The following is a 56818-nucleotide window of genomic DNA, read 5'->3' on the forward strand; positions in this document are numbered from 1 at the left end:
TTTCGGCCGGGGTGGCGAAGAGGCAACCTGGCTGCGCGAACGTGGAGTCGAGGTGGAGTTAGTCAATGGCATCACCTCCGGGCTGGCCGGAGCGACGAATTGCGATATCCCGTTGACGTTGCGCGGTGTAAGCCGTGGCGTGACGCTGGTCACGGCGCATACCCAGGACGACAGCAGCCTGAATTGGCGCGCACTGGCCGAGGGGGGCACGACGCTGGTGGTGTATATGGGCGTCGCCAAGCTGGAAGAGATTCGGCAACAGTTGCTGGAAGGTGGCATGGCTGCGGATATGCCGGTGGCGATGATCGAAAATGCTTCGTTGCCCGAACAGCGCGAATGCCGTAGCGACCTCGCCGCCATGCATGAAGACGCGCAGGCGTTTGCGCTGAAGAGCCCGGCAATCCTGGTGATTGGCCGTGTTGCCAGCGCAGCCCAGATGGCTTGCGCCGCAGCAGCCGCCAGCGCCTGAGGCAAATCACAGGCGAAAAAAAGCCCGGCCTAAGCCGGGCTTTTTGTGAAGCTCGGCTAATTACTTAGCTTGAGCTTCAACCGCTGCTTCTACGCGACGGTTAACAGCGCGACCAGCTTCAGTTGCGTTGTCAGCAACTGGGCGGGATTCGCCGTAACCTACGGAAGTGATGCGGCTAGGAGCTACGCCATCTTTAACCAGGACTTGCTTAACAGCGTCAGCACGACGCTGGGACAGCTTCTGGTTGTAAGCGTCTGGACCTACGGAGTCAGTGTGACCAGCAACTTCTACGTTGGTATCTGGGTACTGAGCCATGAAGTCGGCCAGGTTTTTGACGTCGCCGTAGCTGTTAGGCTTAACAACCGACTTGTCGAAGTCGAACTTAACGTCCAGCTCAACACGAACAACCTGAGCAACCGGAGCTTCTGGCTCTGGAACTGGCTCTGGAGCTGGTGCTGGGGTAGGAGCTGGAGCTGCTGCGCCAGCGTTACCGCCGAAGTTCACGCCCAGGCCAACCAGTGCGGAGTAGTCCCACTTGCCGTTGTCCAGACCGTAGTCAGCTTCAACACCAGCACGAGCGTACAGGTTGTTGGTGAAGTAGTACTTCACGCCGGTACCGATGGTAGCGAAAGTAGTCTGGTCGCGACCGCTGTGACCGTCAGCTTTTACGTTGCCACGGCTCTGGTGGCCGAAACCGCCTTCAACGTATGGACGCAGGCTGTCAACGCCAGCTTGACCGAAGTGATATTGGGCAACCAGGCTGCCGGTATCACCTTTGATCTTCTGGCTACCAGTACCGTCGTTCGAACGGGTGTGGTTAGTCTTGTCGTAGGACAGGTTCAAGGACAGGTCGTCGGTCAAGAAGTAACCGATGCGAGCGCCAGGATTGAAGCCGTCTTCGATGTGCTTGACGCTATCGTTGTACTGCTTCTTGTAGAACAGCTCGCCTTCAACTGCGCCTTGGCCTTGTGCCAGAACGCCGAAAGAAGTAGCGGCAATAAGAGAACCAATGGCCAAGCCCAAGGTGTTTTTCAGTTTCATCCGTTAAATCCCCATCTGGTGATTGTAAAGCAGTCCCACAAACCGGGGGACAACTCGGCGACAAGTCTAACAGAACTTGCCTACACGTAAGAGATATTTGCTACGCACTAAGTTTCAGTCTCGCCCGCAAATTTCTCACGTAATTTATCAAGAGCACGTTTGTAACGCATTTTTGTAGCACTCAAGCCCATATGCATGATGTCAGCGATTTCCTGAAATTCCAATTCTGCGACGAAACGTAGCACCAGAATTTCACGGTCAATCGGGTTCACATGCACCAGCCAGCGATCAAGCCCGCCCTTTTCCTCGGGTGCCGGCGCCTTTTCCTCAGACGCCTCCTCAAGGGGGTCCAGACTCAAAGCGTCCATCAAGCGACGCTTTCGCCGTTCCTTCCGATACTGCGTGATGCACTCGTTGTAGGTGATGCTGTAGAGCCAGGTCTTGAACTTCGATTTGCCCTCGAAGTTCTTCAGGCCGTACAGCACCTTGAGCATCACTTCCTGACAGACATCATCCGCATCTCTATCGTTCCCCAAATACCTTGAACAAACGTTGAACAGAGTGCGTTGATACCTGCGCATCAATTCTTCGTACGCGCGTGTTACGTGAAACAGCTCCGTGTGCGAACGCGCGACCAACTCCTCATCAGAGAGCTCACGGGGGTCATAGCGCGTGGACAGCGTTTGGGCTTTATTCAAAACAAGTCGTGCCGGCAGTCAGGTCAATGTCCGCTGCAACCCGGTCAGCCGGGTTCGCGGCGGCGTACATTAGCAGGGTTTGCCGGTTTAGCGGCTACTGACCTGCTGCTCCAGGAGAATCCGGTTGGACAGCGACACCAGTTCTCCGTCATCGGTCAGCACGGTCGTCTTGACTGTGCCGATCTCCTCGATTTGCCCTTCGACCTCGCCCACACGCACCTGTTGCCCAACTTGATATAGCTCACGCACATAGATTCCCGCAAGAATCTGACCGGCAATTTCCCGGCTTCCCAACCCCATGGCCAGCGCAACGGCCAGACCAACGGTAATCAAAACAATCACAATAACGTGGTTCAGCAGGTCAGTCTTGACCTCCAGCTGGCTGATCGCGACGGAAATGCTGATGATGATCACCAGCCCCTGGGCAATTCGCCCCAGGCCTGCCGCGTAGTCCAGCCCGACGCCTTCAGCGGCTCCGCGCACCAGGCCATTGGCCAATTGCGCGAGCAAAACACCGACCAGCAACACCAGCGCGCCGCCGAAAACTTTCGGCAAATACAGTGCCAGCATGTCGAGCGTAGCTGAAACTCGCTCAAGTCCAAGGGACTGAGCCGCAGAAACCAGAAAAATCAGTAGAACGAACCAATAAACGATCTTGCCGATCAGCGTAGAGATCGGCACTTGCAGCCCGGCGCGGCCCAGCAGCTTGGTCAGGCCGGTGCCGGCCATCAGGCGATCCAGCCCGAGTTTGGCGAGCAATTTGGACAGCAGGGTGTCGAGCAACTTGGCCACGACAAAGCCCAGCAATACCAGGACCAGGGCACCAAACAGGTTGGGAATGAAATTCGCCACCTTGGTCCACAATGCGGTCATCGCGGTGACCAGGCTCTGGGTCCAGAGATCAAGTTCCATATTCAATCAGCCTTATCAGCAGTGCGAGCAAGAGGTTTACCACGGGAAACCGGTGACACATGGGCCGAACCGTTGTTCAGGGCCATCATCAATGCCGGCACCCAGCGCCCGAGCAGACCGAACAGGTCACCCGCCCCTACCTGACGGTTGGCGGTTTTCAGTACGCGACCCAGGCAAGCGTCGTCATCACGGTTGGATGGCGAAGCATTGAGCATGTCACGCAAAGACTGTTCGAACGGATCGTGCATAGAGACCTCTCGCAAGTGATTTAAAAGACGAGGGTAAAATTCATCGGGTCACATCGGCCCTTTCCTACGTTCAGCTCATATTCAGTTCAAACCCAGCGCAACCGTCGAAACAACCACCATTGCCCCAGGGCCACGCAGACCATCAGCAGGCAGGCAATCATGAATCCGTAGGGGCTGCTGGAAAACGGTATCCCCCCCACATTGATGCCCAGCAGGCCGGTCAAAAAACTCATCGGCAAGAAGATGCCGGTGATGATTCCGAAACGGTACATCGTGCGGTTCATGCGCAGGCTCAAGCGCCGGTCTTCGGCCTCAAGCACAAGCCCCACGCGCTCCCTGGCCAATTCGAGCTCTTCCAGGTAACGGGTCAGGCTGTTGTGCAATTCGTTCCAGTAGTCGGCGTCGTCGTCACAAAACCATGCCAGTTTGATCCGCGTCAGTTGCGCGAAAATATCCCGTTGCGGCGCCAGAAAACGCTTGAGCCCGGCCGCTCGCCGACGGATCTGCAAGACGCTACCGTGCTCCGGGGTATACCGTTCGTCGGCATCGAGTTTTTCTTCCTCGGAATCGACAATTTCGGACAGCCCGGTGACCAGATCCTGCACTTTGTTGGTCAGGTACTGCGCCATATAAAGGATGAGTTCAGACGCAGTTCTTGGCCCCTTACCCTCGGCCAGTTGCACCAACAGCTCATCAGTGGCGCGCAGCGGGCGCAAACGCAGGGAAATCACACGACTTGCCGCTGCGAAGATACGTACCGAAACCATGTCCTCCGGTTCCGCGCCGGGGTTGAGATTGATCCCACGCAAAAACAGCAGCAGTTCGGCATCCGGCAACGGCAGCAGCCGTGGGCGGGTGTTTTCTTCCAGCAGGAGGTCACACGCAAACTCGCTCAAACCGCTGGATTTGCGCAGCCAGGTCTGGGTTTGAGGGTGGCTGCGGTCCCAATGCAGCCACAGGCTCTCCTGAGGCTGCAGTTGCAACGCATCAAGCTCAGTCCGGGCAATCGAACGCGCACCGCCTTTACCGTCCAGCACCAGGGCATGCACCAGCCCCCATTGCGCGTTTTCTTCCTCGAACATCCTCACCCCTTTCGGCTACTGCGTTATTCAGGCATTTTCAGTGGGCTGGGCGAGACGATCACACCGTTGTTATCGGCATACACGTATTCGCCCGGGCGGAACGTCACGCCCGCAAAGGTCACCACCACGTTCAGGTCGCCAAGGCCGCGCTTGTCGGTTTTCATCGGATGGGAAGCCAGGGCCTGCACGCCCAGATCGGTCTGGGCAATCACATCGACGTCGCGGATACACCCGTAGATCACCATGCCTTCCCAGCCGTTTCTCGCGGCTTTCTCGGCGATCAGGTCACCCAGCAAAGCACGCCGCAGCGAACCACCGCCATCGACCACCAACACCTTGCCGGTGCCGGGCTGCTCGGCCTGTTCCTTAACCAGGGAGTTATCTTCGAAGCACTTGATGGTGACAATTTCGCCGCCGAAGGAATCTCGGCCACCGAAGTTGCTGAACATCGGCTCGACCACCTGTACCAGCTCCGGGTACGCGTCGCACAGGTCGGGGGTCACGTAATGGTTCATCGAGAAACTCCAGTCGTCAAAAATGAGGTCGGACATCCCAGGGTGTACATCAGAAAAACGTCTTGCAACAGGCATTCTTTAAGGGCATGGCCGCTAATGGCGGCCATGATCAGACTCACCTGCGTGTAACGCAATGACCGTTACGCGACTGAATATGACCAGAAGCGCCTGAGGCGTCATATCTTAGCCGCAACCACTCAAGAGTGAAACGCCCTCGGTAGAGCGCTTCGTCAAACCACCGCAACCACCTCGGGCCGAGTGCCGAACAAAGGTGTCAACGGGTCTTTCAACCAACGTTCCACCAACGGCCACACTTCGGCCTGTGCGGCTTTGCTGACCAGCATTTGTACATGCCCGAAATCCTCGCTGAAACCCTGCCGACGCCCCAGACACAGGTATTGGCGATGCTCGCTGCCGACTTGCTCGAACAGCTTGCGACACGCCCAGTCCGGATCTTGCCGGTCGCCTGCCGCGCTGACCGCCAACAGCGGCACGTCGACTTCTGCCAGGCCTTTCCACCAGTCACGCTCGGCGTCGCCAAAGCGGCCGAACAGGCCATTCCATCGCATGGCTTCGATCATCACACCGGCCGGCTCATCCTCGGGCCCGCGTTTGAATCGTGGGCCGGACACTTGGGCAAGACGCTTCAAAATCAATCGACCGCCCCATTCCACCGGTGGAATTTTCAACGGCCAATGGGTGCGGCTGACCTGGCAGCCAAAGATCGCCACCGAAGCCACCCACTGCGCGCTCAGGTATTGCCCGCCCAGCGCGGCAACCAACGTGGTGGCGCCGAGGGAGTGGCCGACCCAGTGCGCAGCCTGCCCGCTTTGCTCGTGCACGAACGCACCAATGGCCGGCAAATCGTAACGCGCGTAATCGGCGACACGGTTGCGGGCGTAGTCGTGGTTGCGCTTGGACAGGCCATGGCCGCGCATTTCCGGGATCCATACATCAAACCCCTGGCGTGCCAGGTGAGCCCCCAAACCGATGCCCTTGGGCGAATACCAGAAGCGCCGATTGGAAAAACTGCTATGCAAGAAAATAACCGGCGTGCCCCGGTTTTCCTGGACATCGGCCAGGCCCAGACGGGTAACCGCCAGCTCGACGGTACCGTCGGGGCTGTTACCGGGTTTGAGGCGGTACACATCTTCACTCAGGTCGCCACGACGCTCAGCGCTGATCAAGGCGACGGGAAACAGGTTGCTGCTGCTTTGCATAATCTTCTTGCACAAAAAAGGGCGGCGTCCGGTAGGAGTTCCGCCCTGTACAGATAAGAATGCCGGTCACCCTCAACGGGTGACCGGCACTTTTGACGTAGCGATGTTAAGCGGGCGCTTGGCCTTCGGCGAGGAAGAACCAGGTTTCCAGCACGGAGTCGGGGTTCAGCGAGACGCTTTCGATGCCCTGTTCCATCAGCCACTTGGCCAGGTCAGGGTGATCGGAAGGGCCCTGACCGCAGATACCGATGTACTTGCCGGCTTTGTTACACGCCTGGATGGCGTTGGCCAGCAGCTTCTTGACCGCAGGATTTCGCTCGTCGAACAGGTGAGCGATGATTCCGGAGTCGCGGTCCAGGCCCAGGGTCAGCTGGGTCAGGTCGTTGGAGCCGATGGAGAAACCGTCGAAGAATTCCAGGAACTCCTCGGCCAGGATGGCGTTGGACGGCAGCTCGCACATCATGATGACCCGCAGGCCGTTCTCACCACGCGTCAAACCATTTTCAGCCAGCAGGTCGACCACCTGGCTCGCCTCGCCCAGGGTGCGCACGAACGGCACCATGATTTCGACGTTGGTCAGCCCCATTTCGTTGCGTACACGCTTGAGGGCGCGGCATTCGAGTTCGAAGCAGTCACGGAACGCTTCGCTGATATAACGCGAGGCGCCACGGAAGCCCAGCATCGGGTTTTCTTCTTCCGGCTCGTAGAGCTTGCCGCCGATCAGGTTCGCGTATTCGTTGGACTTGAAGTCCGACAGGCGCACGATGACCTTTTTCGGGTAGAACGCCGCCGCCAGGGTGCTGATGCCTTCCACCAGCTTCTCGACATAGAAGCCCACCGGGTCGTTGTAGCCGGCGATGCGCTTGTCGACGCTTTCCTTGATGTCCAGCGGCAGGCCGTCGTAGTTCAACAGGGCCTTGGGGTGCACGCCGATCATGCGGTTGATGATGAACTCCAGGCGGGCCAGGCCCACACCGGCGTTCGGCAACTGCGCGAAGTCGAAGGCGCGGTCCGGGTTGCCGACGTTCATCATGATCTTGAACGGCAGGTCCGGCATGGCGTCGATGGAGTTCTGCTTGATGTCGAAGCCCAGCTCGCCTTCGAAGATGAAACCGGTGTCGCCTTCGGCGCAGGACACGGTCACACCCTGGCCATCTTTCAACAGCTGGGTGGCGTTGCCGCAACCGACGACCGCAGGAATGCCCAGCTCACGGGCGATAATCGCCGCGTGGCATGTGCGCCCGCCACGGTTGGTGACGATGGCGCTGGCGCGTTTCATCACCGGTTCCCAGTCCGGGTCGGTCATGTCGGAGACCAGCACGTCACCCGGCTGGACTTTGTCCATCTCGGACACGTCCTTGATGATCCGCACCTTGCCGGCGCCGATGCGCTGGCCAATGGCGCGGCCTTCCACCAGCACCGTGCCGGTTTCTTTCAGCAGGTAACGTTCCATGACGTTAGCCGACGTGCGGCTCTTAACGGTCTCGGGACGGGCCTGCACGATGTACAGCTTGCCGTCGTCACCGTCTTTGGCCCATTCGATGTCCATCGGGCACTTATAGTGCTTCTCGATGATCATCGCTTGCTTGGCCAATTCGCTGACTTCAGCGTCGGAGAGGCAGAAACGCGCGCGCTCGGCCTTGTCGACGTCCACTGTTTTAACGGAACGACCGGCCTTGGCCTCGTCGCCGTAGATCATCTTGATCGCCTTGCTGCCCAGGTTGCGGCGCAGGATAGCCGGGCGGCCGGCCTCGAGGGTGTGCTTGTGCACGTAGAATTCATCCGGGTTCACCGCGCCTTGTACGACGGTTTCGCCCAGGCCGTAGGCGCCGGTGATGAATACCACGTCACGGAAGCCCGATTCGGTATCGAGGGTGAACATCACGCCGGCGGTGCCGGTTTCGGAACGCACCATGCGCTGCACACCGGCAGACAAGGCCACCAGCTTGTGGTCGAAACCCTGGTGCACGCGGTAGGAAATGGCGCGGTCGTTGAACAGCGAGGCAAACACTTCCTTGGCCGCGCGGATCACGTTTTCCACGCCGCGGATGTTGAGGAAGGTCTCTTGCTGACCGGCGAACGAGGCGTCCGGCAAGTCTTCGGCGGTGGCCGAGGAGCGCACGGCGACGGCCATATCCGGGTTACCGGCGGACAAGGTGGCGAAGGCGGTGCGGATCTCTTCGTTGAGCTTCTCGGGGAACTCGGCGTCCATGATCCATTGGCGGATCTGGCTGCCGGTTTTGGCCAGGGCGTTGACGTCATCGACGTCCAGGGCGTCCAGCGCGGCGTGGATCTGGGCGTTGAGGCCGCTCAGCTCGAGGAAATCACGGTAAGCCTGGGCCGTGGTGGCAAAACCACCCGGCACCGAGACACCGGCGCCTGCAAGATTACTGATCATCTCGCCGAGGGATGCGTTCTTGCCCCCCACATGCTCTACATCATGGACGCCGAGCTTATCGAGGGAAACTACGTACTCTACCAAGGTGATCTCTCCACTTTCTGTGTTGGAAAAGCTCAGGACGCGGCTTGCTCAGTAGGAGCGAACGCCAGCGCTTGTGGCCTGGACCTGGAAAATAAGTGAGAATGCGGCCCACTGCGGGACGGCAAAATCGCGCCTATCATATCCAAGATTCGCCATCAGCTTAAGGCCCAGGGCTCAAATGAAACGATCTGCTTTCTTTATTTCCGATGGCACCGGCATCACGGCCGAAACACTAGGCCAGAGCCTGCTCGCGCAGTTCGAAAACATTACCTTCGCCAAATTCACACGGCCTTATATAGACAGCGTGGACAAAGCGCGGGCCATGGTACAACAAATCAATCTGGCGGCTGAAAAAGACGGTTTTCGCCCGATCATTTTCGACACCATCGTCAATCAAGACATTCGTGAGATTCTCGCAACGTCGAATGGTTTCATGATCGACATTTTCTCCACGTTCCTGGCGCCATTGGAACAGGAGCTGAGCGAACATTCCTCTTACTCCGTCGGAAAGTCCCATTCCATTGGGCATAACTCCAACTATATGGAGCGGATCGAGGCGGTGAACTTCGCCCTCGACAACGATGACGGCGCCCGCACGCACTACTACGACAAGGCCGATCTGATCCTCGTCGGCGTATCGCGCTGCGGCAAGACACCCACCTGCCTGTACATGGCCATGCAATTCGGTATCCGCGCGGCCAACTACCCGCTGACCGAAGACGACATGGAACATCTGACGCTGCCAGCCGCGCTGCGTGCGCACTCCCACAAGCTGTTCGGCCTGACCATCGACCCGGACCGGCTGACCGCCATCCGCAACGAACGCAAGCCCAACAGCCGCTATTCCAGCTACGCCCAATGCGAATTTGAAGTGCGTGAAGTGGAAAATCTGTTCCGGCGCGAGAATATTGCGCACATCAATTCCACGCATTTTTCGGTGGAAGAGATTTCCGCGAAGATTCTGGTGGAGAAAGGTGTGGAGCGACGGTTCAAGTAGCCTTTGGGAGGTTTGCTCTTGACGGAGGTGTGTCAGTTGGCGAATTAACCGGCTGATCCAGCGCCATCGGGGGCAAGCCCCCTCCCACATGGTGGCCGGTGTACATCAGGCTTACAGATGAAACCTGCCGCCACCCTGCCCCAGCGCGGTCGCCAGCGCATCGAAGCCCTCGCGCAACAGCTGATCATCCCCCGACGTATTACAGATACTCGCCCGGATGAACTGCGGCACTGCGGTCTGTCCCACCGCGAACGCCTCGGCGGTCGCGATCAGGTAATTGTTCTGTTTGAGCTCCGCCTCGATTTCCGACGCGCGCCAGGGTTCAGGCACTTCGATCCAGAAGTGTGGGCTGTTGAGGTGAGTACGGTAGGCCAGTCCATTCAATAAGCCTTCGACCAACGCCTTGCGCCGGCTGATCTCGTTGATCTGCTGGCGCAGCAGGTATTCGGCCGTGCCGTTTTCGATCCACTGGGTCGCCAACTCCAGGGTCACCGGGGTGGCCATCCAGCAGGTCGAACGCAACGCCGCCGACACCCGACTGACCAGCGCCGGCGGCGCATGCACGTAGCCGACGCGCAGCCCAGCCGATACCGCTTTGCTCAGGCTGCTGATCAAAATCGTCCGCTCGGGCGCAAAGGCGCTCAACGGTGGCGGGCGGTCTTCCACCAAAACGCCATGGGCCTCGTCCTCGAGAATCAGCAGATTGTGTTCGCGACAGACTTTGACCAAGGCCTCCCGGCGCGCCACCGATAACACCGCCGTCGTAGGATTCTGGATGGTCGGTGTGCAGTACAGCGCCGAAACCCGGTGATTACGACAGACTTCATCCAGTGCGCCCGGCAACACACCTTCTTCGTCCATTTCCAGCCCGATCAGCCGCACACCCAGCATACGCGCCGCAGTGATCAGCCCTGGGTAAGTCAGTTGCTCGGTGACCACCGTGTCGCCGGCGCGCAGCAACGCCATCATCGCGCAGAGCAGGCCGTGCTGGCCGCCATTGACGCAGATGACCTGCTCGGGAATCGGATGGAAGTCGCGTTGCACCAGCCATTGCGCACCGGCCTCACGGTAGCGCGGCAGGCCTGCGTCCGGGGTGTAGGCGCTGATGTCCTGGAGGAATTTGCCGTTGGTCGACAGGGTCTGGAAGCTCTGGGCGAGAAACACCGTTTCCTGCCCGGGAATGTGCATGTTGCGGCTCATATCGAAGTACTGGCGTGGCTCCTCGCTGAAATTGCGAAAGCCCTCATCACGCTGGCGCTCCATCCCACGCTTGCGCACGAATGTGCCGTCACCCACACGCGCCACCACCAACCCTAACCGCTCCAGCTCACCGTAGGCCCGGCTGATGGTGCCGATGGTGACACCCAGATTGTCGGAAAGCACCCGATGGGGCGGCAGTTTTCTTCCCGGTTCAATCGTGCCTTCAAGGATGCCCCTTTCCATGACATCGGACAGGCGCTTGTACTTCACGCCCTGACCGTTGGACAACCCCTCACGCATAATTGACACCATGTCAATATTTGTTTTGACAGTCATCATTCGCCCTAATAGTGTGCTTTTGCGGGTTCAATCACCGGATTGAATCACTTATAACAAGTTCAATATAGAGTTCAATTCCGGCTCAGGGAAGCAATAAACGATGCCAATGTCCGCCGTTCTTGAAAACACCGCAAAAACCAAAACCCAGAAACAGTGGCTGGCCGGCCTGATCACGAGCGTCATGTTCCTGATCGTGTGCCTGAGCTGGGGCACCACCTGGCTGGGCATCAAGATCGCAGTGGAAAGCGTGCCGCCACTGACCTCTGCGGGCCTGCGCTTCCTGATCGCCTTCCCGTTGTTCCTGTGTTTTGCCATGGTGCGCCGCGAGCCGATTCTGTTTCCGCGAGAAAGCCGCTGGTTCTTCGTGTTCGTGACCCTGTCCTACTTCAGCATTCCCTATTACCTGCTCAACTACGGCGAGATGCATGTCTCGTCCGGCCTGACCGCCCTGCTGTTCAGCTGCATGCCGGTGTTCATCCTGATCTTCTCCGCGCTGTTCCTGCGTGAGCGCATCTACCTCTCCCAGGTGGTCGGCATCGGCATCGGGTTCGCCAGCCTCTACATGATCATCAAGAGCCAGGGCCTGCACCTGGACCACGCCGAGTTTTTCGGCGTATTGGCGATTCTGACCGCCGCGATCATGCACGCGTTGTGCTACGTGATTACCAAGCAAAAAGGCAGCGCCATCAGTGTCATCACCTACAACACCCTGCCCATCGGCATTGCCGGGCTGATGCTGTTCGTGGCCGGCCTGTGGTTCGAGACCCCGACCTTCGACGACATCACCCTGCGCTCCTGGAGCGCGCTGTTCTACCTCGGGCTGGTGGCGTCGGTGGGCGGCTTCATTGTGTATTTCATGCTGCTCAAGCGCCTGAGCCCGATCATCTTGTCCTTCGTGTTCATCATTTTTCCGGTGTTCGCGGTGATCATCGGCGCCTGGTACGAAGGCGTGGAAATTTCCCGTGACCTGATGCTGTACTCGGCGATCCTGCTGGCCGGTTTTGCGATCACCAAGTTGCCGATCGAAAAACTGCTGGCCAAGAAAAATTGAGCACCCCACCCCCCACCCAGCGACGCGAGAGAAACATGGACGTCCTGCGCCCCGAAGCCCTGGAACAGATCTACGCCCACGCAAGCGGCAGCTATCCCGAGGAATGCTGTGGCTTCATCTTCGCCGATGGCAGTGTGTACCTGGGCAGCAATATCCAGAATGAGTTGCACCGCAAGAACCCGCAGATGTACCCGCGCAGCGCGGCCAGCGGCTACACCTTTTCAGTCGCCGACACCTTGTTGATGAACAAAGCGTTTCGCAGCGACAACCCGGTGGTGGTGATCTACCACTCGCACCCGGATGTCGGTGCCTATTTCAGCGATGAAGACCAGGACAAGGCGCTGTTCCTGGGCGAGCCGATCTATCCCGTCAGTTACCTGGTGGTGGATGTTCGCCAAGGCCAGGCCCTGGGGTCAAAGCTGTTTGCCTGGGATGGCAAGCATTTCGCCCTTCAACCTTTCAACGACCTGCACACGGAGTTGTCCATGAACGCTGTCTCTTTCCCTGACATTCTGGTTCGCGTGGCCAAGCTGCCGGAATCGACCCTCGAGGGCGCCGGATCGACATTGCGCGAAGTCATTGAAAACCTCTGCAACAGTCACCCACAGTTGCGCCAGCACCTGTTTCACGAGAAGAACAACCAGCTCAAGGAACACTTCCTGTTCACCGCCGAGGAGGAGCTGATCGACGCTGACGACAGCTTGCCGGCGAAGGCCCGGATCGAAGTGCTGCTCGCCACCTCCGGCGGCATCGACGTCGATACCCTGAGCAATGAAGAAGTGCAACGCTACGTCCGCCATATCACCCTGCCCGGCGTCGGCCGTGAAGGTCAGTTGAACCTGAAAAAAGCCAAGGTGCTGATCATCGGCACCGGTGGCCTGGGCTCGCCCATCAGTCTTTACCTGGCGGCGGCCGGCATCGGCACCCTGGGGCTGGTGGACTTCGACGTGGTGGAAAGCAGCAACCTGCAACGCCAGATCGTGCATGGCAACAGCACCCTGGGCATGCCCAAGGTGGAATCCGCCAAGCAACGCCTGCAAGACCTCAACCGCCACATCCAGATCAACGCGCACAACACCGCGCTCACTGCCGACAACGCCTTGGAGCTGGTGGGCGCCTATGACCTGGTGATCGACGGCACGGACAATTTCGAGACCCGCTACCTGGTCAATGACGCCTGTGTACAGTTGGGCAAACCCTTGGTGTACGGCGCCATCTACCGTTTCGACGGGCAAATCAGCGTACTCAACTATAAAGGTGGGCCTTGCTACCGCTGCCTGTTTCCCAGTGCACCGCCTGCGGAACTGGCGCCCAATTGCAACGCCGGTGGGGTGATCGGCGTGCTGCCGGGGGTGGTCGGGATGATCCAGGCGACCGAGGCGATCAAATTGCTCATCGGTATTGGTGAACCCTTGTCCGGCCGCTTGATGCGCTTCGATGCGCTGGCGATGAAATTCAGCGAGATCCGCTTCAAGCGCCGTGCCGACTGCCCCTGCTGCTCGGAACGGCGCCACAGCGAAGCCGTCGCACCGACGCTGTGCGCGGATGCGGTGCCGAGCCAACCGTCCCTCGCCGAGGAACGCTACATCAAGCCCCGCGTGCTCAAGCAAGTGATCGACAACCACCGCAGCGCCGACGTCTTGCTCGACGTGCGTGACGCCAGCGAACTGGAAGTGTGCAAATTGCCGGGGGTGGTGCACATCCCCCTGGCAGAGCTGGATGAACAGCTCGACAGCCTGAGCCGCGACAACACCCATTACCTGATCTGCTATGCCGGGACGCGTGCCGAGCAGGCCGCCAGCACCTTGCTGGCAGCAGGCTTCGCCAATACCAAAGTGCTGCAGGGCGGCATGAAACATTGGGTGCGCGACGTCGAACCCGACATGCCGCTGTACTGATCGGGGGCCGACTGATGCTGCATAACTCCATTCTCGAGGTGATCGGCCACACCCCGATCGTACGTCTGGCGCAGTTTTCCGAAGACCTCGGCATCGAGGTCTACGCCAAGCTGGAATCCCTCAACCCAGGCGGCAGCCACAAGGCACGTATCGCCCTGGGCATGATCCTCGACGCCGAACGCCGTGGCGTGCTGATGCGCGACTCAGGGCAGACCATCATCGAACCCAGCGGTGGCAATACCGGCATCGGCCTGGTGATGGCGGGCAATGTGCTTGGCTACAAAGTGGTGCTGGTGATTCCGGACAACTACAGCCCCGAAAAACAGAAGCTGCTGCGCCTGTACGGTGCCCGGGTGGTGCTGTCGGACAGCCGCCTCGGTAACAATTCCCACGGCGAAAAGTGCATGGAGCTGCAGTTGGAAAACCCCAACTACGTGATGCTCAACCAGCAACGCAACGGCGCCAACCCGCAAACCCACCGCGACACCACCGCGCCGGAAATCATCCGCGCCTTCGGTGAGCGGCGTGTGGACTACTTCGTCAGCGGCATCGGCACCGGTGGGCATATCACCGGTATCGGCGAAACCCTCAAGGCCGCCTGGCCGGCGATCCGCGTGATGGGCGTGGAGCCGGAGGAATGCGACCTGCTCAAGGACCAGCACGCCTCGCACGCCATCCAGGGTCTGTCGATTGGGCTGATCCCGAGCATTCTCAACCTGGACGTACTGGACGGCATGCTCAAGGTGTCGCACTCGGCGTGCCTGGAAATGATCAAACGCATCATGCGCACCGACGCCATCAGCCTGGGGCTGTCCTCAGCCGCCAACATGGTCGCCATCGCCCAACTCGCCCCGGAACTGCCGCCCGAAACGTTGGTGCTGACCATGGTCTACGACAATGCCGACAGCTACCTGCCCAGTTTCGAATAACCGGTTACCCAACCAACCAGAATGCGGGGGTGCCTCCATGGGAGGCTTTATCGACATGCAACAGCTGCACGATGAGTTGCTGACCCACCTCATCCAAACCCTGACGCCTGCGCAGATGAAGCAACTGGAACCGCACCTGGCGCCGCTGATCCAGACTGCCGCCCAGGCGGTGGTCGAGGACTTGATCGCCTACGCCTATCGCGACCCGGCCTCGCGCGGGCGCGGCGAATTGATCCTGGAATCCTACGCCTCGTTCAAGGCGGTGTTGTTCTACCGGCTTGCGCACCTGGTGTGGAATTTCCCGGAGCCCGTCCACGGCGTCTTTACCCGCATCGCCCTCAAGCTCAGCAACCAGGGCAAAATCCTCTCCGGGGCCGAGATTCACCCAGCTGCGCGCATCGGCCGGCGCTTTGTACTGGACCATGGCTACGGCACGGTCATCGGCGAAACCTGCGAGATCGGTAACGACTGCTACATCCTCTGCGGCGTGACCCTGGGCGCGCGCGGCATCGCCAACAACCCGGACGGCAAGCGCCATCCACGCCTGGGCAACAATGTCGAGGTCGGCGCCGGGGCACGGGTGCTGGGCTATGTGCAGATCGGCGACAACGTGTTTATCAGCCCCTCCTGTGTCATTACCCAGGACGTACCGGCGGGCACCAAGGTCAAGGTGGTCAACCAGATCCAGCTGCAGAAAAACGATGAATCGGATCACAGCAGCTACCTAGGCGCGTTCGCCCTGGATGAGCGCCTGCATGTCGTCGGCGAGGTGGATGCCGGCCATAAGGTCACGGTGCTGGACGCCGACTTCCATCCGCTGCCAGGGCTGATGCTCGAACCCACGGTGAAAGAGCGTCATCACCTGCAGTTTCGCCTGCGCCGCCTCGATACCGGCGAGCAACTGCCGCGCCTGCCGCTGAATCTGAAAGTCTGCGGCCCCGCGTTCGAGATCACCCTGCTCTCCCCCCTGGCTTGAGTGCAATGGTGCGTCACCTGTTGCAGGCCAGCCCACTGATCGTCGGAGGTTGAACATGTCCGTGCATACCATGGAAACCCTGGCGCTGTTCGACAGCGCACCTTATCAAAACGCCTTCAGCGCCCGGGTGATTGCGGTCAGCGAGCATGGCGTCGCCCTGGAGCACACGCTGTTCTACCCCACCGGCGGTGGGCAACCGGGTGACACTGGCCACCTCACCCTGGCCGATGGCACCCGCGTGGCAGTCACCGGCACGGTACGCGACCCGGTGCTGCGCTCGATCATCTGGCACCAGGTGGAACAGTGCCCCGCGCACCTGACCGCTGGCGTCCAGGTGGACGCCGGCCTGGATTGGGAGCGGCGCTACCAGCATATGAAGATGCATACTTGCCTGCACTTGCTGTGTTCCATCATCGATGCGCCCGTAACGGGCTGCAGCATCAGCGCGGACAAGGGACGCCTGGATTTCGACCTGCCGGAAATGACCCTGGATAAAGACACCATTACCCGCGACCTTAACGCCTTGATCGAACAGGCCCACGCGGTGAAAACCCTGTCGATGCCTGCTACGGAATATTCGACTCTGCTGCAGATCACCCGCACCCAGGCGGTAGCACCGCCGGTGATCCAAGGCTCGGTACGCGTAATTGAAATTCCCGGCATCGACATCCAGCCGTGCGGTGGCACCCATGTGCTCAACACCGAGGAAATCGGCCGGGTGTTCTGCGAGAAAATCGAGAAGAAGAGCAAGCACAACCGTCGGGTGATCCTCAGGTTCGAGTCATAACTGAGCCTGACTCGACAGTTGCAACAATGCAAAAACAATGTGGGAGGGGGCTTGCTCCCGATTGCAGAGTGTCAGTCAACAGGTTCATTGGCTGATCCACCGCTATCGGGAGCAAGCCCCCTCCCACATTGGGTTGTGTGGTGTTTTTCAGATCATGAACAGGTCCATGAAACGATTGACTGGGGTAGCCTCAAGCCGTGTCTGGTCCTTGCACAACGCAAAGATTTCAGCACTGCGCTGCGCGATAAACCGCGTCGCCAGGTTGGCTTTGAACTTGTCTTCCAGCAGCGGGATTCCATCCTCCCGCCGACGACGATGGCCAATCGGATATTCCACCGCCACCTGCTCGGTGCAGGTGCCATCGATGAAGAACACCTGCACCGCATTGGCGATGGAGCGCTTGTCGGCCTGCAGATATTCGCGGCTGTAACGAGGGTCTTCGACGATCACCATTTTCCCGCGCAGCTCATCGATGATCGGGTGGGCGGCATGGAATTGATCCTCATAGTGCTCGGCCACCAAGTCGCCGAAGGCCAACGGCACGGCGGTCATGTATTGCAGGCAATGGTCGCGGTCCGCCGCGTTGGCCAACGGGCCAACCTTGGAAATGATGCGAATCGCCGACTCGTGGGTGGTGATCACGATGCGCTCGATTGCATGCAGGCGGTTCCTCACCAATGGATGCAAGGTCACCGCCGCTTCGCAGGCCGTCTGCGCATGGAATTCAGCGGGAAAGCTGATCTTGAACAGCACGTTTTCCATCACGTAGGTGCCGTAGGGCTGGGACAGGCTGAACCTGCGTTGCTCTACAGGTTTGAGGGCCAGATCCTTGTTGGTATGGCTGAACAATACGTCGTAGAACCCCCACTGTGGCGCGCTCAGCACGCCGGGGATACCCATCTCGCCGCGCAATGCGATATCCGCCAGGCGCACCCCGCGACTCGACGCATCGCCCGCCGCCCAGGATTTGCGCGAACCGGCGTTCGGCGCATGGCGGTAAGTGCGCAACGCCTGCCCGTCGACAAACGCATGGGACAAGGCCGCGAGCAATTGCTCACGGTTGGCGCCCATCAGCTTGGCGGTGACTGCCGTCGAGGCGACTTTCACCAGCAGCACATGGTCGAGGCCGACGCGATTGAAGGCGTTTTCCAGGGCAATCACGCCCTGGATTTCGTGCGCCATGATCATGGCTTCCAGCACCGCGCGCACGCTCAGCGGTGCATCGCCATGGGCCACGCGTTTTTGCGACAGGTGATCGGCCACGGCGAGGATGCCGCCCAGGTTGTCCGAAGGGTGGCCCCATTCAGCCGCGAGCCAGGTGTCGTTGTAGTCGAGCCAGCGCACGATACAGCCGATGTCCCAGGCAGCCTTGACCGGGTCCAACCGCAACGAAGTGCCCGGCACCCGTGCCCCGAACGGTACCACCGTGCCCTCGACGAGCGGCCCCAGGTGCTTGGTGCACTCAGGGAAGCGCAAGGCCAGCAGGCCGCAACCGAGGGTGTCCATCAGGCAGTTGCGGGCGGTGTCCAGTGCGGCCTCGGACTCGATCCGGTAGGTGAGGACATAGTCGGCAATGTCCTGCAGGACCTGATCGTAGTCGGGGCGATTGTTCTGGTCGACGTTGGCGCTCATGGCAGTTCTCCAAAAAGGGGTTGGGGTCAGTCCTCGGCTTACGGTTATTGAAGACAGATCTTGGATGCCTGCCTTGGAATAGAGATCCCTTGTGGGAGGGGGCTTGCTCCCGATGGGGGTGGGTCAGTTGATGAATGTGTCGACTGGCACACCGCTATCGGGAGCAAGCCCCCTCCCACATAAAGCTCAGTGCCGAGTTTTAGAATGAGTCACCGGGAATACGCACAAACCCCTCCATCAACACCCGCGCACTGCGGCTCATGATGGCTTTCTTCACCACCCATTCACCGTTCACTTGCGTCGCCTCGGCACCCACGCGCAAGGTGCCCGACGGATGCCCGAAGCGCACGGCATTGCGTTCCACGCCACCGGCCGCCTGGTTGACCAGGGTGCCGGAAATCGCCGCCGCCGTGCCGATCGCCACCGCCGCCGTGCCCATCATTGCGTGGTGCAATTTGCCCATGGACAACGCCCGCACCAGCAAATCCACATCGCTGGCCTTGATCGCCTTGCCGCTGGACGCCACGTAATCCGCAGGCTTGGCCACAAACGCCAGTTTCGGCGTGTGCTGGCGCAGGGCTGCTTCGTCCAGATGCTTGATCAGGCCCATGCGCAACGCGCCATAGGCACGCACGGTCTCGAACATCGCCAGGGCTTTCGGGTCACTGTTGACCGCGCCTTGCAACTCAGTGCCGGTGTAGCCTAAATCTTGAGCATTGATAAAAATCGTCGGGATGCCGGCGTTGATCAGGGTGGCCTTGAAGGTGCCGACGCCGGGCACTTCCAGCTCATCGATCAGGTTGCCGGTGGGGAACATCGAGCCACCACCGCCCTCTTCTTCCGCCGCCGGGTCGATGAATTCCAGCTGCACTTCGGCAGCCGGAAAGGTCACGCCATCCAGTTCAAAATCACCGGTTTCCTGCACAGCGCCGTCGGTGATCGGCACATGGGCGATGATGGTCTTGCCGATATTGGCTTGCCATATGCGCACCACGGCCACGCCGTTGTGGGGCACACGGCCTGGGTCGACCAGGCCGGCGCTGATGGCGAACGAACCAACCGCCGCCGAGAGGTTGCCGCAGTTGCCACTCCAGTCGACAAACGGCTTGTCGATGGACACCTGGCCGAACAGGTAGTCCACGTCGTGCCCGGCACGCGTGCTTTTGGCCAGGATCACGGTTTTGCTGGTGCTGGACGTGGCGCCGCCCATGCCATCGATTTGCTTGTCATAGGGGTCGGGGCTGCCGATCACCCGCAACAGCAAGGCGTCGCGGGCAGCGCCCGGTACCTGCGCCGAGGGCGGGAGGTCATTGAGGCTGAAGAAAACTCCCTTGCTGGTGCCGCCCCGCATATAGGTGGCGGGGATCTTGATTTGCGCTACGTGTGCCATGGTTAACCCCTCAGGCCGTCGCCGCCGATTCCAGGAAGTCCTGGGCAAAACGTTGCAACACGCCGCCCGCCTCGTAGATCGACACTTCTTCAGCGGTGTCCAGGCGGCAGGTCACCGGCACTTCGACACGCTCGCCATTCCTGCGGTTGATCACCAGGGTCAATTGCGCGCGCGGCGTGCGTTCGCCGACCACATCATAGGTTTCGCTGCCGTCGATCTTGAGGGTGTGGCGGTCGGTGCCCGGCAGGAATTCCAGGGGCAACACGCCCATGCCGACCAGGTTGGTGCGGTGGATGCGCTCGAAACCTTCGGCGGCGATCGCTTCCACACCGGCCAGGCGTACGCCCTTGGCGGCCCAATCGCGGGACGAACCCTGGCCGTAGTCGGCGCCCGCGATAATGATCAGCGGCTGCTTGCGTTCCATGTAGGTTTCGATGGCTTCCCACATACGCGTGACCGTGCCTTCCGGCTCGATACGCGCCAGGGAGCCCTGCTTGACCTTGCCGTTTTCCTGCACCATTTCGTTGAACAGTTTCGGGTTGGCGAAGGTGGCGCGCTGTGCGGTCAGGTGGTCGCCCCTGTGGGTCGCGTAGGAGTTGAAGTCAACTTCCGGCAAGCCCATTTTCGCCAGGTACTCGCCGGCGGCGCTGTCGAGCATGATCGCGTTGGAGGGCGACAGGTGGTCGGTGGTGATGTTGTCCGGCAGCACGGCCAGCGGGCGCATGCCCTTGAGCGGACGTGCGCCCGCCAAGGCGCCTTCCCAATACGGCGGGCGGCGAATATAGGTGCTTTGCGGGCGCCAGTCGTACAGCGGGGTGACTTTGGGGCCGGTGTCTTCGTGAATCGCGAACATCGGGATGTACACGGCGCGAAACTGTTCCGGCTTGACCGAGGCCTTGACCACTGCGTCGATTTCTTCGTCGCTCGGCCAGATGTCCTGCAGGCGGATTTCCTTGCCGTCGACGTCGAGCCCCAGCACGTCTTTCTCGATATCGAAACGAATGGTGCCGGCAATCGCATAGGCCACTACCAGCGGCGGCGAAGCGAGGAAGGCCTGCTTGGCGTACGGATGAATACGCCCGTCGAAGTTGCGGTTACCTGACAGCACAGCGGTGGCGTAGAGGTCGCGGTCGATGATTTCCTGCTGGATCACCGGGTCGAGCGCACCGGACATGCCGTTGCAGGTCGTGCACGCGAAGGCCACCACCCCAAAACCGAGTTTTTCCAGCTCATGCCCCAGGCCCGCTTCTTCCAGGTACATGGCCACGGTTTTCGAACCCGGCGCCAGGGACGACTTGACCCACGGCTTGCGCGTCAGCCCGAGCCGGTTGGCGTTGCGCGCCAGCAGGCCGGCGGCGATCACGTTGCGCGGGTTGCTGGTGTTGGTGCAACTGGTGATGGCGGCAATGATCACGGCGCCGTCGGGCATTTGCCCCGGTACGTCGTCCCACTGGCCGCTGATGCCTTTGGCCGCCAGGTCACGGGTGGCGACACGGGCGTGAGGGTTGCTCGGGCCCGCCATGTTGCGCACCACGCTGGACAGGTCGAACCTCAGGCCGCGCTCGTATTGCGCGCCTTTCAGCTCGTCAGCCCACAGCCCGGTGTGGCGTGCGTACTGTTCCACCAGAGCGACCTGTTCCTCTTCGCGACCGGTGAGCTTCAGGTAGGCGATCGTCTGCTGGTCAATGTAGAACATCGCTGCAGTGGCGCCGTATTCCGGGGCCATGTTGGAGATGGTCGCGCGGTCGCCCAGGGTCAGGGCCGAAGCGCCTTCACCGAAGAACTCCAACCACGCACCGACGACTTTCTGTTGGCGCAGGAACTCGGTCAGCGCCAGCACCATGTCGGTGGCGGTGATGCCCGGCTGCAGCTTGCCGGTCAGCTCCACGCCGACGCTTTCCGGCAGGCGCATCCACGAGGCACGCCCGAGCATCACGCTTTCGGCTTCAAGGCCGCCGACCCCGATGGCGATCACGCCCAGGGCATCCACATGCGGGGTGTGGCTGTCAGTGCCGACGCAGGTGTCCGGGAAGGCCACACCGTCGCGCACCTGAATCACCGGCGACATTTTCTCCAGATTGATCTGGTGCATGATGCCGTTGCCGGGCGGGATCACGTCGACGTTCTTGAAGGCCTTCTTGGTCCACTCGATAAAATGGAAGCGATCTTCGTTGCGGCGGTCTTCGATGGCGCGATTTTTTTCGAACGCCTGCGGATCGGCGCCACCGGCTTCGACGGCCAAGGAGTGGTCGACGATCAACTGGGTCGGCACCACCGGGTTGACCTGCGCCGGATCGCCGCCTTGCAGGGCGATGGCGTCGCGCAGGCCGGCGAGGTCTACCAGGGCGGTCTGGCCGAGGATGTCATGGCACACCACGCGGGCCGGGAACCATGGGAAATCGAGGTCACGCTTGCGCTCGATCAACTGGCTCAGGGAGGCATTGAGGCTGGCCGGGTCGCAACGACGCACCAGGTTTTCCGCGAGTACGCGGGAGGTATACGGCAAGGTGGCGTAGGCGCCGGGAGTGATTGCCTCGACAACCGCGCGGGCGTCGAAGTAATCCAGGCGGCTGCCGGGAAGCGGTTTGCGAAATTCAGTGTTCATCGTCAGGACTCGGTCACGGTGATTACAAAGGAAGACCTGCGCCGATCCAGAATGGAATGCGATCAAAGTGTGGGAGGGGGCTTGCCCCCGATAGCGGTGGTTCAGTGCCGGCTGTATCAACTGACAGATTGCTATCGGGGGCAAGCCCCCTCCCACATTTGATTCGGTTACCACTTCAGGACCGTCGGCCTCCTCATTCAGCGACGTTCGATTGGCACGAACTTGCGCTGCTCAACGCCGGTGTACTCGGCGCTTGGACGGATGATGCGGTTGTTGGCGCGTTGCTCGAACACATGCGCCGCCCAGCCGGTGAGCCGCGAACAAACGAAGATCGGCGTGAACAGCTTGGTTGGGATGCCCATGAAGTGGTACGCCGAGGCATGGTAGAAATCGGCGTTGGGGAACAGCTTCTTCTGCTGCCACATGGTCTTGTCGATGGCTTCGGAAACCGCAAACAACACCGTGTCGCCCACTTCGTCAGCGAGTTTTTTCGACCAACCCTTGATCACTTCATTGCGCGGGTCGTTGTCTTTGTAGATGGCGTGGCCAAAGCCCATGATCTTGTCCTTGCGCGCCAGCATGCCGAGGGTGCCTTCGACGGCTTCTTCGGCCGAACCGAAACGCTCGATCATCTCCATCGCCGCTTCGTTGGCACCGCCGTGCAGCGGGCCGCGCAGGGAACCGATGGCGGCGGTGACGCAGGAATACAGGTCGGACAAGGTCGACGCACACACCCGGGCGGTGAAGGTCGAGGCGTTGAATTCGTGCTCGGCGTAGAGGATCAACGACACGTTCATCACTTTGACGTGCAGATCGCTCGGCTTCTTGCCATGCAGCAGGTGCAGGAAGTGCCCACCGATGGTTGGCTCGTCGGTGACGCAGTCGATGCGCTTGCCGTCGTGGCTGAAGCGGTACCAGTAGCACATGATCGCCGGGAACGCCGCGAGCAGACGGTCGGTGACGTCACGCTGCACGCTGAAGTCTTTTTCCGGCTCGATATTGCCCAGGAACGAGCAACCGGTGCGCATCACGTCCATCGGGTGGGCGTCGGCGGGGATGCGTTCCAGCACTTCCTTCAACGCTTGCGGCAAGTCGCGCAGCTGGCTCAGCCTGGCGCTGTAGGCCGCCAGTTCGGCGCTGGTCGGCAGTTCGCCGTACAGCAGCAGGTAGGCGACTTCTTCAAATTGCGCATCGGCGGCCAGTTCACGCACGTCATAGCCGCGATAGGTCAAGCCGGCGCCGGCCTGGCCGACGGTCGACAGTGCGGTCTGCCCGGCCACCTGGCCACGCAGGCCGGCACCACTCAATACTTTTGCTTCAGCCATGGTTCTTCTCCAATTTTGTCGTTATTCAAGGAGGCGCGCTTGCTACTTCTTCGCGGCAAACAGCGCGTCGAGCTTCTGCTCGAAGGTGTGGTAGTCGATACGATCGTAAAGCTCCATGCGGGTTTGCATGGTGTCGATCACGTTCTGTTGCGTACCGTCGCGGCGGATCGCGGTGTAGACGTTCTCGGCAGCCTTGTTCATGGCGCGGAAGGCCGAGAGCGGGTACAGCACGATGGAAACATCGGCAGATTTCAACTGTTCGGTGGTGAACAGCGGGGTCGCGCCGAATTCGGTGATGTTGGCCAGGATCGGCGCTTTCACCCGCGAGGCGAACAGCTTGTACATCTCAAGTTCAGTGATGGCTTCCGGGAACACCATGTCGGCACCGGCCTCGATGCACGCAGCGGCGCGCTCCAGGGCGGATTCCAAACCTTCCACGGCCAGGGCATCGGTGCGGGCCATGATCACGAAGCTGTCATCGGTGCGCGCGTCCACGGCGGCCTTGATACGGTCGACCATTTCCTGCAGGGACACGATCTCCTTGTTGGGCCGATGGCCGCAGCGCTTGGCGCCGACCTGGTCTTCGATGTGGATGGCCGCCGCGCCGAACTTGATCATCGACTTGACGGTGCGCGCGACGTTGAACGCCGAGGAACCGAAACCGGTGTCCACGTCCACCAGTAGCGGCAGGTCGCATACGTCAGTGATGCGGCGTACGTCGGTCAGCACGTCATCCAGGCCGGTGATGCCCAGGTCCGGAACCCCCAGGGAGCCTGCAGCCACGCCGCCACCGGACAGGTAAATCGCCTTGAAGCCGGCGCGTTTGGCCAGCAAAGCGTGGTTGGCGTTGATTGCGCCGACCACTTGCAACGGCTGTTCACTGGCGACCGCGTCACGGAAACGCTGGCCTGGGGTGCTGTTGTTCGTGGAACTCATGACTCACCTCTATTTATTGGGGAGCGCCGTCCGGAAAGTGACGGGCGATGTTGCGTTTGGAAGCGCCGATATGCCGGCGCATCAACAGTTCGGCCAGTTCACCGTCGCGATCGGCAATCGCGTCAAGAATGCGGTGATGCTCGGCAAAGGCCTGGCGTGGACGATTGGGGGTGGCGGAAAACTGGATGCGGTACATGCGCACCAATTGGTATAGCTCGCCGCAGAGCATCTGGGTCAGGGTGCGGTTGCCGGCGCCCTGGATGATCCGGTAATGAAAATCGAAGTCGCCTTCCTGCTGGTAATAGCCGACACCGGCCTGAAACGCAGCATCCCGTTCATGGGTGTGCAATACCTGGCGCAGCTCTTCGATTTCCGCGTCGGTCATGCGCTCGGCCGCCAGCCGGCACGCCATGCCTTCCAATGACTCGCGGATTTCATAGAGCTCGACCAGCTCGGCGTGGCTCAACGACACCACGCGGGCGCCGACGTGGGGCACCCGCACCAGCAGGCGCTGGCCTTCCAGGCGGTGAATCGCCTCGCGCAGCGGGCCACGGCTGATGCCATAGGTGCGCGCCAGCTCCGGTTCGGAAATCTTGGAGCCTGGGGCGATCTCGCCCTTGACGATGGCGGCCTGGATTCGCCGGAAGACGTTTTCCGACATAGTTTGGGATTCGTCCGACAGCGCCGGCGGAGATTCCGTTTGATCCAGCATATTGTCGACACCTTTAAAAGCAATGCTGCAAAAACTAGTCAATTACCCCCACTTAGTCAAAGAATAAATCAACATTGTCGACAATCGTCTAATAACCTCCGGCGTGGATCCAAGAGCATGGCCGCCTGCCAGCGCTGGCGCCAAAAAAGCATCATGTTAGAATGCCCGCCGCATTTGCCTGACATCGCTAGATGAAATGGCGCACGAGGGAGCTTGCGCAGTAATGCCAGTCGCCTTGAATTTCGCACTGCATCGCCTCAGGAATTATGAGACTCAAGCCCTTCCCCCTACTGTTAAGCCTACTGTCCCTGCCGAGCCTTGGCGTTGCCGCCGAGAAGACCGTGTATGGCCTGAATGAATACGCCAAGCTGGCGGGCATCGACCTGGAAGTCGCGGCCAAACTCGACACGGGCGCCAAGACCGCCTCGCTGAGTGCGCGCGATATCAAACGCTTCAAGCGCAACGGGGAGTCCTGGGTACGCTTCTACCTGGCCATCGACGCCGCCCATTCCCACCCCATCGAACGGCCACTGGCCCGCGTCAGCAAGATCAAGCGCCGTGCCGGTGATTACGATCCTGAGGAGGACAAGCAGTACACCGCTCGTCCGGTGATTGCCCTGGATATCTGCATGGGCAGCGCTTTACGCAGCATCGAAGTGAACTTGACTGACCGCAGCACCTTCCAATATCCGCTGCTGATCGGCTCCGAAGCGCTCAAGCGCTTTGATGCGCTGATCGACCCCAGCCTTAAATATGCAGCAGGCAAACCTGCCTGCGCCGCCGACGCTCATACCGCCGAGTAAACCGAATGCGCTCTCTGACCCTGCACCTGAAAATCCTGATCACCATTTTGGTGGTGCTGGGTATTTCGGTCACCGCCTACCAGATCTTCGTGCTGGGCATCCCTGTCACCGAGGACGCCACCGATGACTTGTGGAACATCGACGCGAAGGTCGAGTTCGTCGCCAACCCCAAGGACCCGGTGAAGGTTTCGATGTTCGTGCCGCCGTTGAGCCGCGACTTCGTCAGCCTCAATGAGAGCTTTATTTCGAACAACTACGGGGTGAGCGTCAACCGCGCCGACGGTAACCGCAAGGTCACCTGGTCGGCGCGTCGCGCCAAGGGCAACCAGACCCTGTATTACCGCCTGGTGCTGACCAAGCGCTACAGCGGTGAAAAGGTAAAGATCAAGGGCCCGACGTTCCGCGACAGCATTGCCGTGGAAGGCCCGGAAAAAATCGCCGCCGAAGCCTTGCTCGCGCCGATTCGCCAGCACTCGGCAGACGTCGAGACCTTTATTACCGAAGCCATCAAGCGCACCAACAACCTCAACGACGACAATGTGAAACTGCTGCTGGCGGGCGACACGTCGACGTCGCATAAGGCCAAGATCGTTGAATTGCTACTGTCCATCGCCCACGTACCGGTGGAAAAAGTCCACACCATTCGCCTCGTCGCCGACCAGCCGCAATCTCCGGAACTGTGGCTGCGCAGTTTCAACGGGAATGACTGGCTGTACTTCAACCCGGAAACCGGTGAGCAAGGCCTGCCTGCCGACCGCCTGCTGTGGTGGACCGGCGATGAAAACCTGATCACGGTCGATGGCGGCAAGAAAGCCATGGTGACCTTCAGCCTGAACAACAGCGAAATGAACGCGATTCGCCTGGCCAAGCTGACCGACGAAAATACCGACGCCAACTTCCTCGAATACTCGCTGTACGGCCTGCCGCTGCAAACCCAGCAGACGTTCATGATCATGGTGATGATCCCGATTGGCGTGCTGGTGATCCTGATCCTGCGCAACCTGATCGGCCTGCAGACCCTCGGCACCTTTACCCCGGTACTGATTGCCCTGGCCTTCCGCGAGACGCAACTGGGTTTCGGGATTGTGCTGTTTACAATCATCACCGCGCTGGGGCTGTCGCTCAGGTCCTACCTAGAACACCTGAAGCTGCAGATGCTGCCGAGGCTGTCGGTGGTGCTGACCTTCGTGGTGGTGCTGATTGCCGCCATCAGCCTGTTCAGCCACAAGCTGGGCCTGGAGCGGGGCCTGTCGGTGGCACTGTTCCCGATGGTGATCCTGACCATGACCATCGAGCGCCTGTCGATCACCTGGGAAGAGCGCGGCGCCAACCATGCGCTGAAAGTGGCGATCGGCACGCTGTTCGCGGCATCCCTGGCGCACATCATCATGAGCGTGCCGGAGCTGATCTACTTCGTGTTCACCTTCCCGGCGATTCTGCTGATCCTGGTGGGTTTCATGCTGGCCATGGGTCGTTATCGCGGCTACCGCCTGACCGAACTGGTACGTTTCAAGGCATTCCTGAAGGCTGACTCCTAATGTTCGGCTTCTGGAAGACCTGGAAGGCCCTGGAAGCGCGCGGGATCATGGGCATCAACCGGCGTAACGCCGACTACGTGCTCAAGTACAACAAGCGCAGCCTGTACCCGATCGTGGATGACAAGATCATCACCAAGGAACGGGCCATGGCGGCCGGTATTCACGTACCTGAAATGTATGGAGTCATCTCCACCGAGAAGGAAATCGACAAGCTCGACGAAATCATCGGCGGGCGCAGCGACTTCGTGATCAAGCCCGCCCAGGGCGCCGGCGGCGACGGCATCCTGGTGGTGGCGGACCGCTTTGAGGGGCGCTATCGCACGGTGTCCGGCAAGATCATCAGCCATGAAGAAATCGAGCACCAGATTTCCAGCATTCTCACCGGCCTGTACTCCCTCGGCGGCCACCGCGATCGCGCCTTGATCGAATACCGCGTGGTACCCGACCAGATCTTCAAGAGCATCAGCTACGAAGGCGTGCCGGACATCCGCATCATCGTGCTGATGGGCTATCCAGTGATGGCGATGCTGCGCTTGCCGACGCGCCAGTCCGGTGGCAAGGCCAACCTGCACCAGGGCGCGATAGGTGTGGGCGTCGACCTCGCCACCGGCCTGACGTTGCGTGGCACCTGGCTGAACAACATCATCACCAAACACCCCGATACCACCAACGCGGTGGACGGCGTACAACTGCCCAACTGGGACGGTTTCATGAAGCTGGCGGCCGGCTGCTATGAACTGTGCGGCCTGGGCTATATCGGTGTGGACATGGTGCTGGACCAGGAAAAAGGCCCGCTGATCCTGGAATTGAACGCGCGGCCGGGGCTGAATATCCAGATCGCCAACGACTGCGGCCTGACTCTGCGCACCCATGCGGTGGAGGCGCGACTGGAAGAACTGAAAGCCGCAGGCGTGAGCGAAACGCCGGAAGAACGGGTGAAGTTCGTGCAAGAGATGTTTGGCCATATACCGCCCGTGGAAGGCTGACACGGCCTTCGAACTGTCTATCCCCGACATCCCCTCTAGGAGCAAATCCTACAGGGGACTACAATCCCCTCCCCCGCGCCACTGGCTGATCCACCCCCGCATGTCGACCTGTTCCGTTTACCCGTTGCCCTATCGAGCCAACCCCGCCGAGTATTTTGCGGCGATTCGCCATGCGCCCGGCGCGGTGCTGCTCGACAGCGGCCGCCCGGCGGCCGAGCGTGGCCGTTATGACCTGCTCAGCGCCTGGCCTGAAGCGACGTTGGCGGTTGAGCCTGACGAAAGCGGCGGCGATTTCCTGCAACGTTTGCGCAAAAGCCTGACGCACTTGGGCGAAGCGGCATTGCCCGCTGGCTTGGAGCTGCCGTTTGCCGGAGGCTTGATCGGCTATCTGAGTTACGATTTCGGCCGACACCTGGAACAGATGCCGCACCTGGCGGTAGACGACTTGCACCTGCCGGACGCGCGCTTCGGGCTGTATGCCTGGGCGCTGATCAGCGATCACGCTGCGCAGTCCAGCCAACTGGTGTTCCACCCCGGTCTTGCAGACAGCGAACGGCAACGCCTGATCAGCCTGTTCAGCGCCGGCGTCGTCGACATGCCTGTGGCGTTCAAGTTGCAAGGTCCCATGGCACCGGACCTGACGGCCGAGGCCTATCGGCAGGCCATCGTGCGTATTCAGGACTATATCGAGGCCGGCGATTGCTACCAGGTCAACTTCGCCCAGCGCTTTCGCGCGCCCTGCATCGGTGATCCATGGTCCGCCTATTGCGCGCTGCGCAAGGCCTGCCCGACGCCGTTTTCCGGGTTCCAGAGCCTGCCGGAAGGTGGCGCGGTGCTGAGCCTGTCGCCGGAACGCTTCGTCAAGGTCAGCCAGCGCCAGGTTGAAACCCGCCCGATCAAAGGCACCCGCCCTCGTGGCCCGACGCCGCATGAAGACGCTGCGCACGCCGCCGAGCTCTTGGCCAGTCCCAAGGATCGCGCAGAAAACCTGATGATCGTCGACCTGCTGCGCAACGACCTCGGCCGCAGTTGCCGTATCGGCTCGGTAAAAGTACCCGAGTTGTTCAGCCTGGAAAGCTACCCCAACGTGCACCACCTGGTGAGCAGCGTCACCGGCACATTGGCCGACGATAAAGATGCCCTCGACCTCATCGCCGGCAGCTTCCCAGGCGGTTCTATCACTGGTGCGCCGAAGATCCGCGCGATGCAGATCATCGACGAACTGGAACCGACCCGACGCGGCCTGTACTGCGGTTCGCTGATGTACCTGGACGTGCGCGGCGAAATGGACAGCTCTATCGCCATCCGCAGTTTGCTGGTCAAGGACGCGCAGGTGTGCTGCTGGGGCGGCGGCGGGATCGTAGCGGACTCGCAGTGGGAGGCGGAATATCAGGAGTCGCTGACCAAGGTACAGGTGTTGTTACACACGTTGGAAGGCCTCTAGCACCCAAGCCACTCCTGCCGCTGAGGGCAGCGAGTTCGGCACGAAAAAACCTGAATCAGAACGGTAATGGACCAACAGTGAGCGGCGCGATAGCGTCCGACTTCCGCCGCCCACCGCCGTCTGTGAAGGATCACATATGCCACTCAATCGTCAGAGCTTGTTTCAGGGATTGCATGCTCACCCACTCGGGCCTACTATCTCCCAATATGGGAGGAAAGAGCGATGCGAATAATCGCCCTCTCAACCTTACGAAGGTTCTGGGAAAGCCACCCGGCTTCTGCCGATGCAAAACGCCCCTTGGTCGAGTGGTACCGCCATATGGAAAAGACCCTTTACCCAACACCACAGGCACTCAAGGCCGAGCTCAGGACTGCAAGCATCCTCAAAAGCGGCAGGGTTGTATTCAACGTGGGTGGCAACAAGTACCGGGTGGTCATGTCGATCGATTATGAGCGACAGCTTGGCTTCATCCGCTTTGTCGGCACCCACGCGCAGTACGACACAATCAATGCGGAGACCGTGTAATGAACATCAAACCTATTCACTCTCAGGAAGACCTGGCCGCTGCGCTCGCGCGCGTCGAGCAGATTTGGGGAGCGGCCATCGGCAGTGCCGAAGGTGACGAGCTGGAAATTCTCGCTGTTCTGATTGAGAAGTACGAGGCGGAACACTTTCCGATGCCGCCTTCGGACCCAGTGGAAGCGATCAAATTCCGCATGGAACAAATGGGCTTGACTGCCCGCGATCTGGAGCCATTCATCGGCCCCAGCGGGCGAGTTTCAGAAGTGTTGAACGGCAAGCGCAAGCTGAGCCTGGCGATGATCAAACGCCTGCATGAGGGATTGTGTATCCCTTATGAGCGGTTGCTGGCGGGCATTTAGGCGGGGCTGGGAGGGCCTTGGGAGAGGGGGCCGGCTCCCGATGAGGCTATCAGCCGCGCCAGATAATTTACAGGCTCAACTGTCGGCTGGACGCCTTGATAAACTCCCGCTTCAAATCCTCAAACGTATGCACCGCCGGAAACTGCGGGAACTCGCGAATCACATTCTCCGGCGCATGGAACAGAATCCCCCGGTCTGCCTCACCCAGCATGGTGGTGTCGTTATAGGAATCCCCCGCCGCAATCACTCGGTAGTACAGCGTCTTGAACGCCAATACCGACTGGCGCTTGGGATCTTTCTGGCGCAGTTGGTAGCTGACCACCCGGTCGTTTTCATCCGTGATCAGGCGATGGCAAAGCAAGGTCGGAAAGCCCAGCTGACGCATCAGCGGCTGGGAGAATTCGTAGAAGGTGTCGGAGAGGATCACTACCTGAAAGCGCTCGCGCAGCCAGTTGACGAACTCGATGGCGCCGTCCAGTGGCTTGAGGGTGGCAATCACTTCCTGGATATCGGCAAGCTTGAGCCCGTGCTCATCGAGGATACGCAGGCGCTGCTGCATCAACACGTCGTAGTCGGGAATGTCACGGGTGGTGGCGCGCAGGGATTGGATACCGGTTTTTTCGGCGAAGGCAATCCAGATTTCCGGAACCAGTACCCCTTCCAGGTCGAGACAGGCAATTTCCACAGGACACTCCGTTCGTATTATTCAAGTTGAGCGAGCAAAAGGACTGCCGAACTCTAGCGACTCAAGCACGCCGCCGCAACGCAGGGTAGATTTTGATACCATCGCCCCCTATAGAGCGCTCAGCGCCACTGACCTGTAGGAACCGTCCTGATGAACCAAGCCTTCGACGTCGTTGAACTCGCCACGACCTATGCCAACAAGTCCGCCCAGGACATCCTCAAGCTGGCGTTCAGCCAGTTCGGTGACGACCTGTGGATTTCCTTCAGCGGCGCCGAGGATGTGGTGCTGGTGGACATGGCCTGGAAGCTGAACAAGAACGTCAAGGTGTTCAGCCTCGACACTGGCCGCCTGCACCCGGAAACCTACCGGTTCATCGAACAGGTGCGTGAGTTCTACAAGATCGACATCGAACTGATCTCGCCGGACCAGAGCAAGCTGGAACCCTTCGTCAAAGAGAAGGGCCTGTTCAGCTTCTATAAGGACGGTCATGGCGAGTGCTGTGGCATACGCAAGATCGAACCGCTGCGCCGCAAGCTCGCAGGCGTGCGTGCCTGGGCCACCGGCCAGCGCCGCGACCAGAGTCCGGGCACCCGCAGCCAGGTGGCCGCGCTGGAAATCGATACGGCGTTTTCTACCCCGGAACGTAGCTTGTACAAATTCAATCCGCTGGCGCAAATGACCAGCGAGGAGATCTGGGGTTATATCCGCATGCTGGAGCTGCCCTACAACAGCCTGCATGAACGCGGTTTTATCAGCATCGGCTGCGAGCCCTGCACCCGTCCAGTATTGCCGAACCAGCATGAGCGCGAAGGTCGTTGGTGGTGGGAGGAAGCCACGCAGAAGGAATGCGGGCTGCATGCCGGGAATATCATCAGCAAGACAAAGGCCTGACACCGTTAACCTGTGGGAGGGGGCTTGCCCCCGATGGCGTAGTGTCAGGCACTGTATGGGGTGACTGACCCAGCGCTATCGGGGGCAAGCCCCTCCCACATTTGTTTTGTGTTCGCGACGAAAATGTACACATAGTTGTAACCATCGGTGCCATTTATGTGTGCAATCCAATATAAATCGCACCAAAACGTAACACTTCTTTCCTCTCTATTTTTGCCCTCCTGACTCTGCCCCCTTCCCCATAAAAATAAATAGCTGTTCGAACGGTCAATTTATATCGCTTTCAATTCAGCCAGTTATTTCAATAAGCGATAAAAACGAAATTAACCGTAGTTTTGATCGCTGCAAAACTGGCACGCATGTGGCTTAAGGTGAAATACGCTTTGTATACAATAAATACAAAACCTACATACACTTTGCCATCTGCCGCTTTGGCGCGGATGCGCTGGAGCCTGCCGGAATGCGTACAAGCCTCTCGAATGACATCGCACTGGATCCGCCCTCCTCCGCCCTGAATCCCGAGGCGGCAAGCCCCGGCCCGCTGGTACTCAGCTCACGCCTGCACAACAAGGACCTCGCCCCGACCAAGATCGAAGGCCGTCGCTGGGGGCGCTACAGCATCTTTGCGCTGTGGACCAATGACGTGCACAACATCGCCAACTATTCATTTGCCATCGGCTTGTATGCATTGGGCCTGGGTGGCTGGCAGATCCTGTTGTCCCTGGGAATCGGTGCGGCACTGGTGTACTTTTTCATGAACTTGTCGGGGTACATGGGCCAGAAGACCGGCGTGCCGTTTCCCGTGATCAGCCGTATCAGCTTCGGTATTCATGGAGCACAGATTCCGGCGTTGATCCGCGCCGTGATTGCGATTGCCTGGTTCGGTATTCAGACCTACCTGGCTTCGGTGGTTTTCCGTGTGTTGTTGACGGCGGTTCATCCAGGGTTTGCCGACTATGATCACAACGCGATCCTCGGCCTGTCATCGCTCGGCTGGGCGTGTTTCGTGGCGATCTGGCTGGTGCAACTGGTGATCCTGGCCTATGGCATGGAAATGGTACGTCGCTATGAGGGGTTTGCCGGACCGGTGATTCTGCTCACCGTGGCCTCGCTGGCCGGCTGGATGTACTTCCAGGCAGGCGGCAACATTGCCTGGTCGATCCGCGAACCGCTGAGCGGCGGCGAGATGTGGCGCAATATCTTTGCCGGAGGTGCGCTGTGGTTGGCGATCTACGGCACGCTGATCCTTAACTTCTGCGACTTCGCCCGCTCCTCGCCTTGCCGCAGGACGATCCTGGTGGGTAATTTCTGGGGCCTGCCGGTGAATATCCTGGTGTTCGCCGCCATCACCGTGCTGCTGTGCGGCGGGCAGTTCCAGCTCAATGGCCGGGTGATCGAAAGTCCGACTGAAATCATCGCCGCCATTCCCAATACCTTCTTCCTCGTGCTCGGTTGCCTGGCCTTCCTGATCGTCACCGTGGCGGTGAATATCATGGCTAACTTCGTCGCACCGGCGTTTGTGCTGAGCAACCTGGCGCCCAAGTACCTGAACTTCCGTCGCGCGGGCCTGATCAGCGCCACCGTGGCGGTGCTGATCCTGCCGTGGAACCTCTACAACAGCCCTTTGGTAATCGTATATTTCCTTTCCGGGCTGGGCGCACTGCTCGGGCCGTTGTATGGGGTGATCATGGTTGACTACTGGCTGATCCGCAAAAGCCAGGTGGATGTGCCGCAACTGTATAGCGAAGACGCGCAGGGCGTTTATTACTACAGCCGCGGCGTGAATCTGCGCGCGGTGGCGGCGTTCGTTCCGGCAGCGGTGATCGCCATCCTGTTGGCATTGTTGCCGGGGTTTGCCAGCGTCTCGCCGTTCTCCTGGCTGTTTGGCGCCGGTATTGCAGGGTTGCTGTACCTGCTGATCGCCAAGCGCCAGCCGTTCTACGCCGATGTCAGCGGCGAAAGCATTGCAGTCGATAACGCCAGTCATTAAACAAGGAGCTTCCATGCGCATCCTCGTGGTCAACGTCAACACCACTGAATCCATCACACAAACCATCGCTCAGCAGGCGCGCAGTGTGGCTTCGCCGGGCACCGAGATTGTCGGGCTCACCCCCTACTTCGGCGCCGAATCGGTGGAGGGCAACTTTGAAAGCTACCTGGCCGCCATCGCGGTAATGGATCGCGTAATGGCCTACGACCAGCCATTCGATGCGGTGATCCAGGCCGGCTACGGCGAGCATGGCCGCGAAGGCCTGCAGGAATTGCTCAACGTGCCGGTGGTGGATATCACCGAGGCCGCGGCCAGCATGGCGATGTTCCTGGGCCACGCCTATTCGGTGGTGACCACCCTGGACCGCACAGTGCCGTTGATCGAAGACCGGCTGAAACTCGCCGGCCTGTACCAGCGCTGCGCCTCAGTGCGCGCCAGTGGCATGGCGGTGCTGGAGTTGGAAGCAGACCCACTGGCCGCCATGCAAGCCATCGTGCGCCAGGCGGAACTGGCCATCCTTGACGACAAGGCAGAAGTGATCTGCCTGGGATGCGGCGGCATGGCCGGGCTGGACGAGCAGATTCGCCAGCGCACCGGGGTGCCGGTGGTAGATGGGGTGACGGCAGCGGTGACCATCGCCGAGTCGCTGGTGCGGTTGGGGTTGTCGACGTCGAAGATCAGGACCTATGCAACGCCCAGGTCAAAGAAAGTCATCGGTTGGCCCGGCAAGTTCGGGCACTGAGGATCAACTGTGGGAGGGGGCTTGCTCCCGATTGCGGTGTATCAGCCAGCTTATCTATAGCTGACCCACCGCTATCGGGAGCAAGCCCCCTCCCACATTTTGTTCACTGCAGGGCAGCTAGATCGCACTGAATCGCTGCCCCAACCGTCGCTCGGCAAATTGCTCGATCACAAAATCCACAAACGCCCGGGTCTTGCCCGGCAGCAGTTTGTGCTCGGCGTAGTAGATGGAGATATTGCCGTCGTCCACATACCAGTCCGGCAACACTCGCACCACCGCACCGCTGTCGAGGAACGGCACAGCCATCGGCATGCTGACCAACGCAATGCCCAAGCCCTGGGCACTGGCGCAGCAGGCGGCTTCCGAATCGCTCATGGTCATTGCAGGTTTGAGCACCAGGGGACTGTGCTCGCGCTCGCGGTGGGTCAATTGCCATGAGCGCACCCGGCCGGTTTGCGGTGAGCGGATCAGGATGCCATGGCAGCGCGATAAATCCTCGGGCGCACGTACCGCAGGGCGTTGCGCCAGGTAAGCCGGTGAAGCCACCAGCACCCGGTGCGCCGGCGTCAACTTGCGCGCGACTACGCCTTGAGGCAGTTCGAAGCCGCCGCCAATGGCGGCGTCAAAGCCCTGGCCGATCAAGTCGACCTGGCGGTTATCGAAATGCCAATCCGGGCTGATAGCCGGGAAGCGTCGCATGAACTCACCCAGCAACGGCACCACATACCGATTGCCAAATACGGTGCCCATGCTGACTTTCAGCGTGCCCACCGGCCGGCCTTCGGCGCTGGCCAGGTTGGCCACGGCGTTTTGAATCGTGGTGAGGCTGCCGCTGACTTCGTCGAGGAACAGCTTGCCGGCTTCGGTCAAGGTCAGGCGGCGGGTGCTGCGCTGAAACAGCCTGACGCCCAGGCGCGCTTCCAGCTTGGCCACGCTTTTGCCGACCGCTGCCGGCGTCAGGCTCAGGTGCCGCGCAGCCTCCGCGAAGCTGCCGCCTTCGGCGCTGCGCACAAAGCATTCGATACTGCCAAAGCTTTCCATATCGCCCACTCTAAACTTTTGGTTTACACAGACTATAGCAATCACGCTCTACCGGTATCGGTGGGCGAGGTCGATACTCGGCTCATCAACTACTTGGAGATCGACATGACCCCATCTACCCTCACTGGCAAAGTCGCCTTGGTTCAAGGCGGTTCCCGCGGCATCGGCGCAGCCATCGTCAAGCGCCTCGCCGCGCAAGGCGCCGCCGTTGCCTTTACCTACATCAACTCGGCCGCCAAGGCTGAAGCCTTGCAGAACAGCGTGATCAGCGCAGGCGGCAAAGCCCTGGCGATTCAGGCCGACAGCGCCGATGCCACGGCGATTCGCAACGCAGTCAATGTCACAGTCGACACCTTCGGGCGCCTGGATATTTTGGTGAACAATGCAGGAGTGCTGGCCATCGCGCCGCTGGAAGCGTTCAAGCTGGAAGACTTCGATCAGACCCTGGCAATCAACGTGCGCAGTGTCTTTATCGCCACTCAGGAGGCCGCCAGGCACATGGGCGAAGGCGGCCGGGTGATCAATATCGGCAGCACCAACGCCGAGCGCATGCCGTTTGGCGGTGGTGGTCCGTACGCGATGAGCAAGGCGGCGTTGGTCGGTTTGACCAAAGGCCTGGCGCGCGACCTGGGGCCACGGGGTATCACCATCAATAACGTGCAGCCAGGGCCGGTGGATACCGACATGAACCCGGCGAACAGTGATTTTGCCGAGAGCTTGATTGGGCTGATGGCGGTGGGCCGGTATGGGCATGTGGAGGAAATTGCCAGCTTCGTGGCGTACCTTGCCGGGCCGGAAGCCGGGTACATCACAGGCGCCAGCTTGACCATCGACGGAGGCTTCAGCGCCTGAGGTCTGTGCAACACCGCACACCCCATGTGGGAGGGGGCTTGCCCCCGATTGAGGTGGATCAGCTATTGATAAGTTGGCTGATACACCGCTATCGGGAGCAAGCCCCCTCCCACATTTTTTCCGTGTTCAATCAGGACATGGGCGGCAGGCCATAGGCAGCCAAATCGAAATCCGCAAGTTTGCGGATGATCTGGTCGGCATGCTGATACTTGCTGTCGGCCATGGCCTCATCGGGCACGGCGATGGCGGTCATGTGCGCCGCTTTCGCCGCCGTCACGCCGAACGGCGAGTCCTCGAACACCAGGCAATCCTCGGGCGCCACACCCAGGCGGCGCGCGGCAGTGAGAAAGATGTCCGGCGCAGGCTTGGCGGCACCGACTTCCGGGTCGTCGGCGGTCACGATGGTGTCGAACAGGCCAAACCACTCGCGGTGCAAGGTGGTCTTGTGGCCGAACGAGTTGCGCGACGAGCTGGTGCCCACCGCAATCGGGATGTTATGCGCCTTCAAATGCCGCACCAACGCCTCGGCGCCGGGCATGCCCAGGGCTTTGGGGAAACGCTCGCTCATCAGCGGTTCACGAATCTGCAGAAACTCAGCCGGCGTGATCGGCAAGTCCAGCGCCTTGACCACATAGTCCGCCAAGTCCTGGGCACCGCGCCCAATAATGTGCTGCTTGATGCTCCAGTCATAGGTGCGGCCATAGCGTTCGGCGATGATCTGCGTGACTTCGGTGTAGATGCCTTCGGTGTCCAGCAACAACCCGTCCATATCGAAAATCACAGCCTTGATCGGGACAGCGGTACGCGGTGCGTTCATCACAACAGAACCCTGGAGGAAGGACTAAAAGGATTCAGCACAATAACGGCCATGCTTGCTCGCGGGCAACCCCTTACACTGCCCGCTTTCCTTCAGAAGTGCCTGCAATGCTCTTTCGTATAGCCGCCGACAGCCTGGTGCTGTTTCATCTGTGCTTCATCCTGTTCGTATTGTTCGGCGGGCTGCTGGCACTCAAATGGCGTGCGCTCATCTGGCTGCATCTGCCGGCGGCCGCCTGGGGCGTTGCCGTCGAGGTGTTTCACCTGCCCTGCCCGCTCACGCGCTGGGAAAACCTGTTGCGCCACTTGGCCGGGCAGGACGGTTATGGCGCAGGCTTCATCGAACATTACCTGCTCAGGCTGATCTATCCGGCCGGGCTCACGCCGCAGATCCAGCTGGGCCTGGGCGCGTTGGTGCTGTTGATCAATATCGCGGTGTACGTGCACCTGATCCGACGTTATCGACAGGCTTGAGACAGCCGCACTGGTGAAGAATCAGGCTCCCTCTGCCCCATCGTAGACGCCGCCATGTCCGAAGCCTTCGAAGTCCCCAGCCCCCACGAAAAACACCTCGAACACACCACCGAACATGCCCACGGCCGTGGCGACACCTTCGCCAGCCGCATCGCGGTGATGACCGCGATCATGGCCACCGTTGGCGCCATGCTCAGCTACCAGGCCGGCTCTAGCGAAAGCGAGGCGGCGATGGACAAGAACAACGCGGCCATCATCAAGACCGAAGCCGCCAACCAATGGAATTACTATCAGGCCAAATCCAGCCGCCAGAATCTGGCGGAACTGGCCACGCACATTCCCGGCGTGGATGCCGCCCACTACAACGACGAAATCCAGCGTTATAAAAGCCAGAAGGAAGATGTGCGCAAACAAGCCGAGAAGCTTGAAGCCACCTCGCTGGAATGGGACCGCAAATCCGAAGAAGCGCTGCACCAGCACCATCGTTGGGCCCAGGCGATGACGGCGATTCAGATCGCGATCTCACTGGCGGCGATCACCTTGCTCACGCGCAAGGAATGGCTCAAGCGCATGGCGTATTCGGCCGGCGGTGTGGCCGTGGTGCTGGGTAGCCTGGCCTGGCTGCATCTCTGACCGAGCGCGGGCAACTGTGGGAGGCGGCCTGACTGTCGCCACATAAAATGAAACCTTGGCGCGCTGATTTCAATCCGCCCTCTGAGCGATTAAAGTGTCGCGCCTCGAGAATTGAATCTCGATATTCAGCCCATGGAGTTACGCGTGAAGTACATCAGTAAAGTAGTTGCAGCAGCCGTTCTTGGTTTCACCCTGGCAGGTTGCACCGGCACCGCCATGAAAACCCAGCAATACGACGCCAGCCAATACACCGTGCTCGGCCACAGCGAAGCCAGCGCCACCGGCATTATGCTGCTGGGTATTATCCCGATCGGCCAGAACAGCCGCTTCGTCCGCGCCCAGGATGCAGCCATCAAGGCCAAAGGCGGCGACGCCATGATCAACACCCAGGTGCAGGAAAAATGGTTCTGGGCCTGGGTACTGAACGGCTACACCACCAAGATTTCCGGTGATGTGGTCAAGTTGAAAACCGCGCAATAAGTAAGTTGCCGGGCGCTGAGCCTGGCAAGCGACGTTTCATGGGCTGACTTCAGGGGATGGCCCATGAACCTCAGTAGTATTTACGTAATCGTGGCTGTCCTGTTACTTAACAGTACTGGCCTGCTAAGTTGCGTGCTTGATCAAGTTGAAAACGCGGATACACCGATAGTCTAAGGTTCACATTTTCCGTTATCACACGCCCCCTTATGTGCCCTTCAATTGTCAGCTTCCACTCACGGTAACTGGCGGGCATGCATCGAAAGCAGGGGCGATAGCCTGCCAATCGTGCGGTCTGTTCATCGATAAAAAACACACGATCCTTCACATACCCGCCTTTGCTCAATGCCCGTAGTGCAGCCGGGCAGTCCAGGCGCCCGTAGATCTTGCTTCCTTTATGCCCGCCAAACTGACCCGGCTTGGAACTGAGCGCGGGTTTGCCGTGGGAATCCAAGACTTTCCATCGCCTCATTACGCACCCTCCCCCGTCCGGTGCAGTCATCCGACAACGTGTGCAGCGTGCATGCTCTTCTCGCGCTCGATCAACTTGCGCTTACGCTCCACTCCCCAACGGTAGCCAGACAAAGATCCATCACTGCGCACCACGCGATGGCATGGAATCGCCACCGCGAGTTTATTGGCCCCGCATGCGTTAGCCACTGCACGGGTGGCACTGGGCATACCTATCCGCGCGGCGACCTGGGCGTATGTCTCGGTCGTTCCTGCAGGAATATCCCTCAGCGCCTGCCAAACCCGTTCCTGAAATACGGTGCCACGGATGTCCAACGGCAGCGCAAAACCGGTGCCCGGCGATTCGACAAAGCCGACGACGGTGGCCACCAGCGCCTCGAACTCGGCGTCGCCGCCAATCAGGTTGGCGTTGGGGAACTGGTCCTGAAAGCTCTCCACCAGCACATTGGGGTCATCGCCCAATAAAATCGCGCAAATGCCGCGCGCGCTTCTGGCCACCAGGATCGAGCCCAGCGCGCTTTCGCCCAGTGCGAATTTGATATCCACATTGGCCCCCCCTGCGCGGTACTCGGTGGGTTTCATGCCGAGGATATTTTGCGACGCCTCATAGAATCGGCTATTGGAGTTATAGCCCGCCTCATAAAGAGCGTCGGTGATAGTGCCACTGAGCGAAAGCTGGTCTCTGACGCGCGAACGCAACGAAGCGACGCTGTAGGCTTTAGGCGTGAGGCCCGTGAGTTTCTTGAAGACTCGATGGAAGTGGAAGCTGCTCATGCCCACCTGTTCGGCCAGATCACCCAGGTTGGGAACCACGCCCGATGCGTCGATAAGCCGGCAGGCTTCGGCAACAGCTGCCGCATGCTTCTGGGCGACGGCCGCTGGGTTGCTGCTGTCGCGCTTGGAGGGGCGAAAACCCGCCCTTTCGGCTTCAGCTGCGGTGTCAAAAAACACGATATTTTCCGGCCGAGGCAGCTTGGTCGGACTGAAGGGTTTGCAGTAAACCCCGGTGGTCAGCACGCCGTAGACGAAATCGAGGTTTGCATCAGCCTGGCGGCTGACGAGAATATTCCAGCGCGGATCGTCCTCGGCCCTCAGCACGGGCTGGGTGGTTTGGTCTTTAACGCATTCCATGGCAATGCCCCCATCTTCGCAATTTGCACAAGCCTATCGCTATTGAGCCGCGTTAAAACTCCGAGTCTTGCTTTCATATTCGAACGTCTGGCCGTTCCATCACTGCGCATCATGGAATATTATGCCAAGGGTAAACCGCTCCCCCGCTCTGACCTCGCTCACGCCGTGGCGCGTAAATACGGAGTAGAAGCCTCGCGCCCCCTGCACGGGCCTGCGGTTGACGGCAAAAATCACTGCATCGCCCTTGCGTAGCGGCACTACGTTGACCCTGGACTGCATTCGTGGCCGCTGTTCGGTAAGCACGAATTCGCCGCCGCTAAAGTCGTCATTGGGCTCAGACAGGAGGATAGCCATCTGCACGGGAAACAGAATGTCTCCATACAGGTCGCGGTGCAGGCAATTGTAGTCTCCTGCACCGTAGCGCAGCAGCAGTGGGGTGGGACGCTCTTGCCGGGCGTCGTGGCACTGGCTTAGAAAGTCTTCGTGGCGTTCGGGATAGGGAGGTTCGAGGCCAAGTTTAGTGTTCCAATAGTTGGCCAGTGGGACCATCTGCGGGTAAACACAGGATCTCAATGTGGCGATAATCGACGGCAGCGGGTAGGCAAAATATTTATATTGGCCTGAACCGAAGCCGTGCCTGCTCATATTGATACACGACCTGAAGATGTCCGGCTCGCAGTAGCTATCGATAAGACGCTGGCAGACGTCTGGGTCGAGCAGGTTCTCGATGACGGTAAAGCCGCTGGCGTTTACGCGATGCAGATGCTCACTCCAGTTTTCGCAAGCGAGCCTTGTTTCCAATGCCCTATCGACCATTGCCATTCCCTTGTGGATTGCATGATTGTCAACATACCGCAGGCAATCCATGGGAGCCTCCGGTTTGTTGCTATCAAATTAATCCAGTGAACCGGCATGGGTTTCTTGGAGGCTTCAACGTTTGAGAGAATCGAGCCAGCTATGTCAGTGAGCAACGCTCTCGCAACATGGACAGTCGATTAAAGTATCAGCGTGCACTCAAGCTCTCGTCCCAATGTCTCATGTTTCCAAGACGTCCTGTGACTGGTGCTCTACCCGATTGCGCCCTCTTTTCTTCGCGCCATAAAGAAAACCATCAGCCTTTTCTAGCAAATCAGTCGCTGCATTCACACCACGCTGATGGTTGGAACTTACACCTGCGCTGATGGTGACAAAGCCAACCGGACTCCCCTGATGTGCAATTTTTTCAGCCTCTATAGCTGAACGCACTTCTTCAGCAATCTTGACTGCTCCTGAAAGCTCTGTTTCTGGAAGCAGTATTACAAATTCTTCCCCACCATATCGTGCAGCGAGGTCGGCTGGACGGTTTATGTTTTTACCTATTAGCTCTGCAATTCGCCGCAGGCATTCGTCACCGAGAACGTGACCATAATGGTCGTTGTACTGCTTGAACCAATCAATATCGATAAGTATGAGCGCTACGCTATTCCCAGTGCGACATGCTCTTGACCATTCTTTTTCGAGTGTAGAGTCGAAGCACCTACGGTTAGGTAAACCGGTAAGGCTATCAGTCTTAGCAATATGTTCTAAATCGCAATGCGCAAGACGCAGTTCTTCCTCTGCCACCAACACGCGTTGAATTTGCCGGTAAAAAAGGAACCCCAGGCTAGTCAGCACAAAAATTATAAGCACCACCATAACCGATGCTTGATAGACGTACGTCCACCAGGTGGCGAATACTGAATCTAACGATAAACCGGCTGCAGTGACCAGGGGTAGGCCTTGTATACGGCTGTAGGCATAGACTCGCTCAACCCCGTCCACGACAGAGGTGAGGGTCGCTGTGCCCTCGTCGTTGTGTATCAAATACCGACTAAACAGGTCTCCCTTTGAGATATTAGTTGTCATTAACGCGTCAATCATTGGTCGGCGCGCAAGCAAATCGCCATTACTGAGTGCGAGAAGTATTACTCCTCGTTTGTCGACATCCAACCGGTTAAAGAAACTCTGGAAATATGCAACTGGCAACGTTGCCAAAACGACGCCACTGAAGCTGCCATCACTGTGCTCGGTGCGCCGGCTTACAGGGATGATCATATCGCCCGTGGTTCGGCTCAAAATTACCTCGCCTATACGGACGGCCGTGCCAGGATGATTCTTGTGGTAGATAAAATAAGATCGATCACTATTGTTCTTGGCAACCGGCTTTGAAGAAAAGGAATTCGCTACCCAGTCCCCATGTTCGTCGTATATGAACAACCCTTGAATTCCGTCGGTTGCTTGAACATTGCTGGCCATCACTTTGGATAAGCGGGCCATGTGTTCGGCGTCAAGCCTGTCGTTTTCAAACCGCTCAACAAGGTTATCGAGTATGTTTTCAGCCTGACGTATTGTGTCTTGAGCTTGCTGCTCGGAAGCGCGAACAATGTTATGCGCAGCAATCTTCGCATTTGCCAGTCGTTCGTCCGCCGATTGTTTTAACTGCCAAGCAATTGCGGTCACTAGCATGACACAGGCCAGGAAGATAAACGCTATCAAGCCCACAGAGAGGGCTTTAGGTGTTAATCGACCGGACACGAGCGTTATCGTTTTCATTGAGCTCATCTTAGCTTGGAGTGCTGAATCTTCCTGTGAATTTTCCATAACTCATGAATCTAGGTGGAGCGTACCCACAGCAATCAGATCCCGAGTCAATGGACTCGACAAGCGTCGGCCCTATCAGCGCCGCCGACCACATTAGACTTCACTCCTCGTAGCAGGCCAACCAGCCACCACTTACGCACCCAAAAAGCGCACCAGTCCCATGGCGGTCCCATGGGTCCATTTTTCGGGTACCAAAAACCACAAACCCCCGACTTTCTCTAGGAAAATCAGGGGTTTGCGTTTTAAGAATGTGGCGGTGAAGGAGAGATTCGAACTCTCGATACAATTTCTTGTATACACACTTTCCAGGCGTGCTCCTTAAGCCACTCGGACACTTCACCGTATCTCGTCAAACCAGTTCAGTCTGTCGAGGCGCGCTAATGTAGTCGAAAGCCTTTCTGATGGCAAAGGTTTTTTTCAGAATTTTCATGCGGTTAGACGGGTATGCCGGAACACGGCCTGTGCGCGGTGGTGATTGTGCCAATCTCGGGCATGGCTCGGGATGGTCTACGCTGGCTGTGGTGCCCTGCCCCAGGCGCTCTGCTGTCGGGTGTGGAGCGAAAGCCTGACTGGGCAGTCAGTCACGGCGCTTTACCCGCGCGGGCGTGGTGGGTAACGTCTGCTGCATCTTCTATAACAAGTCCTACAAGGAACCGCGTCATGAGTGAGTTGATTGCCTACCACCTCGAAGACGGTATCGCGACCCTGACCCTGAGCAACGGCAAGGTAAATGCCATTTCTCCCGCAGTGGTCAGTGCGTTCAATGCGGCGCTGGACCAGGCGGAGAAGGATCGGGCGGTGGTGGTGATCACGGGCACGCCGGGGATTCTGTCGGCGGGTTATGATTTGAAGGTGATGACGGCCGGCCCTAAAGAGGCCATCGGCCTGGTCACGTCGGGCTCGACGCTGGCGCGTCGGCTGTTGGCGCATCCGTTCCCGGTGATTGTGGCGTGCCCTGGGCATGCGGTGGCCAAGGGTGCGTTCCTGCTGCTGTCGGCGGATTACCGGATTGGTGTGGAAGGCCCGTTCAGCATTGGCCTGAATGAAGTGGCGATTGGCATGACCATGCACCACGCCGGTATCGAGCTGGCGCGGGATCGTCTGCGCAAGTCGGCGTTTCATCGGTCGGTGATCAACGCCGAGATGTTTGACCCGCAAGGCGCTCTGCAAGCGGGCTTCCTCGACAAGGTGGTAGCGCCGGAAGAGTTGCACGCGGCGGCACTGGAAGCGGCGCGGCAGTTGAAGAAGATCAATATGAACGCGCACAAACACACCAAGTTGAAAGTGCGCAAGGCACTGCTGGATGCGTTGGATGATGCAATCATCCAGGACCAAGGCCATAACCTGATTTAACGTCCCACACTTGCGGTACCGAAGCCCGACCTTGAGTCGGGCTTTTTCTTACAATCCAAACCGAAATAACCCGGGCCGCTCTAGACAAGCGTTATCGGCGCACGTCGAAACATGCGCTTAAACATCGCCTATCTCCTACCTCTGCTGGGGCAATTGCCGAATACAGTGCACATCCGTACACTGCGCCACCTTTTGTCCCGGTGAGCCGCGTCGATGCTTTTTCTGTTACGTATGTTGTTGATGGGCCTGCACTTTATAGTCGCCGGTGTACTGGGCGTGCTGTTGGGGATCTGCCGGCCGTTCAATCCGGACAACAGCCGCCTGTGTGCACGCCTTTACGCGCTGCCAGCGATGTGGATCCTGCGCCTGAACGTGAAAGCCGATGTCGACTCCCTGCGTAACAAGCCCGGCACTTGCGTGGTGATCGCCAACCACCAGTCCAACTACGATCTGTTTGTGCTCGGCACCGTGGTGCCCCACCGCACGGTATGCATCGCCAAGAAGAGCCTGAAATGGGTGCCGTTGTTCGGCCAGTTGTTCTGGCTGGCCGGCAATGTGTTGATCGACCGCGGCAATGCGCACAAGGCGCGCCGGGCCATGCTCACCGTTACCCGCACCTTGCAACACGAAGACACGTCTATCTGGGTGTTTCCAGAAGGCACGCGCAACCTGGGCAAAGGTTTGTTGCCGTTCAAAAAAGGCGCGTTCCATATGGCGATTGCGGCCGGTGTGCCGATCGTGCAGGTCTGTGTCAGTCATTACGTCACGCATATGCGACTTAATCGCTGGAACAGTGGGGATGTGCTCATACGCTCGTTGGCGCCGATTGCTACTACCGGAATGACTGCGGATGACGTTCCGGCGTTGATGCAAGCGTGTCAGGCGCAGATGGATGAGTGCATTGCACAGATGGATCGCGAGCTGCAAAGCGCTTGAACGCCTGCAGCGTGGTCTGAGGAGCGCGCAGGGCGACGCGGAGCGTCACGGGGGGCATTCCCACGCAGAGCGTGGGAACGATCACTCTACGGAACGCCATTCAGGCTAAGCTGCCCAACATTTGTCCTCTTGATAAGAAGTGATCAGCACCATGGGTAGAGTCGTTGCGGCCGCCGTCTACAGCGCCGGAAAGAAAGTCACTGATATCACCCTCGACGAAGGCGCGGCCTGGGCCGCCAAACCCGGCCACTTTGTGTGGATCGGCCTGGAAGAGCCCAGTGCCCAGGAGCTGAACAACCTGCAACGCCAGTTCAACCTGCACGAACTGGCGATCGAAGACGCCATGGAAAAGCACAGCCGCCCGAAGCTGGAAACCTTCGGCGACGCGCTGTTTATCGTCACCTATTCACCGGTGCGCGAGAACGGCAAGCTGGAGTTTATCGAAACCCATATCTTCGCCGGCAATGGCTACATCATCACCGCCCGTAATGGACACTCAGCTTCCTACGGTTTTGTACGCCAGCGCTGTGAGGCGCGTCCGCTGTTGCTGGAGCATGGCGAAGATTTCGTACTCTATGCCTTGCTGGATTTCGTCACCGAAAACTACCAGCCAGTCAGCGAGGCGATCCACGCCGAGATCGATGAACTGGAGCGCAACGTGCTGTGCAGCTCCCTGAGCGAGCGCGACATCCAGAACCTTCACGGCCTGCGCCGCGACGTGTTGCGGCTCAAGCGCTATGTGGCGCCGATGGTGGAGATCAGCCAGGAACTGCAGAAGTTGAGCTTCCCGTTTATCGACAAGAACATGCGCCCGTATTTCCGTGACGTGCAGATCCACGTCACGCGGCAGATGGAAGACCTGACGACCCTGCGCGATATCGCCAGCCAGACCATCGAGATCGGCGTATTGCTGGAGGCCTCGCGCCAGAGCGTGGTGCAGCGCAAGTTCGCCGCTTGGGCGGCGATCCTCGCGTTCCCCACGGCGGTCGCGGGGATTTATGGGATGAATTTCCAGAACATGCCCGAGCTGCAATGGCACTACGGCTATTTTGCAGTGCTCGGGTTGATTGCGGTGGGCTGCACCAGCCTGTGGGCGAGCTTCAAACGGTCGGGTTGGCTTTAGCATTGTGCGCTACAAAGCGCATCATCCATTCCGCCACGGTCGCGCCGTGGTGGTCCCGCTCCAGGCTGGCCACGCCGTTGGTGTAGACCTTTTCGCCCAGGGTTGTCTGAAGAATCTCGAGCAGTTCGCGGGAATAGTCGTGAACAAATTCCGGATGGCCCTGGAAGCACAACACCTGGTCACCGATGTGATACGCCGCGATGGGGCAAAACTCGCTCGAGGCAATGACCGTGGCATTTTCCGGCAGGGTCGTGACCTGGTCCTGGTGGCTGATCAATAGCGTCAGTTCCGGCACTTGCGGGCTCATCCAGGGTGCCTTGGCATCGATGGTGTAGTCGTGAATGCCCATGCCCCAGCCTTGGCTGGCGCGTTCGGTCTTGCCGCCGAGCAGCAACGCCAGCAACTGGTGGCCGAAGCAGATACCCAATAACTTGTCGCCGCGCTCGTAGCGCTGGAGCACGTAGGTCTTGAGGGTCTGGATCCACGGGTCGGTGCCGAACGAGTCGGCTTTGCTGCCGGTGATCAGGTACGCGTCAAAGGCTTCGTCATCCGGCGGGTATTCACCCTGCACCACGTTGTAAACCACAAACTCTGCGGCAATCGGCTGCTTGGCAAACAGGCGCTTGAACATCTGCCCGTAACCTTGGTACTGATCGATCAGGCCTGGACGCAGGATATCGGTTTCCAGGATGCAGACGCGTAGCGACATAAAAAATACCTGACACGGCGATGGGAATATTGAACACCCCAGAGCGTGCCTTGAAACACCTGTTCAAAGCAAGCCCTCCACCGCCTGATCAGCGGAACGTTTCGCCCTGTGCGGCTTTCTCCAGCAGCAGCGCCGGCGGCGCAAACCGCTCGCCATACGCGTCGGCCAGGTAGCGCGCCCGGGCGATGAAGTCGTTCAGGCCGTACTGGTTGATAAACTGCAACGCACCGCCACTCCAGGCGGCAAAGCCAATGCCGAAGACCGAGCCGATATTGGCGTCGGCCGTGGACATCAACACGCCCTCCTCCACGCAACGCACGGTTTCGATGGCTTGGATAAACAGCAAGCGGTCGCGCACGTCCTGGGGCGAAATCTGTTTACCGGGCTGTTCGAACCGCGCCTTGAGTTCTGGCCACAGGTGCTTCCGGGCGCCTGCTGGATAGTCATAAAAACCGCCACCGGCGGCCTTGCCCGTGCGTTTGTATTCGTTGACCAGCAGGTCGATCACCGCCGTCGCAGGGTGGGCCTTCGGCACCTCGCCTTGGGCTTGCAGGTCATTGGCGGTTTGCTGTCGGATATGGCTCATGAGGCTCAGGGATACTTCATCCGACACCGCCAGTGGCCCGACCGGCATACCGGCCTTGCGCGCTTCGGTCTCGATCATCGGCGCGGCCACACCTTCCCCGAGCATGGCGATGCCTTCGTTGGTGAACGTGCCGAACACCCGCGAGGTGAAGAACCCGCGGCTGTCGTTGACCACAATCGGGGTTTTCTTGATTTGCAGTACGAAGTCAAAACCTCGAGCCAGGGTTTCGTCGCTGGTGTGAGCGCCCTTGATGATCTCCACCAGGGGCATCTTGTCCACCGGGCTGAAGAAATGCAGGCCGATGAATTTGCCCGGGTCCGGCACCGCAGTCGCCAAACCGCTGATGGGCAAGGTCGAGGTATTGGAAGCGATCACGGCGTCCGCCCCGACTACGCGTTGCGCGGCGGACGCTACCCTGGCCTTGAGTTCGCGGTCTTCGAACACCGCTTCGATCACCAGGTCACAGCCGGCCAGGTCGGCGTCATCCTGTGTAGGGCGAATCCGTGCCAAGGTGGCTTCGCGCTGCTCGGCGGTCAATTGCCCACGGTTGACGTTCTTTTCGAGCAACGCGGCTGAATGGGCCTTGCCCTTTTCGGCCGCCGCCAGGGTGACGTCTTTGAGCACCACGTCGATCCCTGCACAGGCGCTGGCATACGCAATGCCCGCCCCCATCATGCCGGCGCCGAGCACACCGAGCTTGCGCGTCACAAAAGGTGCAAAACCCTGTGGTCGCGAACGGCCGGCGTTGATTTCATTGAGCTGAAACCAGAATGTGCCGATCATGTTTTTCGCCACCTGCCCGGTCACCAGCTCGGTGAAATAGCGGGTTTCGATCAAGTGCGCAGTGTCGAAATCCACTTGGGCGCCTTCCACGGCAGCGCAGAGGATTTTCTCCGGCGCCGGGAAACAGCCCTGGGTCTTGCTGCGCAGAATCGACGGTGAGATGGCGAGCATCTGCGCGACTTTCGGGTTCGACGGCGTGCCCCCAGGAATCTGATAGCCCTTGTTGTCCCACGGCTGCCGGGCCTCGGGATGGGCGAGAATCCAGGCGCGGGATTTGGCCAGCAGCTCATCGCGGTCTGCCGCCACGTCGTCGATCAAGCCCGCCTGCAATGCCTGCGCCGGCCGCACTTTCTTGCCTTCCAGCAGATACGGCAGGGCTTTTTCCAGACCCAACAGGCGCACCATGCGCACCACCCCGCCGCCGCCCGGCAACAGGCCCAGGGTGACTTCCGGCAAGCCGAGCTGCACCGACTTGTCGTCCAGCGCGACCCGGTGATGGCAGGCCAGGCAAATCTCCCAGCCACCGCCAAGGGCCGCACCGTTGATCGCGGCCACCACCGGTTTGCCGAGGGTTTCCAGGCTGCGCAGTTGCGCCTTGAGCACGCCGACGTCGTCATAGAATTGCTTGGCGTGGGCGGTGTCGACCTGGATCAGCTCATTGAGGTCACCGCCGGCAAAAAACGTGTTCTTGGCCGAGGTAATGATCACCCCGGCCAGGTCGGCTTTTTCTGCCTCCAGGCGCGCAATGGTGGCCGCCATGGCCGCACGGTACGCGGCGTTCATGGTGTTGGCGCTTTGGCCGGGCATGTCGAGGGTCAGCACCACGATCTGGTCCTGGCCTTTTTCGTAACGAATGGCGTCGGTCATGACAGTTTCCCTAAGGCTCAGAGGCGTTCGATGATAGTGGCGATGCCCATGCCACCGCCGACACACAGGGTGGCCAGGCCGTAGCGCTGCTGACGCACTTCCAGCTCATCGAGCAAGGTGCCGAGGATCGCGCAGCCGGTGGCGCCCAGCGGGTGGCCCAGAGCGATGGAGCCGCCATTGACATTGACCCGGGCGGCGTCGATGCCCATGTCCTTGATGAATTTGAGCACGACCGAAGCGAACGCCTCATTGACCTCGAACAGGTCGATGTCCTCGACGCGCAGGCCGGCCTTGGCCAACGCCTTGCGCGTGGCCGGTGCAGGACCGGTGAGCATGATGGTGGGATCGGTGCTGGTCACCGCCGTGGCGACAATCCGCGCGCGCGGCTGCAAGCCGAGCTCGCGCCCTTTGGCCTCGGAGCCAATCAACATCAAGGCAGCGCCGTCGACAATCCCGGAGCTGTTGCCCGGTGTGTGCACATGCTGGATGCGTTCCACTTGGCTGTAGACCCGCAACGCGGTGGCGTCGAAGCCCATCTGGCCGATCATTTCGAAACTCGGCTTGAGCTTGCCGAGGCCTTCGAGGGTGGAGTCGCCACGGATAAATTCGTCATGGTCGAGCAGCACAATGCCGTTCTGGTCCTGCACCGCGATCAGCGACTTGTTGAAGGATCCGTCTGCTCGTGCCCTGGCGGCTTTCTGCTGGGACTGTAGGGCAAAGGTGTCCACGTCCTGGCGGGTGAAGCCTTCCAGGGTAGCGATCAGGTCGGCCCCAATGCCCTGCGGCGTGAAGTGGCTATGCAGGTTGGTTTGCGGGTCGAGAACCCAGGCGCCACCGTCGCTGCCCATTGGCACGCGGGACATGGACTCGACGCCGCCAACCACCACCAGGTCCTCAAAGCCGGAACGCACTTTCATCGCCCCGAGGTTGACGGCCTCCAGGCCCGAGGCGCAGAAGCGGTTAACCTGCACGCCGGCAACGCTGATGTCCCAGTCCGCTACCAGTGCGGCGGTCTTGGCGATATCGGCGCCCTGGTCGCCCACTGGGGTGACGCACCCGAGCACGATGTCATCCACCTGACGGGTGTCGAGGTCGCTGCGTTGCGCCAGCGCCCTGAGCAAACCGGCGACCAGATTGACCGGCTTAACGCTGTACAGGGCGCCGTCGGCCTTGCCTTTGCCTCGGGGCGTGCGTATCGCATCAAAGATCAAAGCTTGGGTCATGATGGCCTCGAACCACAGTGGTGTAGGCCCCTACCTTAAGCCCGATTGACACGGTTTCAATGACGGATGCGCTCATTGCCTTTGACCCCCTCGCTCGGACGAACGGTAGGCAGCTACGGGAAACCCTGGGTTAATCGTTTTAGCTGTCTAGCTTCGGGGTTGGCGCCAAGATGGCACTACGCCTCATGCCGTTTTAAGCGGATAAAGTGCTTAGCTGATATGAAATGGATCTATGCGCCGAAGAACGACGGCTCTAAGGTTGAATCTGTAAGAAGCTGCTGCCGGGTTTTGCTGGAGCGGTTGTAAGAAAAGTTTCACGCCAGGTCGCGATACTGGATCAACCGGTACGCATTTGACGTTCAGGAATAACAACAAAAGGCAGTCAGCCATGTTCAAACATTCGAAAGTACGTCAGGCGGGACTTATTCTGTTCGCCACCACACTGATTCTGATCTTGCCCAATTTAACCAAGGTTATCGGGTGACGACTCGACCTAATTATTCCGTGCGCACACAGCATCGGGATTACAGCGTTTGGCAGCACCTGCCGGGGCATTGCGTATAGCCGTCCTGTTGCAGGGGCTGTCTTTTTGCGCGCGGATTTGCGCTATCGTAGTTCTCCCGTCCCCTCGAAACGGCCTGCCCTTTGAAATCGATCCTCGCCTTGCTCGCGCTGTTGCTGACCCTGCCCGCTTCGGCGGCGCAACTGACCATCGAACTGGACCACGCCAGCAAGACTTGGCAGACGGCGGAGCTACTCAAGCACCCGGATGCGCGGACGGTGCAGATCGTCGATGACGTTTCCTACAAACGCACCATGACCTACCGCGCAGTGCCCTTGGCGAGTCTCCTACCGGGCCTGAAACCTGCGAGCCATGTGCAAGCGGTGGCCCTCGACGGTTTTGCCGCCGAACTCGCCGTCGCGCCACTGTTGGAAAACACCGGCGCTCGCGCCTGGCTGGCGGTGGAAGACCCGGCCCATCCATGGCCTGCGCTGGGAGACGGCAAACCGAGCGCGGGGCCGTTCTACCTGGTGTGGACCCACCCGCAGGCCGGGCATATCAGTCCGGAACAGTGGCCGTTTCAGATATCCAGCATCAAGCAGCTGCAGACCGTTGCCGAGCGCTTTCCGGCGCTGCTGCCTGATCCGAAACTGGCCGCAAATAGCCCGATCAACCAAGGCTTCGCGGTGTTCCAGAAAAATTGCCTGGCCTGCCACCGCCTAAACGGGGCGGGCGATGCGCAGATGGGGCCAGACTTGAATATCCCGTACAGCCCTACCGAGTATTTCGGTGGTGATTTTCTCAAGCGTTACATTCGTGACCCGCAGAGCCTGCGACGTTGGCCGCAGGCGAAGATGCCGGCGTTCTCGGCCAGTGTTTTGCCGGACCATGAGTTGGATTTGCTGGTGGGGTATTTGCAGCATATGGCGGGGCGCAAACAGCAGCCCTGAGGCTCGCGCAGATCAGAAGTGGGAGGGGGCTTGCTCCCGATAGCAGTGTGTCAGTCAGCTTATCGGTAACTGACACACCGCCATCGGGAGCAAGCCCCCTCCCACATTTTGGATTGAGTACAGTTAGTCGGCCCGGCGCACGGCCATGCCGCATTGCAAAACCTCCTGAAACAACACAGCCTGCCTCCCACACTGGGTGTGAGTTGTAGTTAAGATTATTGCTGCTGTACGGAAACCACCGGGGTCGGCGCGACAAACACCTTGGCATGCATCTGCTCATGCCCTCCCCCACGGCGCATGCCCCGCACCGGGCAGGCGTCCAGGTAGTCCAGGCCCACGGCGAGTTTCAGGTGCCGCTCCGGCCGGGCCAATTGGTTGGTCACGTCAAAACTGTACCAGGCGTTATCCAGCCAGGCTTCGGCCCAGGCGTGGCTGGCCAGGTGCGTGCTGTCTTCGGTGTACAGATACCCTGAGACGTATCGCGCCGGAATCCCCAGGCTGCGCGCACAGGCCAGGAACGCGTGGGTATGGTCCTGGCACACGCCCGCGCGGCCGGCGAAGGCCTCGGCAGCGCAGGTGTCGACGTCCGTGGCGCCCGGCGTGTAGGCCATCGATTGGTTCAGCGCCTGCATCAGGTCGATCAGTGCCGTGCGGTCGCGACGCTGGTGGCAGTGTTGCTGGGCAAAACCGCGCAGGGCTTCGTCGGGCTCGGTCAGGCGCGTGCCGCGCAGGAACGGAAAGGCCGACTGGCTCTCGTGTTCAGCCTCACTCAATTCATCGATATCCACCTGGCCACGGGCGCCGATGATGATGGCGTCGTGAGGTTCGTCCAGGGTCAGCACATGCAGGATGTTGCCGAATGGGTCCACTTGCGCCCGCACGGGGCGCGGTAGGTCAAGCTGCCAGCTCAACACACGCTGACGCTCGCTGTCGTGGGGCGTCAGGCGCAGATATTGGATGCTGGCCCGCACTTGGTCTTCGTAGTGGTAGGTGGTTTCGTGGCTGATGGAGAGTCTCATGCCGCCTCCAGGTAGGAGCTGTAGATGGCGTCGCCCAACTGGCGGACCAAGGGGATAAAGTCGGTCAGCCAGGCGTGCAGGCCTTCCTCGAGGATTTCATCGATGGCGGTAAAGCGCAGGCGCGCGTCCATCTCGGCAGCCAAGCGCTGGGCCGGGCGACCGTTGAGGCCCGGCAGGCTGGCGAGGATCTGGTCGATCTCTTCGCTGCAAGCCCGTAGCGAGCGCGGAACATCAGCGCGCAGGAGCAACAGTTCGGCGACTTGTCGGGCGCCCGGCGCATCCCGATAGATCTCTGTATAGGCCTCGAACGACGACAATGCCCGCAGCAACGCACTCCATTGATAGTAGGCGTGGGCCGTGCCATCGCTGACCGTTGCAGCCTGATCGCCGGCCATTTCATAACGCGCGTCCAGCAGGCGCAGGGTGTTGTCGGCGCGCTCGATGAAGGTGCCCAGGCGGATAAAGCGAAACGCATCGTTACGCATGATGGTGCCGTAGGTGGCGCCGCGGAACAGGTGCGAGCGCTCCTTGACCCATTCGCAAAACCGGCTCATGCCGTAGCGGCTCAAGCCTTGTTGGGCGATATCGCGAATATCCAGCCAGGTAGCGTTGATGTTTTCCCACATGTCGGCGGTAATTCGCCCACGTACTGCATGGGCGCTGGCCCGTGCGGCGCCAAGGCAGCTGTAGATGCTGGCCGGGTTGGCAGCGTCCAGGGCGAAAAAGTGCAGCAGGCGTTCGGCATGCAGTTCACCGTGGCGCTCGTGGTAGTCCTCCAGGGTGCCGGTGATCAACAGCGGCATGGCCAATTCGTGCAGGCCGTCGCCGCGCCCGTCCTGAGGCATCAGCGACAGCGAATAACTGACATCGAGCATGCGCGCGAGGTTTTCCGCGCGCTCCAGGTAGCGCGACATCCAATACAAATCCGAGGCAGTTCTACTCAACATCTGTCAATCCTCGACCACCCAGGTGTCTTTGGTGCCGCCGCCCTGGGACGAGTTGACCACCAGCGAACCTTCGCGCAGCGCCACCCGGGTCAGGCCACCGGGCACCACGCGGGTTTCCTTGCCCGACAGCACGAACGGGCGCAGGTCGATATGCCGCGGGGCAATGCCGTTTTCGACGAACGTCGGGCAGGTGGACAAACACAGGGTTGGCTGGGCGATGTAGGCGTGGGGCTTGGCCTTGATGCGTGCGCGGAAGGCTTCGATTTCCGCCGCCGTGGACGCCGGGCCCACCAGCATGCCGTAGCCGCCAGAGCCTTGGGTTTCCTTGACCACCAACTCGGGCAGGTTGGCCAGTACGTGGGACAATTCGTCGGGCTTACGGCATTGAAACGTCGGAACGTTCTGCAGGATCGGTTCTTCATCCAGGTAAAAGCGGATCATCTCGGTAACGAATGGGTACACAGACTTGTCATCCGCCACCCCGGTGCCGATGGCGTTGGCCAGCACCACGTTGCCCGAGCGGTAGGCGGCAAGCAGGCCCGGTACGCCGAGCATCGACGCCGGATTGAAAGCCAGCGGGTCGAGAAACGCGTCGTCGAGACGGCGATAAATCACGTCCACCGCTTTGGGGCCGTCGGTGGTGCGCATGAACACGCGGTCATCACGCACGAACAAATCGGCGCCTTCCACCAACTCCACGCCCATTTCCCGGGCGAGGAAGGCATGTTCAAAGAACGCACTGTTGAAACGCCCAGGGGTCAGCACTACCACGCTGGGGTTATCCAGGGGGCTGGAACTCTTCAGGGTGTCGAGCAACAGGTTGGGGTAATGGTCGATCGGCGCGATGCGCTGGGCCGCGAACAGCTCGGGAAACAGGCGCATCATCATCTTGCGGTCTTCAAGCATGTAGCTGACGCCGCTCGGCGTACGCAAGTTGTCCTCCAGCACGTAGTAAGTGCCGTCGCCATCGCGTACGAGGTCTACCCCGGAAACGTGGGAATACAGGTCACGGTGCAGGTCCAGGCCCTGCATTGCCAACTGGTATTGCTCGTTGGCCAGTACCTGTTCGGCGGGGATGATCCCGGCCTTGATGATGCGTTGTTCGTGGTAAAGGTCAGCGAGGAACATGTTCAACGCCTTGACCCGCTGGATGCAGCCGCGCTCGACCATGTGCCATTCGCTCGCCGGGATGCTGCGGGGGATGGTGTCGAAGGGGATCAAGCGCTCAGTCCCTTGCTCGTCGCCATACAGCGTGAAGGTGATTCCGGCACGGTGGAACAGCAAATCGGCCTCGCGTCGACGCTGGGCCAGCAGTTCGGCAGGGGTGTCGGCCAGCCAACGGGCGAACTCGCGGTAATGGGGACGAACCTGCCCTGCCCCATCGTACATTTCATCGTAATAAGTGCGGATCATGCCGTACTCCTTGTCACCCGGACGACAGACCCTTCGCAAGGCCCGTGCCAGCGGCATAAACACTTTCAAATCAAAGGATTGGATAAACCCCGAATTCCCCTCGCACCGTCCTGGTGCGCGAAATGACAGCAGCCCTGCCACACGCCTCATCGTAATGCGGCGTTGGACTATCAACAGCATAGTCAGCGTTGATTTCATTGCCCGCGCACTTCTGCGGATAATCGCGCCCATCAGCTGAACAGGACATGTCCTACAGCTAGCCCCTTTGCACAACCAGTAACGTGCCGGCTCGTGTGATCGGCTCCTCGATCTTCCCCTTCAGCCACCCTTTCGGGTGGCTTTTTTTTGCGTGCAGGAAAGTGCACGTTCCGAACATGTTTGCCGAGCCCAAACAAAATCGGCCGACCCAAAAGGTCAGCCGATACGCTGTGTTGCTCATAAACGCTACATGGGTAACCCACGCACCTCCTGCTTGACGCCCCAGCCTTC

General features: G+C 59.8%; 52 protein-coding genes, 1 tRNA gene and 1 pseudogene (2 of these 54 only partly in view). 24 read left to right on the top strand and 30 right to left on the bottom strand.

Features of this window, described 5'->3' with window-relative positions; genetic code table 11:
• A protein-coding gene (gene cobA, locus C4J84_RS18505) for a uroporphyrinogen-III C-methyltransferase (RefSeq protein WP_124371518.1) crosses the window boundary here: on the top strand, positions 1 to 469 show its 3' portion. The gene continues 275 nt to the left of window position 1, outside the view; only the last 469 of its 744 coding nucleotides appear in the window; the start codon falls outside the window, past its left edge; its stop codon occupies positions 467 to 469.
• A 60-nt stretch (positions 470 to 529) separates the two neighbouring features.
• Here the strand turns inward: cobA and C4J84_RS18510 are convergent, their stop codons facing one another.
• The 8 genes from C4J84_RS18510 to ppsA all read right to left on the bottom strand — a co-directional run bounded on the left by C4J84_RS18510 (position 530) and on the right by ppsA (position 8667).
• On the bottom strand, positions 530 to 1510 hold the full coding sequence (locus C4J84_RS18510; RefSeq protein ID WP_124371519.1) for an OmpA family protein: 981 nt from the start codon (positions 1508 to 1510) through the stop codon (positions 530 to 532).
• A 107-nt stretch (positions 1511 to 1617) separates the two neighbouring features.
• Positions 1618 to 2208 (bottom strand): RNA polymerase sigma factor SigX, encoded by a 591-nt coding sequence (gene sigX / locus C4J84_RS18515; RefSeq protein ID WP_003193286.1) that lies wholly within the window; start codon positions 2206 to 2208, stop codon positions 1618 to 1620.
• 87 nt (positions 2209 to 2295) lie between these two features.
• Entirely contained in the window at positions 2296 to 3120 is an 825-nt protein-coding gene (locus C4J84_RS18520) for a mechanosensitive ion channel domain-containing protein (protein ID WP_003193288.1), read from the bottom strand.
• Positions 3121 to 3122: 2 nt separating this feature from the next.
• Positions 3123 to 3368: a hypothetical protein gene (locus C4J84_RS18525; RefSeq protein ID WP_003230316.1), complete on the bottom strand. Its 246-nt coding sequence runs from the start codon at positions 3366 to 3368 to the stop codon at positions 3123 to 3125.
• A gap of 86 nt (positions 3369 to 3454) precedes the next feature.
• Positions 3455 to 4450, bottom strand: coding sequence for a zinc transporter ZntB (locus C4J84_RS18530; protein WP_124415324.1), 996 nt, complete (start codon positions 4448 to 4450; stop codon positions 3455 to 3457).
• 23 nt (positions 4451 to 4473) lie between these two features.
• Positions 4474 to 4965, bottom strand: coding sequence for a ribonuclease E activity regulator RraA (rraA, locus tag C4J84_RS18535; protein ID WP_124436340.1), 492 nt, complete (start codon positions 4963 to 4965; stop codon positions 4474 to 4476).
• 230 nt (positions 4966 to 5195) lie between these two features.
• Complete coding sequence (locus tag C4J84_RS18540; RefSeq protein ID WP_124435910.1) at positions 5196 to 6185, bottom strand: alpha/beta fold hydrolase; 990 nt, start codon at positions 6183 to 6185, stop codon at positions 5196 to 5198.
• A 106-nt stretch (positions 6186 to 6291) separates the two neighbouring features.
• On the bottom strand, positions 6292 to 8667 hold the full coding sequence (gene ppsA / locus C4J84_RS18545) for a phosphoenolpyruvate synthase (protein WP_124363936.1): 2376 nt from the start codon (positions 8665 to 8667) through the stop codon (positions 6292 to 6294).
• Between the two features lie 178 nt (positions 8668 to 8845).
• On the opposite strand from ppsA, the gene C4J84_RS18550 reads away from it, so the two are divergent.
• On the top strand, positions 8846 to 9664 hold the full coding sequence (locus tag C4J84_RS18550) for a pyruvate, water dikinase regulatory protein (protein WP_003193298.1): 819 nt from the start codon (positions 8846 to 8848) through the stop codon (positions 9662 to 9664).
• A gap of 111 nt (positions 9665 to 9775) precedes the next feature.
• On the opposite strand, the gene C4J84_RS18555 is transcribed toward C4J84_RS18550, so the two are convergent.
• Positions 9776 to 11200 (bottom strand): PLP-dependent aminotransferase family protein, encoded by a 1425-nt coding sequence (locus tag C4J84_RS18555; RefSeq protein WP_124363937.1) that lies wholly within the window; start codon positions 11198 to 11200, stop codon positions 9776 to 9778.
• A gap of 160 nt (positions 11201 to 11360) precedes the next feature.
• On the opposite strand from C4J84_RS18555, the gene C4J84_RS18560 reads away from it, so the two are divergent.
• From C4J84_RS18560 to C4J84_RS18580, 5 genes and pseudogenes are all read left to right on the top strand, one after another.
• Positions 11361 to 12254: a DMT family transporter gene (locus C4J84_RS18560; RefSeq protein WP_164487798.1), complete on the top strand. Its 894-nt coding sequence runs from the start codon at positions 11361 to 11363 to the stop codon at positions 12252 to 12254.
• A 35-nt stretch (positions 12255 to 12289) separates the two neighbouring features.
• A complete protein-coding gene (gene moeB, locus C4J84_RS18565; protein WP_124435911.1) occupies positions 12290 to 14152 on the top strand; it encodes a molybdopterin-synthase adenylyltransferase MoeB in 1863 nt (620 codons plus the stop codon).
• Between the two features lie 14 nt (positions 14153 to 14166).
• Positions 14167 to 15081 (top strand): PLP-dependent cysteine synthase family protein, encoded by a 915-nt coding sequence (locus C4J84_RS18570; protein WP_124435912.1) that lies wholly within the window; start codon positions 14167 to 14169, stop codon positions 15079 to 15081.
• A 37-nt stretch (positions 15082 to 15118) separates the two neighbouring features.
• A pseudogene (locus C4J84_RS18575) lies at positions 15119 to 16110 on the top strand (serine O-acetyltransferase).
• A 2-nt stretch (positions 16111 to 16112) separates the two neighbouring features.
• Positions 16113 to 16844, top strand: coding sequence for an alanyl-tRNA editing protein (locus C4J84_RS18580; protein ID WP_124367965.1), 732 nt, complete (start codon positions 16113 to 16115; stop codon positions 16842 to 16844).
• A gap of 147 nt (positions 16845 to 16991) precedes the next feature.
• On the opposite strand, the gene prpD is transcribed toward C4J84_RS18580, so the two are convergent.
• The 6 genes from prpD to C4J84_RS18610 all read right to left on the bottom strand — a co-directional run bounded on the left by prpD (position 16992) and on the right by C4J84_RS18610 (position 25444).
• Positions 16992 to 18476, bottom strand: a complete 1485-nt coding sequence (gene prpD / locus C4J84_RS18585; RefSeq protein WP_124435913.1) for a 2-methylcitrate dehydratase — start codon at positions 18474 to 18476, stop codon at positions 16992 to 16994.
• Positions 18477 to 18675: 199 nt separating this feature from the next.
• Positions 18676 to 19866, bottom strand: a complete 1191-nt coding sequence (gene prpF / locus C4J84_RS18590; protein ID WP_124435914.1) for a 2-methylaconitate cis-trans isomerase PrpF — start codon at positions 19864 to 19866, stop codon at positions 18676 to 18678.
• Between the two features lie 10 nt (positions 19867 to 19876).
• Positions 19877 to 22471 carry a Fe/S-dependent 2-methylisocitrate dehydratase AcnD gene (gene acnD, locus C4J84_RS18595; protein ID WP_124435915.1) on the bottom strand — a complete coding sequence of 865 codons (2595 nt, stop codon included), beginning with the start codon at positions 22469 to 22471 and terminating at the stop codon, positions 19877 to 19879.
• Positions 22472 to 22668: 197 nt separating this feature from the next.
• Positions 22669 to 23796: a 2-methylcitrate synthase gene (gene prpC, locus C4J84_RS18600; RefSeq protein WP_124435916.1), complete on the bottom strand. Its 1128-nt coding sequence runs from the start codon at positions 23794 to 23796 to the stop codon at positions 22669 to 22671.
• Between the two features lie 42 nt (positions 23797 to 23838).
• Complete coding sequence (gene prpB, locus C4J84_RS18605; protein ID WP_124363946.1) at positions 23839 to 24732, bottom strand: methylisocitrate lyase; 894 nt, start codon at positions 24730 to 24732, stop codon at positions 23839 to 23841.
• 13 nt (positions 24733 to 24745) lie between these two features.
• Positions 24746 to 25444 (bottom strand): GntR family transcriptional regulator, encoded by a 699-nt coding sequence (locus C4J84_RS18610; RefSeq protein ID WP_124363947.1) that lies wholly within the window; start codon positions 25442 to 25444, stop codon positions 24746 to 24748.
• 266 nt (positions 25445 to 25710) lie between these two features.
• Here C4J84_RS18610 and C4J84_RS18615 point away from each other — a divergent pair, with 266 nt between their 5' ends.
• The 6 genes from C4J84_RS18615 (at position 25711) to C4J84_RS18640 (ending at position 31096) form a co-directional block, all read left to right on the top strand.
• Positions 25711 to 26247: an ATP-dependent zinc protease gene (locus C4J84_RS18615; protein WP_124435917.1), complete on the top strand. Its 537-nt coding sequence runs from the start codon at positions 25711 to 25713 to the stop codon at positions 26245 to 26247.
• Between the two features lie 5 nt (positions 26248 to 26252).
• Positions 26253 to 27785 (top strand): inactive transglutaminase family protein, encoded by a 1533-nt coding sequence (locus tag C4J84_RS18620; RefSeq protein ID WP_124435918.1) that lies wholly within the window; start codon positions 26253 to 26255, stop codon positions 27783 to 27785.
• On the top strand, positions 27785 to 28771 hold the full coding sequence (locus C4J84_RS18625; RefSeq protein WP_124363950.1) for an alpha-L-glutamate ligase-like protein: 987 nt from the start codon (positions 27785 to 27787) through the stop codon (positions 28769 to 28771). Before C4J84_RS18620 ends, C4J84_RS18625 begins: the two co-directional genes overlap by 1 nt.
• A 100-nt stretch (positions 28772 to 28871) precedes the next feature.
• Entirely contained in the window at positions 28872 to 30215 is a 1344-nt protein-coding gene (gene pabB / locus C4J84_RS18630; RefSeq protein WP_124435919.1) for an aminodeoxychorismate synthase component I, read from the top strand.
• A gap of 222 nt (positions 30216 to 30437) precedes the next feature.
• The gene (locus C4J84_RS18635; protein ID WP_124410559.1) at positions 30438 to 30740 is read left to right on the top strand and encodes a type II toxin-antitoxin system HigB family toxin; all 303 of its coding nucleotides are present in this window, start codon (positions 30438 to 30440) and stop codon (positions 30738 to 30740) included.
• A complete protein-coding gene (locus C4J84_RS18640; protein WP_124363953.1) occupies positions 30740 to 31096 on the top strand; it encodes a type II toxin-antitoxin system HigA family antitoxin in 357 nt (118 codons plus the stop codon). Before C4J84_RS18635 ends, C4J84_RS18640 begins: the two co-directional genes overlap by 1 nt.
• Positions 31097 to 31163: 67 nt before the next feature.
• Here the strand turns inward: C4J84_RS18640 and thrH are convergent, their stop codons facing one another.
• Positions 31164 to 31781: a bifunctional phosphoserine phosphatase/homoserine phosphotransferase ThrH gene (gene thrH / locus C4J84_RS18645; RefSeq protein WP_124363954.1), complete on the bottom strand. Its 618-nt coding sequence runs from the start codon at positions 31779 to 31781 to the stop codon at positions 31164 to 31166.
• A gap of 150 nt (positions 31782 to 31931) precedes the next feature.
• Here thrH and C4J84_RS18650 point away from each other — a divergent pair, with 150 nt between their 5' ends.
• The 3 genes from C4J84_RS18650 (at position 31932) to C4J84_RS18660 (ending at position 35404) form a co-directional block, all read left to right on the top strand.
• Positions 31932 to 32672 carry a phosphoadenylyl-sulfate reductase gene (locus C4J84_RS18650; RefSeq protein ID WP_124435920.1) on the top strand — a complete coding sequence of 247 codons (741 nt, stop codon included), beginning with the start codon at positions 31932 to 31934 and terminating at the stop codon, positions 32670 to 32672.
• A gap of 460 nt (positions 32673 to 33132) precedes the next feature.
• Positions 33133 to 34662 (top strand): NCS1 family nucleobase:cation symporter-1, encoded by a 1530-nt coding sequence (locus C4J84_RS18655; RefSeq protein ID WP_124435921.1) that lies wholly within the window; start codon positions 33133 to 33135, stop codon positions 34660 to 34662.
• A 13-nt stretch (positions 34663 to 34675) separates the two neighbouring features.
• Positions 34676 to 35404 carry an aspartate/glutamate racemase family protein gene (locus tag C4J84_RS18660; RefSeq protein WP_124371536.1) on the top strand — a complete coding sequence of 243 codons (729 nt, stop codon included), beginning with the start codon at positions 34676 to 34678 and terminating at the stop codon, positions 35402 to 35404.
• Between the two features lie 117 nt (positions 35405 to 35521).
• Here the strand turns inward: C4J84_RS18660 and C4J84_RS18665 are convergent, their stop codons facing one another.
• Positions 35522 to 36445, bottom strand: coding sequence for a LysR family transcriptional regulator (locus tag C4J84_RS18665; RefSeq protein ID WP_124435922.1), 924 nt, complete (start codon positions 36443 to 36445; stop codon positions 35522 to 35524).
• A gap of 105 nt (positions 36446 to 36550) precedes the next feature.
• Between C4J84_RS18665 and C4J84_RS18670 the strand changes: the two genes are divergently transcribed.
• On the top strand, positions 36551 to 37297 hold the full coding sequence (locus C4J84_RS18670; protein WP_124404979.1) for a 3-oxoacyl-ACP reductase family protein: 747 nt from the start codon (positions 36551 to 36553) through the stop codon (positions 37295 to 37297).
• A 130-nt stretch (positions 37298 to 37427) separates the two neighbouring features.
• On the opposite strand, the gene C4J84_RS18675 is transcribed toward C4J84_RS18670, so the two are convergent.
• Positions 37428 to 38114 (bottom strand): HAD-IA family hydrolase, encoded by a 687-nt coding sequence (locus C4J84_RS18675; RefSeq protein WP_124435923.1) that lies wholly within the window; start codon positions 38112 to 38114, stop codon positions 37428 to 37430.
• Between the two features lie 107 nt (positions 38115 to 38221).
• Here C4J84_RS18675 and C4J84_RS18680 point away from each other — a divergent pair, with 107 nt between their 5' ends.
• The 3 genes from C4J84_RS18680 to C4J84_RS18690 all read left to right on the top strand — a co-directional run bounded on the left by C4J84_RS18680 (position 38222) and on the right by C4J84_RS18690 (position 39700).
• The gene (locus C4J84_RS18680) at positions 38222 to 38587 is read left to right on the top strand and encodes a DUF2784 domain-containing protein (RefSeq protein WP_124435924.1); all 366 of its coding nucleotides are present in this window, start codon (positions 38222 to 38224) and stop codon (positions 38585 to 38587) included.
• A 54-nt stretch (positions 38588 to 38641) separates the two neighbouring features.
• The gene (locus C4J84_RS18685) at positions 38642 to 39220 is read left to right on the top strand and encodes a DUF4337 domain-containing protein (protein WP_124435925.1); all 579 of its coding nucleotides are present in this window, start codon (positions 38642 to 38644) and stop codon (positions 39218 to 39220) included.
• A 144-nt stretch (positions 39221 to 39364) separates the two neighbouring features.
• Positions 39365 to 39700, top strand: coding sequence for a hypothetical protein (locus tag C4J84_RS18690; RefSeq protein ID WP_124367983.1), 336 nt, complete (start codon positions 39365 to 39367; stop codon positions 39698 to 39700).
• Between the two features lie 106 nt (positions 39701 to 39806).
• Here the strand turns inward: C4J84_RS18690 and C4J84_RS26620 are convergent, their stop codons facing one another.
• The 5 genes from C4J84_RS26620 to C4J84_RS18715 all read right to left on the bottom strand — a co-directional run bounded on the left by C4J84_RS26620 (position 39807) and on the right by C4J84_RS18715 (position 44259).
• The gene (locus C4J84_RS26620; RefSeq protein ID WP_305955452.1) at positions 39807 to 40199 is read right to left on the bottom strand and encodes an Ada metal-binding domain-containing protein; all 393 of its coding nucleotides are present in this window, start codon (positions 40197 to 40199) and stop codon (positions 39807 to 39809) included.
• On the bottom strand, positions 40196 to 41299 hold the full coding sequence (ada, locus tag C4J84_RS18700) for a bifunctional DNA-binding transcriptional regulator/O6-methylguanine-DNA methyltransferase Ada (protein ID WP_124371543.1): 1104 nt from the start codon (positions 41297 to 41299) through the stop codon (positions 40196 to 40198). Before ada ends, C4J84_RS26620 begins: the two co-directional genes overlap by 4 nt.
• Before the next feature lie 99 nt (positions 41300 to 41398).
• Positions 41399 to 42115, bottom strand: a complete 717-nt coding sequence (locus tag C4J84_RS18705; RefSeq protein WP_124372460.1) for a 2OG-Fe(II) oxygenase — start codon at positions 42113 to 42115, stop codon at positions 41399 to 41401.
• Between the two features lie 219 nt (positions 42116 to 42334).
• Complete coding sequence (locus C4J84_RS18710) at positions 42335 to 43918, bottom strand: GGDEF domain-containing protein (RefSeq protein WP_164487784.1); 1584 nt, start codon at positions 43916 to 43918, stop codon at positions 42335 to 42337.
• Between the two features lie 251 nt (positions 43919 to 44169).
• Positions 44170 to 44259, bottom strand: a tRNA-Ser gene (locus C4J84_RS18715).
• 319 nt (positions 44260 to 44578) lie between these two features.
• On the opposite strand from C4J84_RS18715, the gene C4J84_RS18720 reads away from it, so the two are divergent.
• The 3 genes from C4J84_RS18720 (at position 44579) to C4J84_RS18730 (ending at position 47330) form a co-directional block, all read left to right on the top strand.
• On the top strand, positions 44579 to 45271 hold the full coding sequence (locus tag C4J84_RS18720) for a crotonase/enoyl-CoA hydratase family protein (protein WP_124371544.1): 693 nt from the start codon (positions 44579 to 44581) through the stop codon (positions 45269 to 45271).
• A 213-nt stretch (positions 45272 to 45484) separates the two neighbouring features.
• Positions 45485 to 46207, top strand: a complete 723-nt coding sequence (locus C4J84_RS18725; RefSeq protein ID WP_124371545.1) for a 1-acyl-sn-glycerol-3-phosphate acyltransferase — start codon at positions 45485 to 45487, stop codon at positions 46205 to 46207.
• 151 nt (positions 46208 to 46358) lie between these two features.
• The gene (locus C4J84_RS18730; protein WP_124363969.1) at positions 46359 to 47330 is read left to right on the top strand and encodes a magnesium and cobalt transport protein CorA; all 972 of its coding nucleotides are present in this window, start codon (positions 46359 to 46361) and stop codon (positions 47328 to 47330) included.
• On the opposite strand, the gene C4J84_RS18735 is transcribed toward C4J84_RS18730, so the two are convergent.
• From C4J84_RS18735 to C4J84_RS18745, 3 genes are all read right to left on the bottom strand, one after another.
• Positions 47308 to 48039, bottom strand: a complete 732-nt coding sequence (locus C4J84_RS18735; protein ID WP_124371546.1) for an amidotransferase — start codon at positions 48037 to 48039, stop codon at positions 47308 to 47310. The genes C4J84_RS18730 and C4J84_RS18735 overlap by 23 nt on opposite strands.
• A gap of 88 nt (positions 48040 to 48127) precedes the next feature.
• Positions 48128 to 50275, bottom strand: a complete 2148-nt coding sequence (locus C4J84_RS18740; RefSeq protein ID WP_124371547.1) for a 3-hydroxyacyl-CoA dehydrogenase NAD-binding domain-containing protein — start codon at positions 50273 to 50275, stop codon at positions 48128 to 48130.
• A 17-nt stretch (positions 50276 to 50292) separates the two neighbouring features.
• Positions 50293 to 51498: an acetyl-CoA C-acetyltransferase gene (locus tag C4J84_RS18745; protein WP_124420606.1), complete on the bottom strand. Its 1206-nt coding sequence runs from the start codon at positions 51496 to 51498 to the stop codon at positions 50293 to 50295.
• Positions 51499 to 52143: 645 nt separating this feature from the next.
• Here C4J84_RS18745 and C4J84_RS18750 point away from each other — a divergent pair.
• The gene (locus tag C4J84_RS18750; protein ID WP_124371549.1) at positions 52144 to 52950 is read left to right on the top strand and encodes a cytochrome c; all 807 of its coding nucleotides are present in this window, start codon (positions 52144 to 52146) and stop codon (positions 52948 to 52950) included.
• A gap of 215 nt (positions 52951 to 53165) precedes the next feature.
• Here the strand turns inward: C4J84_RS18750 and C4J84_RS18755 are convergent, their stop codons facing one another.
• The 4 genes from C4J84_RS18755 to C4J84_RS18770 all read right to left on the bottom strand — a co-directional run.
• Positions 53166 to 53969, bottom strand: a complete 804-nt coding sequence (locus C4J84_RS18755; RefSeq protein ID WP_124363974.1) for a transglutaminase family protein — start codon at positions 53967 to 53969, stop codon at positions 53166 to 53168.
• Entirely contained in the window at positions 53966 to 54916 is a 951-nt protein-coding gene (locus C4J84_RS18760; protein WP_124363975.1) for an alpha-E domain-containing protein, read from the bottom strand. Before C4J84_RS18760 ends, C4J84_RS18755 begins: the two co-directional genes overlap by 4 nt.
• Positions 54917 to 54919: 3 nt before the next feature.
• Positions 54920 to 56329: a circularly permuted type 2 ATP-grasp protein gene (locus C4J84_RS18765; RefSeq protein WP_124367993.1), complete on the bottom strand. Its 1410-nt coding sequence runs from the start codon at positions 56327 to 56329 to the stop codon at positions 54920 to 54922.
• A 444-nt stretch (positions 56330 to 56773) separates the two neighbouring features.
• On the bottom strand, positions 56774 to 56818 hold the end of the coding sequence (locus C4J84_RS18770; RefSeq protein WP_124435927.1) for a ribonuclease E inhibitor RraB. 297 nt of this gene lie beyond the right edge of the window; 45 of the gene's 342 nt are visible here — the last part of the coding sequence; the start codon falls outside the window, past its right edge; the stop codon is at positions 56774 to 56776.

It is taken from the genome of Pseudomonas sp. R11-23-07 (genome assembly GCF_003852295.1).
In the GTDB taxonomy this organism is placed as follows: domain Bacteria; phylum Pseudomonadota; class Gammaproteobacteria; order Pseudomonadales; family Pseudomonadaceae; genus Aquipseudomonas.

Excerpts from the sequence above, each read along its gene's own strand:
- C4J84_RS18680 (WP_124435924.1), top strand. The coding sequence starts at position 38,222 with ATGCTCTTTCGTATAGCCGCCGACAGCCTGGTGCTGTTTCATCTGTGC.
- prpD (WP_124435913.1), bottom strand. The coding sequence starts at position 18,476 with ATGAGCGCCAACGTCGACCAGAACAATCGCCCCGACTACGATCAGGTC.
- C4J84_RS18580 (WP_124367965.1), top strand. The coding sequence starts at position 16,113 with ATGTCCGTGCATACCATGGAAACCCTGGCGCTGTTCGACAGCGCACCT.
- C4J84_RS18640 (WP_124363953.1), top strand. The coding sequence starts at position 30,740 with ATGAACATCAAACCTATTCACTCTCAGGAAGACCTGGCCGCTGCGCTC.
- prpB (WP_124363946.1), bottom strand. The coding sequence starts at position 24,732 with ATGAGTTCCACGAACAACAGCACCCCAGGCCAGCGTTTCCGTGACGCG.
- C4J84_RS18555 (WP_124363937.1), bottom strand. The coding sequence starts at position 11,200 with ATGACTGTCAAAACAAATATTGACATGGTGTCAATTATGCGTGAGGGG.
- C4J84_RS18670 (WP_124404979.1), top strand. The coding sequence starts at position 36,551 with ATGACCCCATCTACCCTCACTGGCAAAGTCGCCTTGGTTCAAGGCGGT.
- C4J84_RS18625 (WP_124363950.1), top strand. The coding sequence starts at position 27,785 with ATGTTCGGCTTCTGGAAGACCTGGAAGGCCCTGGAAGCGCGCGGGATC.
- prpF (WP_124435914.1), bottom strand. The coding sequence starts at position 19,866 with ATGGCACACGTAGCGCAAATCAAGATCCCCGCCACCTATATGCGGGGC.
- C4J84_RS18520 (WP_003193288.1), bottom strand. The coding sequence starts at position 3,120 with ATGGAACTTGATCTCTGGACCCAGAGCCTGGTCACCGCGATGACCGCA.
- moeB (WP_124435911.1), top strand. The coding sequence starts at position 12,290 with ATGGACGTCCTGCGCCCCGAAGCCCTGGAACAGATCTACGCCCACGCA.
- C4J84_RS18620 (WP_124435918.1), top strand. The coding sequence starts at position 26,253 with ATGCGCTCTCTGACCCTGCACCTGAAAATCCTGATCACCATTTTGGTG.
- C4J84_RS18650 (WP_124435920.1), top strand. The coding sequence starts at position 31,932 with ATGAACCAAGCCTTCGACGTCGTTGAACTCGCCACGACCTATGCCAAC.
- C4J84_RS18740 (WP_124371547.1), bottom strand. The coding sequence starts at position 50,275 with ATGACCGACGCCATTCGTTACGAAAAAGGCCAGGACCAGATCGTGGTG.
- C4J84_RS18570 (WP_124435912.1), top strand. The coding sequence starts at position 14,167 with ATGCTGCATAACTCCATTCTCGAGGTGATCGGCCACACCCCGATCGTA.
- C4J84_RS18655 (WP_124435921.1), top strand. The coding sequence starts at position 33,133 with ATGCGTACAAGCCTCTCGAATGACATCGCACTGGATCCGCCCTCCTCC.
- C4J84_RS18610 (WP_124363947.1), bottom strand. The coding sequence starts at position 25,444 with ATGCTGGATCAAACGGAATCTCCGCCGGCGCTGTCGGACGAATCCCAA.
- C4J84_RS18765 (WP_124367993.1), bottom strand. The coding sequence starts at position 56,329 with ATGATCCGCACTTATTACGATGAAATGTACGATGGGGCAGGGCAGGTT.
- C4J84_RS18685 (WP_124435925.1), top strand. The coding sequence starts at position 38,642 with ATGTCCGAAGCCTTCGAAGTCCCCAGCCCCCACGAAAAACACCTCGAA.
- C4J84_RS18730 (WP_124363969.1), top strand. The coding sequence starts at position 46,359 with ATGGGTAGAGTCGTTGCGGCCGCCGTCTACAGCGCCGGAAAGAAAGTC.
- C4J84_RS18550 (WP_003193298.1), top strand. The coding sequence starts at position 8,846 with ATGAAACGATCTGCTTTCTTTATTTCCGATGGCACCGGCATCACGGCC.
- C4J84_RS18760 (WP_124363975.1), bottom strand. The coding sequence starts at position 54,916 with ATGTTGAGTAGAACTGCCTCGGATTTGTATTGGATGTCGCGCTACCTG.
- C4J84_RS18720 (WP_124371544.1), top strand. The coding sequence starts at position 44,579 with ATGAGTGAGTTGATTGCCTACCACCTCGAAGACGGTATCGCGACCCTG.
- C4J84_RS18660 (WP_124371536.1), top strand. The coding sequence starts at position 34,676 with ATGCGCATCCTCGTGGTCAACGTCAACACCACTGAATCCATCACACAA.
- C4J84_RS18540 (WP_124435910.1), bottom strand. The coding sequence starts at position 6,185 with ATGCAAAGCAGCAGCAACCTGTTTCCCGTCGCCTTGATCAGCGCTGAG.
- C4J84_RS18745 (WP_124420606.1), bottom strand. The coding sequence starts at position 51,498 with ATGACCCAAGCTTTGATCTTTGATGCGATACGCACGCCCCGAGGCAAA.
- C4J84_RS18710 (WP_164487784.1), bottom strand. The coding sequence starts at position 43,918 with ATGGAAAATTCACAGGAAGATTCAGCACTCCAAGCTAAGATGAGCTCA.
- C4J84_RS18525 (WP_003230316.1), bottom strand. The coding sequence starts at position 3,368 with ATGCACGATCCGTTCGAACAGTCTTTGCGTGACATGCTCAATGCTTCG.
- acnD (WP_124435915.1), bottom strand. The coding sequence starts at position 22,471 with ATGAACACTGAATTTCGCAAACCGCTTCCCGGCAGCCGCCTGGATTAC.
- C4J84_RS26620 (WP_305955452.1), bottom strand. The coding sequence starts at position 40,199 with ATGACTGCACCGGACGGGGGAGGGTGCGTAATGAGGCGATGGAAAGTC.
- C4J84_RS18735 (WP_124371546.1), bottom strand. The coding sequence starts at position 48,039 with ATGTCGCTACGCGTCTGCATCCTGGAAACCGATATCCTGCGTCCAGGC.
- C4J84_RS18705 (WP_124372460.1), bottom strand. The coding sequence starts at position 42,115 with ATGGTCGATAGGGCATTGGAAACAAGGCTCGCTTGCGAAAACTGGAGT.
- C4J84_RS18635 (WP_124410559.1), top strand. The coding sequence starts at position 30,438 with ATGCGAATAATCGCCCTCTCAACCTTACGAAGGTTCTGGGAAAGCCAC.
- prpC (WP_124435916.1), bottom strand. The coding sequence starts at position 23,796 with ATGGCTGAAGCAAAAGTATTGAGTGGTGCCGGCCTGCGTGGCCAGGTG.
- C4J84_RS18725 (WP_124371545.1), top strand. The coding sequence starts at position 45,485 with ATGCTTTTTCTGTTACGTATGTTGTTGATGGGCCTGCACTTTATAGTC.
- C4J84_RS18510 (WP_124371519.1), bottom strand. The coding sequence starts at position 1,510 with ATGAAACTGAAAAACACCTTGGGCTTGGCCATTGGTTCTCTTATTGCC.
- C4J84_RS18615 (WP_124435917.1), top strand. The coding sequence starts at position 25,711 with ATGAGACTCAAGCCCTTCCCCCTACTGTTAAGCCTACTGTCCCTGCCG.
- ada (WP_124371543.1), bottom strand. The coding sequence starts at position 41,299 with ATGGAATGCGTTAAAGACCAAACCACCCAGCCCGTGCTGAGGGCCGAG.
- rraA (WP_124436340.1), bottom strand. The coding sequence starts at position 4,965 with ATGAACCATTACGTGACCCCCGACCTGTGCGACGCGTACCCGGAGCTG.
- pabB (WP_124435919.1), top strand. The coding sequence starts at position 28,872 with ATGTCGACCTGTTCCGTTTACCCGTTGCCCTATCGAGCCAACCCCGCC.
- C4J84_RS18530 (WP_124415324.1), bottom strand. The coding sequence starts at position 4,450 with ATGTTCGAGGAAGAAAACGCGCAATGGGGGCTGGTGCATGCCCTGGTG.
- C4J84_RS18675 (WP_124435923.1), bottom strand. The coding sequence starts at position 38,114 with ATGAACGCACCGCGTACCGCTGTCCCGATCAAGGCTGTGATTTTCGAT.
- C4J84_RS18665 (WP_124435922.1), bottom strand. The coding sequence starts at position 36,445 with ATGGAAAGCTTTGGCAGTATCGAATGCTTTGTGCGCAGCGCCGAAGGC.
- C4J84_RS18755 (WP_124363974.1), bottom strand. The coding sequence starts at position 53,969 with ATGAGACTCTCCATCAGCCACGAAACCACCTACCACTACGAAGACCAA.